Source organism: Dactylosporangium sp. NPDC051087, assembly GCF_055586325.1.
The window spans coordinates 116,769-165,511 of record NZ_JBVJIJ010000023.1; the positions used below are offsets into that span (position 1 = coordinate 116,769).

The 48,743-nt window shown below is 73.8% G+C and carries 49 protein-coding genes; 24 read left to right on the forward strand and 25 right to left on the reverse strand.

Going from position 1 to position 48,743, the window contains the following annotated elements:
• Positions 1 to 213 precede the first annotated feature (213 nt).
• Positions 214 to 966: an aquaporin Z gene (gene aqpZ, locus ACZ6TV_RS37695; RefSeq protein WP_465303112.1), complete on the forward strand. Its 753-nt coding sequence runs from the start codon at positions 214 to 216 to the stop codon at positions 964 to 966.
• Positions 967 to 975: 9 nt separating this feature from the next.
• On the opposite strand, the gene ACZ6TV_RS37700 is transcribed toward aqpZ, so the two are convergent.
• Both ACZ6TV_RS37700 and ACZ6TV_RS37705 read right to left on the reverse strand, forming a co-directional pair.
• Positions 976 to 1,626 carry a pentapeptide repeat-containing protein gene (locus ACZ6TV_RS37700; RefSeq protein ID WP_465303114.1) on the reverse strand — a complete coding sequence of 217 codons (651 nt, stop codon included), beginning with the start codon at positions 1,624 to 1,626 and terminating at the stop codon, positions 976 to 978.
• 17 nt (positions 1,627 to 1,643) lie between these two features.
• Positions 1,644 to 2,843, reverse strand: a complete 1,200-nt coding sequence (locus ACZ6TV_RS37705) for a PQQ-dependent sugar dehydrogenase (protein WP_465303320.1) — start codon at positions 2,841 to 2,843, stop codon at positions 1,644 to 1,646.
• A 215-nt stretch (positions 2,844 to 3,058) separates the two neighbouring features.
• Here ACZ6TV_RS37705 and ACZ6TV_RS37710 point away from each other — a divergent pair, with 215 nt between their 5' ends.
• Positions 3,059 to 3,448, forward strand: a complete 390-nt coding sequence (locus ACZ6TV_RS37710; protein WP_465303116.1) for a hypothetical protein — start codon at positions 3,059 to 3,061, stop codon at positions 3,446 to 3,448.
• A gap of 100 nt (positions 3,449 to 3,548) precedes the next feature.
• Positions 3,549 to 4,538: an ADP-ribosylglycohydrolase family protein gene (locus ACZ6TV_RS37715; RefSeq protein ID WP_465303118.1), complete on the forward strand. Its 990-nt coding sequence runs from the start codon at positions 3,549 to 3,551 to the stop codon at positions 4,536 to 4,538.
• A gap of 325 nt (positions 4,539 to 4,863) precedes the next feature.
• Here ACZ6TV_RS37715 and ACZ6TV_RS37720 read toward each other — a convergent pair whose 3' ends face one another.
• The 3 genes from ACZ6TV_RS37720 to ACZ6TV_RS37730 all read right to left on the reverse strand — a co-directional run bounded on the left by ACZ6TV_RS37720 (position 4,864) and on the right by ACZ6TV_RS37730 (position 8,666).
• A complete protein-coding gene (locus ACZ6TV_RS37720; protein WP_465303120.1) occupies positions 4,864 to 5,556 on the reverse strand; it encodes a discoidin domain-containing protein in 693 nt (230 codons plus the stop codon).
• 569 nt (positions 5,557 to 6,125) lie between these two features.
• Positions 6,126 to 7,193 (reverse strand): acyltransferase family protein, encoded by a 1,068-nt coding sequence (locus ACZ6TV_RS37725; RefSeq protein ID WP_465303122.1) that lies wholly within the window; start codon positions 7,191 to 7,193, stop codon positions 6,126 to 6,128.
• A 201-nt stretch (positions 7,194 to 7,394) separates the two neighbouring features.
• On the reverse strand, positions 7,395 to 8,666 hold the full coding sequence (locus tag ACZ6TV_RS37730) for an alpha-hydroxy-acid oxidizing protein (RefSeq protein ID WP_465303124.1): 1,272 nt from the start codon (positions 8,664 to 8,666) through the stop codon (positions 7,395 to 7,397).
• Positions 8,667 to 8,720: 54 nt separating this feature from the next.
• Here ACZ6TV_RS37730 and ACZ6TV_RS37735 point away from each other — a divergent pair, with 54 nt between their 5' ends.
• Entirely contained in the window at positions 8,721 to 9,251 is a 531-nt protein-coding gene (locus ACZ6TV_RS37735) for an NUDIX hydrolase (RefSeq protein WP_465303126.1), read from the forward strand.
• A gap of 159 nt (positions 9,252 to 9,410) precedes the next feature.
• On the opposite strand, the gene ACZ6TV_RS37740 is transcribed toward ACZ6TV_RS37735, so the two are convergent.
• From ACZ6TV_RS37740 to ACZ6TV_RS37750, 3 genes are read right to left on the reverse strand one after another with little or no spacing between them, the layout of a single operon-like run.
• Positions 9,411 to 10,277, reverse strand: coding sequence for an ABC transporter ATP-binding protein (locus tag ACZ6TV_RS37740; protein ID WP_465303128.1), 867 nt, complete (start codon positions 10,275 to 10,277; stop codon positions 9,411 to 9,413).
• A complete protein-coding gene (locus ACZ6TV_RS37745) occupies positions 10,270 to 11,262 on the reverse strand; it encodes a FecCD family ABC transporter permease (protein ID WP_465303130.1) in 993 nt (330 codons plus the stop codon). Before ACZ6TV_RS37745 ends, ACZ6TV_RS37740 begins: the two co-directional genes overlap by 8 nt.
• A gap of 56 nt (positions 11,263 to 11,318) precedes the next feature.
• Positions 11,319 to 12,299: a FecCD family ABC transporter permease gene (locus tag ACZ6TV_RS37750; protein WP_465303132.1), complete on the reverse strand. Its 981-nt coding sequence runs from the start codon at positions 12,297 to 12,299 to the stop codon at positions 11,319 to 11,321.
• Positions 12,300 to 12,401: 102 nt separating this feature from the next.
• Here ACZ6TV_RS37750 and ACZ6TV_RS37755 point away from each other — a divergent pair, with 102 nt between their 5' ends.
• Together ACZ6TV_RS37755 and ACZ6TV_RS37760 are read left to right on the forward strand one after the other, a co-directional pair.
• Positions 12,402 to 13,415, forward strand: coding sequence for an ABC transporter substrate-binding protein (locus ACZ6TV_RS37755; protein WP_465303134.1), 1,014 nt, complete (start codon positions 12,402 to 12,404; stop codon positions 13,413 to 13,415).
• Complete coding sequence (locus ACZ6TV_RS37760) at positions 13,412 to 14,191, forward strand: siderophore-interacting protein (RefSeq protein ID WP_465303136.1); 780 nt, start codon at positions 13,412 to 13,414, stop codon at positions 14,189 to 14,191. Before ACZ6TV_RS37755 ends, ACZ6TV_RS37760 begins: the two co-directional genes overlap by 4 nt.
• On the opposite strand, the gene ACZ6TV_RS37765 is transcribed toward ACZ6TV_RS37760, so the two are convergent.
• Complete coding sequence (locus ACZ6TV_RS37765) at positions 14,188 to 14,772, reverse strand: hypothetical protein (protein ID WP_465303138.1); 585 nt, start codon at positions 14,770 to 14,772, stop codon at positions 14,188 to 14,190. The two genes, ACZ6TV_RS37760 and ACZ6TV_RS37765, sit on opposite strands and share 4 nt — an antisense overlap.
• Before the next feature lie 226 nt (positions 14,773 to 14,998).
• Between ACZ6TV_RS37765 and ACZ6TV_RS37770 the strand changes: the two genes are divergently transcribed.
• Positions 14,999 to 15,202: a cold-shock protein gene (locus ACZ6TV_RS37770; protein WP_344498499.1), complete on the forward strand. Its 204-nt coding sequence runs from the start codon at positions 14,999 to 15,001 to the stop codon at positions 15,200 to 15,202.
• A gap of 62 nt (positions 15,203 to 15,264) precedes the next feature.
• On the opposite strand, the gene ACZ6TV_RS37775 is transcribed toward ACZ6TV_RS37770, so the two are convergent.
• On the reverse strand, positions 15,265 to 16,164 hold the full coding sequence (locus tag ACZ6TV_RS37775; RefSeq protein ID WP_465303140.1) for an ABC transporter substrate-binding protein: 900 nt from the start codon (positions 16,162 to 16,164) through the stop codon (positions 15,265 to 15,267).
• Between the two features lie 224 nt (positions 16,165 to 16,388).
• On the opposite strand from ACZ6TV_RS37775, the gene ACZ6TV_RS37780 reads away from it, so the two are divergent.
• The gene (locus ACZ6TV_RS37780) at positions 16,389 to 17,681 is read left to right on the forward strand and encodes an acyltransferase family protein (protein WP_465303142.1); all 1,293 of its coding nucleotides are present in this window, start codon (positions 16,389 to 16,391) and stop codon (positions 17,679 to 17,681) included.
• Here ACZ6TV_RS37780 and ACZ6TV_RS37785 read toward each other — a convergent pair.
• The 3 genes from ACZ6TV_RS37785 to ACZ6TV_RS37795 all read right to left on the reverse strand — a co-directional run bounded on the left by ACZ6TV_RS37785 (position 17,653) and on the right by ACZ6TV_RS37795 (position 20,135).
• Positions 17,653 to 17,970, reverse strand: a complete 318-nt coding sequence (locus ACZ6TV_RS37785; RefSeq protein ID WP_465303144.1) for an STAS domain-containing protein — start codon at positions 17,968 to 17,970, stop codon at positions 17,653 to 17,655. The two genes, ACZ6TV_RS37780 and ACZ6TV_RS37785, sit on opposite strands and share 29 nt — an antisense overlap.
• Before the next feature lie 113 nt (positions 17,971 to 18,083).
• Positions 18,084 to 19,022, reverse strand: a complete 939-nt coding sequence (locus ACZ6TV_RS37790; RefSeq protein WP_465303146.1) for an alpha/beta hydrolase — start codon at positions 19,020 to 19,022, stop codon at positions 18,084 to 18,086.
• Positions 19,023 to 19,157: 135 nt separating this feature from the next.
• Positions 19,158 to 20,135, reverse strand: a complete 978-nt coding sequence (locus ACZ6TV_RS37795) for an alpha/beta fold hydrolase (protein ID WP_465303148.1) — start codon at positions 20,133 to 20,135, stop codon at positions 19,158 to 19,160.
• A gap of 122 nt (positions 20,136 to 20,257) precedes the next feature.
• Between ACZ6TV_RS37795 and ACZ6TV_RS37800 the strand changes: the two genes are divergently transcribed.
• Positions 20,258 to 20,890 (forward strand): acetoacetate decarboxylase family protein, encoded by a 633-nt coding sequence (locus tag ACZ6TV_RS37800; RefSeq protein ID WP_465303150.1) that lies wholly within the window; start codon positions 20,258 to 20,260, stop codon positions 20,888 to 20,890.
• Here ACZ6TV_RS37800 and ACZ6TV_RS37805 read toward each other — a convergent pair.
• Both ACZ6TV_RS37805 and ACZ6TV_RS37810 read right to left on the reverse strand, forming a co-directional pair.
• Positions 20,872 to 22,299 carry a flavin-containing monooxygenase gene (locus tag ACZ6TV_RS37805; RefSeq protein WP_465303152.1) on the reverse strand — a complete coding sequence of 476 codons (1,428 nt, stop codon included), beginning with the start codon at positions 22,297 to 22,299 and terminating at the stop codon, positions 20,872 to 20,874. The two genes, ACZ6TV_RS37800 and ACZ6TV_RS37805, sit on opposite strands and share 19 nt — an antisense overlap.
• Positions 22,296 to 22,889, reverse strand: coding sequence for a TetR/AcrR family transcriptional regulator (locus ACZ6TV_RS37810; protein WP_465303154.1), 594 nt, complete (start codon positions 22,887 to 22,889; stop codon positions 22,296 to 22,298). Before ACZ6TV_RS37810 ends, ACZ6TV_RS37805 begins: the two co-directional genes overlap by 4 nt.
• 53 nt (positions 22,890 to 22,942) lie before the next feature.
• Here ACZ6TV_RS37810 and ACZ6TV_RS37815 point away from each other — a divergent pair, with 53 nt between their 5' ends.
• From ACZ6TV_RS37815 to ACZ6TV_RS37860, 10 genes are all read left to right on the forward strand, one after another.
• Positions 22,943 to 23,722 carry an alpha/beta fold hydrolase gene (locus tag ACZ6TV_RS37815; protein WP_465303156.1) on the forward strand — a complete coding sequence of 260 codons (780 nt, stop codon included), beginning with the start codon at positions 22,943 to 22,945 and terminating at the stop codon, positions 23,720 to 23,722.
• 255 nt (positions 23,723 to 23,977) lie between these two features.
• Positions 23,978 to 25,627, forward strand: coding sequence for a hypothetical protein (locus ACZ6TV_RS37820; protein WP_465303158.1), 1,650 nt, complete (start codon positions 23,978 to 23,980; stop codon positions 25,625 to 25,627).
• Positions 25,628 to 25,680: 53 nt separating this feature from the next.
• Positions 25,681 to 26,664 (forward strand): WxL protein peptidoglycan domain-containing protein, encoded by a 984-nt coding sequence (locus ACZ6TV_RS37825; RefSeq protein WP_465303160.1) that lies wholly within the window; start codon positions 25,681 to 25,683, stop codon positions 26,662 to 26,664.
• Positions 26,661 to 27,893, forward strand: coding sequence for a hypothetical protein (locus ACZ6TV_RS37830; protein WP_465303162.1), 1,233 nt, complete (start codon positions 26,661 to 26,663; stop codon positions 27,891 to 27,893). The genes ACZ6TV_RS37825 and ACZ6TV_RS37830 overlap by 4 nt, the downstream gene beginning before the upstream one ends.
• On the forward strand, positions 27,880 to 29,229 hold the full coding sequence (locus tag ACZ6TV_RS37835; RefSeq protein WP_465303164.1) for a type 1 periplasmic-binding domain-containing protein: 1,350 nt from the start codon (positions 27,880 to 27,882) through the stop codon (positions 29,227 to 29,229). The genes ACZ6TV_RS37830 and ACZ6TV_RS37835 overlap by 14 nt, the downstream gene beginning before the upstream one ends.
• Positions 29,216 to 29,944 carry an ABC transporter ATP-binding protein gene (locus tag ACZ6TV_RS37840; RefSeq protein WP_465303166.1) on the forward strand — a complete coding sequence of 243 codons (729 nt, stop codon included), beginning with the start codon at positions 29,216 to 29,218 and terminating at the stop codon, positions 29,942 to 29,944. Before ACZ6TV_RS37835 ends, ACZ6TV_RS37840 begins: the two co-directional genes overlap by 14 nt.
• Positions 29,941 to 32,916, forward strand: a complete 2,976-nt coding sequence (locus ACZ6TV_RS37845; RefSeq protein WP_465303168.1) for an ABC transporter permease subunit — start codon at positions 29,941 to 29,943, stop codon at positions 32,914 to 32,916. The genes ACZ6TV_RS37840 and ACZ6TV_RS37845 overlap by 4 nt, the downstream gene beginning before the upstream one ends.
• Before the next feature lie 11 nt (positions 32,917 to 32,927).
• Entirely contained in the window at positions 32,928 to 33,560 is a 633-nt protein-coding gene (locus ACZ6TV_RS37850) for a neocarzinostatin apoprotein domain-containing protein (protein WP_465303170.1), read from the forward strand.
• A 128-nt stretch (positions 33,561 to 33,688) separates the two neighbouring features.
• Complete coding sequence (locus tag ACZ6TV_RS37855) at positions 33,689 to 35,020, forward strand: hypothetical protein (RefSeq protein ID WP_465303172.1); 1,332 nt, start codon at positions 33,689 to 33,691, stop codon at positions 35,018 to 35,020.
• Between the two features lie 94 nt (positions 35,021 to 35,114).
• A complete protein-coding gene (locus ACZ6TV_RS37860; RefSeq protein WP_465303174.1) occupies positions 35,115 to 36,344 on the forward strand; it encodes an MFS transporter in 1,230 nt (409 codons plus the stop codon).
• Positions 36,345 to 36,347: 3 nt separating this feature from the next.
• Here ACZ6TV_RS37860 and ACZ6TV_RS37865 read toward each other — a convergent pair whose 3' ends face one another.
• Complete coding sequence (locus tag ACZ6TV_RS37865; protein ID WP_465303176.1) at positions 36,348 to 36,548, reverse strand: ferredoxin; 201 nt, start codon at positions 36,546 to 36,548, stop codon at positions 36,348 to 36,350.
• Positions 36,548 to 37,810 carry a cytochrome P450 gene (locus ACZ6TV_RS37870; protein ID WP_465303178.1) on the reverse strand — a complete coding sequence of 421 codons (1,263 nt, stop codon included), beginning with the start codon at positions 37,808 to 37,810 and terminating at the stop codon, positions 36,548 to 36,550. The genes ACZ6TV_RS37865 and ACZ6TV_RS37870 overlap by 1 nt, the downstream gene beginning before the upstream one ends.
• A gap of 135 nt (positions 37,811 to 37,945) precedes the next feature.
• Between ACZ6TV_RS37870 and ACZ6TV_RS37875 the strand changes: the two genes are divergently transcribed.
• Genes ACZ6TV_RS37875 through ACZ6TV_RS37890 form a run of 4 tightly spaced genes read left to right on the forward strand, consistent with a single transcriptional unit; the run spans position 37,946 to position 40,098 of the window.
• On the forward strand, positions 37,946 to 38,263 hold the full coding sequence (locus ACZ6TV_RS37875) for a hypothetical protein (RefSeq protein WP_465303180.1): 318 nt from the start codon (positions 37,946 to 37,948) through the stop codon (positions 38,261 to 38,263).
• The gene (locus tag ACZ6TV_RS37880; protein ID WP_465303182.1) at positions 38,263 to 39,189 is read left to right on the forward strand and encodes a WXG100 family type VII secretion target; all 927 of its coding nucleotides are present in this window, start codon (positions 38,263 to 38,265) and stop codon (positions 39,187 to 39,189) included. Before ACZ6TV_RS37875 ends, ACZ6TV_RS37880 begins: the two co-directional genes overlap by 1 nt.
• Complete coding sequence (locus ACZ6TV_RS37885; RefSeq protein WP_465303184.1) at positions 39,186 to 39,518, forward strand: YbaB/EbfC family nucleoid-associated protein; 333 nt, start codon at positions 39,186 to 39,188, stop codon at positions 39,516 to 39,518. Before ACZ6TV_RS37880 ends, ACZ6TV_RS37885 begins: the two co-directional genes overlap by 4 nt.
• On the forward strand, positions 39,508 to 40,098 hold the full coding sequence (locus tag ACZ6TV_RS37890; protein WP_465303186.1) for a hypothetical protein: 591 nt from the start codon (positions 39,508 to 39,510) through the stop codon (positions 40,096 to 40,098). The genes ACZ6TV_RS37885 and ACZ6TV_RS37890 overlap by 11 nt, the downstream gene beginning before the upstream one ends.
• A 22-nt stretch (positions 40,099 to 40,120) precedes the next feature.
• Here the strand turns inward: ACZ6TV_RS37890 and ACZ6TV_RS37895 are convergent, their stop codons facing one another.
• Positions 40,121 to 41,296, reverse strand: a complete 1,176-nt coding sequence (locus ACZ6TV_RS37895) for a glycosyltransferase (protein WP_465303188.1) — start codon at positions 41,294 to 41,296, stop codon at positions 40,121 to 40,123.
• 155 nt (positions 41,297 to 41,451) lie between these two features.
• Between ACZ6TV_RS37895 and ACZ6TV_RS37900 the strand changes: the two genes are divergently transcribed.
• Positions 41,452 to 42,495 carry an AI-2E family transporter gene (locus ACZ6TV_RS37900; RefSeq protein WP_465303190.1) on the forward strand — a complete coding sequence of 348 codons (1,044 nt, stop codon included), beginning with the start codon at positions 41,452 to 41,454 and terminating at the stop codon, positions 42,493 to 42,495.
• A gap of 167 nt (positions 42,496 to 42,662) precedes the next feature.
• On the opposite strand, the gene ACZ6TV_RS37905 is transcribed toward ACZ6TV_RS37900, so the two are convergent.
• From ACZ6TV_RS37905 to ACZ6TV_RS37935, 7 genes are read right to left on the reverse strand one after another with little or no spacing between them, the layout of a single operon-like run.
• Entirely contained in the window at positions 42,663 to 43,406 is a 744-nt protein-coding gene (locus ACZ6TV_RS37905) for a maleate cis-trans isomerase family protein (RefSeq protein ID WP_465303192.1), read from the reverse strand.
• Positions 43,403 to 44,023 carry a hypothetical protein gene (locus ACZ6TV_RS37910; protein ID WP_465303194.1) on the reverse strand — a complete coding sequence of 207 codons (621 nt, stop codon included), beginning with the start codon at positions 44,021 to 44,023 and terminating at the stop codon, positions 43,403 to 43,405. Before ACZ6TV_RS37910 ends, ACZ6TV_RS37905 begins: the two co-directional genes overlap by 4 nt.
• On the reverse strand, positions 44,020 to 44,781 hold the full coding sequence (locus tag ACZ6TV_RS37915; protein ID WP_465303196.1) for an SDR family oxidoreductase: 762 nt from the start codon (positions 44,779 to 44,781) through the stop codon (positions 44,020 to 44,022). The genes ACZ6TV_RS37910 and ACZ6TV_RS37915 overlap by 4 nt, the downstream gene beginning before the upstream one ends.
• Before the next feature lie 40 nt (positions 44,782 to 44,821).
• Positions 44,822 to 45,745, reverse strand: a complete 924-nt coding sequence (locus ACZ6TV_RS37920; RefSeq protein WP_465303198.1) for a hypothetical protein — start codon at positions 45,743 to 45,745, stop codon at positions 44,822 to 44,824.
• Positions 45,742 to 46,476 carry a hypothetical protein gene (locus ACZ6TV_RS37925; RefSeq protein ID WP_465303200.1) on the reverse strand — a complete coding sequence of 245 codons (735 nt, stop codon included), beginning with the start codon at positions 46,474 to 46,476 and terminating at the stop codon, positions 45,742 to 45,744. The genes ACZ6TV_RS37920 and ACZ6TV_RS37925 overlap by 4 nt, the downstream gene beginning before the upstream one ends.
• Positions 46,476 to 47,666, reverse strand: coding sequence for an aromatic ring-hydroxylating dioxygenase subunit alpha (locus ACZ6TV_RS37930; RefSeq protein ID WP_465303202.1), 1,191 nt, complete (start codon positions 47,664 to 47,666; stop codon positions 46,476 to 46,478). The genes ACZ6TV_RS37925 and ACZ6TV_RS37930 overlap by 1 nt, the downstream gene beginning before the upstream one ends.
• A 21-nt stretch (positions 47,667 to 47,687) precedes the next feature.
• On the reverse strand, positions 47,688 to 48,653 hold the full coding sequence (locus ACZ6TV_RS37935) for an alpha/beta hydrolase family protein (protein ID WP_465303204.1): 966 nt from the start codon (positions 48,651 to 48,653) through the stop codon (positions 47,688 to 47,690).
• Positions 48,654 to 48,743: the final 90 nt, after the last annotated feature.

Genomic DNA, 48,743 nt, shown 5'->3' on the forward strand with positions numbered 1-48,743 from the left:
GGCAGGGGGGGGGGGGGGGGGGGGGGGGGGGGGGGGGGAGGGGGGTGGGGGGGGGGGGAACCCCCCCCCCCCCCCCCGGCCCGCCCGCCCCCGAAGATGTGCCCAGACGAATCGGATCACGTCACCACCATGGCGCATACATTGTCACAATGCAAGAGCGGTTCACGTGCCGCGGGTGAGGGCCGGCCGTGGCGGCCTTGGCACGGTCGACGGATGGACTCTGCGCCGAAGCTCGGGCGGCGGCTCGCCGTCGAGCTCATCGGGACCTTCTGGCTGGTGTTCGCCGGCTGCGGCACGGCCGTGCTCAGCGCGCGCTTCGACACCGTGGGAGTGGGCCTGCTCGGCGTCGCGTTCGCGTTCGGCCTCGCGGTGCTCACCGGGGCGTACGCGTTCGGGCACATCTCCGGCGGCCACTTCAACCCGGCGGTCACCGTCGGGCTGTGGCTCGGCGGGCGCACCCGGACCACCGACGTCGTGCCCTACGTCGTGGTGCAGGTCATCGGCGCGCTCGCCGCCGCCGGGGTACTGCTCGCGATCGCCACCGGCCGCAGCGGCTTCAGCGTCGCGCGGGACGGCTTCGCCACCAACGGCTACGGCAGCCACTCCCCGGGCGGCTACCACCTCGGCGCCGCGCTGCTGACCGAGGTGGTCCTCACGGCGGTGTTCGTCCTGATGATCCTCGGCTCGACCGACGTGCGGGCGCCGCGCGGCATGGGCCCCCTCGCCATCGGGCTGACGCTCGCCGTCATCCACCTGATCAGCATCCCGGTGACGAACACGTCGGTGAACCCGGCCCGCTCGACGGGCCCGGCGATCGTCGCCGGCGGCGCCGCCCTGTCCCAGCTGTGGCTGTTCTGGGTGGCGCCGATCGCCGGGGCGCTCGTGGCGGGCATCGGCTACCGGTACGTCACCGGAAGCACCGGCACGGTCGAGGCGGCCACCGAGGCCCAGGACGTCGAGGGCTGAGCGGCCGCCTCACCGCGGCGCGGCAGGCCGAAGATGGCCGTCGCACGACTCGCCGGACTTCGTGCCGTCCGGGCAGACCACGTTGGACCAGGTCGTGTCGCCGAGATCGGCGCCGTCGAGGCGGGTGCCGCGCAGGTCGGTGTCGGCGAGCCACGCCCCGGTCAGGTCGGCGCCGCGGGCGTCCGCGCCGCCGAGGTCGGAGCGGCGCAGCGTGACCTGACGCAGATCCGCGCCGCGCAGGTCGGCGCCGCGCAGGCCGACGTCGGTGAGGGTGCCGCCGCGCCAGGTGGTGTCGCGCAGGTCGGCCCGGCCGAGCTCCACCCCGGTCAGGGTGGCGTCGGCGGCGTCGGCGCCGGTGAGGTCGGCGCCGGACAGGTCGACGTGCTCCATCGACAGCGACCGCAGGTGCGCCTTGTGCAGGTTCGAGCCGCTGAGGTTCGCCTCCCGCACGAACCCGCGCACCGTGGAGCGCTCCAGGTCGGTGCAGCGCAGCTGCCGGGAGGACAGCTCGGCGTCGTTGACCTCCCGGCGCGGCAGCGACGCGGCGCCGGGCGCGGTGCAGCGCCGCCCGTGCGTCTCGGGCTGCCGCGTGTGTACGACCAGCAGCACGCCCGACAGCACGGCCCCGGCGAGACACCCGACCGCCAGCCGCCGCCGCACCCGGGCCGGCAGCCTCCTCAACGGGGAGCGGGGGAGCTGAGCGGGCGCAGCGTCAGCCGGAGGATCCGGTCGTCCTCGGTGGACGGTCCCCGGTCGAGGCGGCCGTCGCGGTTGGACGTGGTGATCCAGACGCTGCCGTCCGGTGCCTTGATGGCCGTGCGCAGCCGCCCGTACTGCATGAACAGCGCCTCGACCGGCTTCTTCGTGACCCCGGCGGCGGGACGCCACCGGATGCTGGGCGCGTCGGGCCCGCCGCCCTCCGTCGGGCGGCTGCCGGCCTCCACCTCGCCGGCACGGTTCAGGCCGACGAGGTACACCCGCTGCCCGCGCAGGCAGGTGACGACGGCGGTGTCGCCCACCACGGCGACGCCCGCGCTGACCCCGACCTCCGGATGCCAGGCGACGGCGGGATCGATGTACTTGTCCTTGCCGCCGATGCCCTCGACGAGCGGCCAGCCGTAGTTGCCGCCGGGTTTGATGACGTTCAGCTCGTCCCAGACGGCCTCGCCGATCTCGGAGACGTACATGGTGCCGTCGGTGGCCCAGTCCATCCCTTCGGGGTTGCGGTGGCCGTACGACCAGATGAGCGACCCGCGGAACGGGTTGCCCGGCGGGGGCTTGCCGTCGGTGGTCATCCGCAGGACCTTCCCGCCCAGACTGTTGAGCGACTGCGCGGCCTCGGTCCTGGACGCCTCGCCGGTCGTCGCGTACAGGTAGCCGTCGGGGCCGAACGCGAGCCGCCCGCCGTCGTGGATGCCGCCGCGCGGGATGCCGGTGACGATCGGCCGGGGCCGTTCGCCGAGCTTCAGCTTCGCGATCCGGTTGTCGTCCGTGGTCGTGTAGTAGATGTAGACGGTCTGGTCGAGGGCGTACCGCGGCGACGCGGCGATGCCGAGCAGGCCGCCCTCGTTGTCCGCCGTCGCCTCGCTGATCTTCGTGACGGGGGTGACGGCGAGGGCGCCGTTCGCCATCCGGCCCGGCCCGACCCGCAGGATCCGCAGCGTCCGCCGCTCGGTGACGAGGGCGCTGCCGTCGGGCAGGAACGTGACGCCCCACGGGATGTCGAGGTGCCGGGCGATGGTGCTGACGGAGATCGAGGCGTCGCCGCTCGCCGACGGGTCGGCCGGGCCGTGCCCGAAGTACGTGGGGTCGGCGACCGTCGGGGCCTTGGACGGCACCGCGGCGGGCGCGTCCGACGTGCAGCCGGCCGCGAGCATCAGCAGCACGCCGAGCGCGGCGACCGCACGGACGGGTGTACCCAATGGACCGGCCTCCGCTCGCCCCCGTACAACGTCTTCCTGCACGATCACGAATTCCGCCGCGACCCGCGTCACCTCCGGCGAAGGATCGTCACCGGGCGTTTGACCACCCGGTGGCGGGGGCACCACGGCGGTGGGATTCGAGCACCAGTTCCAACGCGAGGGAGACCAGGATGAGACTGCTGACATTGGCCGCCGGGCTCGCCACCGGTTACGTGCTGGGCACGCGTGCCGGCCGGGGCAAGTACGAGCAGATCGTCGAGGGCGCCCGGCAGCTGCGCGCGAACCCGACCTTCGCCCAGGCGTCGGCGACGGCGAAGCACCTCGCCACGGCACCCGGGACGAAGGCCACGCTGACGCCGTCCACTTCCGTGCCGGCCTCCACTTCGCCCTCTGCTTCGCCGTCTGCTTCGCCCTCCACTTCGGACTCTGTTTCGGCGTCCGCTTCGGACTCTGCTTCGGCGTCCGCTTCGGCCGCGAAGCCCAGGGCGCCGCGCCGCGCGCCCGGTCAGGACACGACCCCCGGCCAGGGCACGCCGGCCGCGATCGCCGACCTGAAGTAGCCCCCTCACGGCGACCGGGGCGCGACCCCGGACGAACGTCACGGCCCCGGCAGCGTCACGCCGCCGGGGCCGTCCACGTCCCCCCGCTACGATCCTGGGCATGTCGACTTCGGCCTCAGGATGCCTGTTCGGTCTCGCGTACGGCGACGCCCTCGGCAAACCCACCGAGTTCATGACGGTCGACGCCATCGTCGCGCGGTACGGGCCGGGCGGCCCCAGGCAGCTCGAAGGCGACCCGGCGCTCGTCACCGACGACACCCAGATGACCCTCGCCGTCGGCTGGGCCCTGCTGGACGCCGCCGCACCCACCCCCGAGGCGCTGGAGCCGCTGCTGCGCGCCAGGTTCGTCGAGTGGGCCCACAGCCCCGACAACAACCGCGCACCGGGCATGACCTGCCTGCGCGCCTGCGGCGGCCTGTCCCGGGGCGTGCCGTGGGTCGAGGCGACCGTCGCCGGCTCCAAGGGCTGCGGCGCCAACATGCGCGTCGCGCCCGTCGGCCTCGCCCCCTACGACCTGGACACCCTCGCCGGCGTCGCGCAGCTGCAGGCGGCCATGACCCACGGCCACCCGACGGCGCTCGCCGCCAGCGAGCTCACCGCGTACGCCGTCCGCCTCCTCCGCGACGGCACCCCCCTCGCGGCCCTGCCCGACGCACTGCGGTCCCGGTGCGAGTCGCAGCGCACGACGTACCGGTCGGACTGGCTCGGCGACCTCTGGCAGCAGCCCGCCGCCACCACCCCCGCCGACTTCATCAGCCGCGGCTGGGACGAGTGCCTCGACGTCCTCGACCGCCTCGACCTGGCCCTGTCCCGCCCCGACGACGGCGGCGACCCGTGCGCGGCGACCGGCGCGGGCTGGGTCGCCGAGGAGGCCCTCGCCACCGCCCTGCTGTGCGCGGTCCGCCACGCCGACGACCCGGTCACCGCCCTCGCCCGCGCCGCCACCACGTCCGGCGACTCCGACTCGATCGCCTGCCTGGCGGGCGCCTTCATCGGCGCCGAACGCGGCATGCCCGCCTGGCCGTCCACCTGGCTCGACCGCATCGAGTACGCCCCCGCCCTCGCCACCCTCGGCCGCGCCTGGGACTGACCGCGCCGGGCCGCGCCGGGCCGCGCCGGGCCGCGCCGGGCCGCGCCGCGCCGGGCCGCGCCGGGCCGCGCCGGGCCGCGCCGCGCCGGGCCGCGCCGCGCCGCGCCGGGTCGGGCCGCGCCGGGTTGGGCCGCGCCGGGTCGGGTCGGGTCGCGTCGGGTCGGGGTCGCGTCGGGTCGGGTCGGGTCGCGTCGGGTTCGGTCGCGCCGGGTTCGGTCGCGCCGGGTTGGGTCGCGCCGGGTTGGGTCGGGGCTGCCGTCCGGCGCGGGTGCCATCCGTTTCGCGGTGGCCGAGGCTGCGACCGTAGCGGTGCCGGGACGGTGGGTCAGCGGATCTCGAGCTCGAACAGGGAGTAGCCGTACATGCCGTTGCGGCGGGTGCCGTTCATCCTGACGTAGCGGGCCGGGGTCGCGGCGATGCGGACGGTCTGCACGCCGCCGGTGCCTTCCGTGGTGCGCCACACGGTGTGCCAGGTCGCGCCGTCGGGGCTGACGGTGATGTCGTACTCGACGCCGTAGGCCGCCTCCCAGCGCAGCACGACCTCGGTGACCAGCCACACCTGCCCGAGGTCGACGCTGATCCACTGCGGGTCGCTGAACGTGCTGCTCCACCGGGTGCCCTGGTTGCCGTCGACCGCGTTGCCCGGCAGGTAGGCGGTGCCCTCCACGGACGACGACGTGGCGGGGCGGCCCAGCGCGAGGTTGGCTCCCTCCGGGTTCGCCGCACCGCCGGGCGTCCGGGCGGCGGGTGCCCCCGTCGTCGCCGACCTCCCCGGTGCCGCCTGCCGGGAGGGAACCCGGGACCCGTCAGCGGAACTCGCCGCCGACGAGCCCCGAACGCCGTCCGGCGACGCCGCGCCGGACTCCGACGACCCGGCGGACGGCAACGCGCCCGCCGACGGCAACGGCAACGCGGACGGCGCCGCCTCCGCCGGGCCCTTCACGTCCCGCCGCTGCAGCGCCACCACCGTGCCGATGACAGCGGCGAGCACCACGACGGCGGCGACGACAGCCGACACCAACCGCCGCCGCGCCGCTGCTTGCCCCGCCCCGTCCGGCCCGGTCTCCGCTCCGCCACCTGACCCCGCAGTGCCGCCTGACCCTGCCGCGCCGCTGCCCCCTAGCCTGTCGCCCGTCCCCGCTGCGCCGCCCGTCCCCGCCGCGCCGCCCGTCCCCGCCGCGCCGCCCGTCCCCGCTGCGCCGCCCGATCCCGCCGCGCCGCCCGTCCCCGCCGCGCCGCCCGATCCCGCGCCGCCACCCGGCCCCGCCGCGCCGCTGGCCCCCGCACTGCCGCCCGTCCCCACGCTGTGATCTGGTGCCGCGCCGCGCCGGGCTGCCGCGCTGCGCCTGTGTTTCGGGGTGCCGCCCGTCCCCGCGCCGCCGCCCGTCCCCGCGCCGCCGCCCGTCCCCGAGCCGTCGTCCGCTGCCGCGCCGGCGTCACCGCCGGACTCCGCCGGGGGCTCCGGATCAGGTGTGACATAAGGCCTGACGAAGCGAGGTGGCTCGGACTCCTCGTGCGCCACCGATCGCTCCCCTCAAGCCGGACCCGCCCGACGCTGAGAAGAAGCCGCCCGACCTGCCCCGCACGCTACCCCCGCGGTACGACACTTTCCCGCCGACGCGGGAGGTCGAGCAACGGCGCCGGGAGGCTGCGCTCCAGGGCGAGGCAGATCCAGGTGACCGTGACCGTGAGCAGGACCGGTTCGGCGACCGCGAGCAGCACCTGCACCGCCGGGCCGGCGCCGGACACGGGGCCGATGAGCACGGCGTGGAGGATGGCCAGGACGGGCATGTGCAGCACGTAGATCGGCAGGGTGCGCCGGCCGATGCCGCCGAGGAGGTCCGACACGGCCCGCGAGCGGGCGGCGAGCGCCGCGGCCGTCACCCCGGCTCCGACGGCGGCGACACTGACGAGTGGGCCGGTGAGCGGGGCCAGGTGCAGGACGGGCAGGCCCAGGCCGTACAGGCCGCCGAACAGCGCGAGGCGTCGCCATGACGCCGTCCGGGCCAGGCCTTCGACGACACCGCGCAGGCGGAGGCCGGCGAGGAAGAAGACGAGGTTCTGCAGCAGGCCACCGCGGTTTCCGGGGGTCGGCACGAGGTCCGCGGCGACGATCACCGACAGGGCGAGGGCGGCGGTCAGGACCAGGGTCGTCGGGAGGCGGCGCACGGCCTTCGCGACGGTGAAGTAGACGGCGAGGGCGAGGAGGTACCACAGGTTCGTCGGGGTGATCGTCAACTGTTCGAGCAGCTCCAGCGGGCCGTGCGCCCGGGCGGTGTCGAAGGCGGGCACCAGGGCGAGCAGCGCCGTGTGGATGAGGAGCCAGATGGCGTACAGATAGCCGAACCGCGCCACCTTCGACCGCCCCAGCACGCGCCACGAACGGCCGGCCGCGCCGGCGGCGAACATGCCCGAGATGGCGAAGAACAGCGGCATCCGCAGCGGCAGGAGCTGCTCGCCGAGCAGGCCCCACGCGCCGGGCAGCGGCACCGGCAGCCGCCAGTCCGCCCGCAGGTAGTGCTTCGTGATGACGTGCCACAGCACGACGAGGAGGATGCAGGCGCCCTTGGCCACGTCGGCCCACGGCTCGCGGGTGCCCGGCGGCCGCTCCTGGGCGGTGGTCGCGGGCCTGGTCAGCTCCAGTGTGTCGGTCATCTCGGGGTCGCTCCCTGCGTCAGTCCATCGACCTCCACAGGCCGGCTTGTACTGCCGGAGCACGCACGGGCGGGTCCGGCCGGTTGAGGACTGTCGAAAGGACGACGCTTGCCCCATACCTCCAGCGTGGATGTGGGGAGGCGGTCCGACCTGTGCGGGACGACTCAGGTCCGGCTGGGTAGCGGTACTCAGATCGCCCGGTCAGGGCGCCGGCACGAGCAGCGAGCGGGTGACGGCGGCCAGGTCGGGGACGCCGACCAGGGCCATGGTCAGGTCCAGCTCCGCGATGACGTTGTCGGCGACCTGCTGTACACCGGCGGCACCGGCGAGCGCGAGGCCGTAGATGTGCGGCCGTCCCAGCAGGCACGCGTCGGCGCCGAGGGCGAGGGCGACGAACACGTCGGCGCCGGAGCGGATGCCGCTGTCGAAGAGCACCGTCGGGTCCGGGCCGACGGCCTCGCGGACGGTGACGAGCGCGTCGAGGGCGGCGATGGCGTGGTCGACCTGCCGGCCGCCGTGGTTGGACACGATGATCCCGTCGACGCCGGCGTCGAGGGCGGTCCGCGCGTCGTCCGGGTGCAGGATGCCCTTGAGCAGGATCGGCAGGGACGTGCGGGCGCGCAGCGTCTCCAGGTGCCGCCAGCTCAGGCCGGGGTTGGAGTAGATGTCGAGGAACGTCTCGACCGACGCGCGCGGCGCCGGGGACCGCAGGTTGGCCAGGGTGCCGCCGGGGTGGTTGCGGGACATGGCGAGCAGGGTGCGCAGCGCGCCGAGCGTCACGGGGCCCTTCCGCGGGGACGCTCCCCGCTCCTGGGCGATGTCGAGGAAGCGGCGGTCCGAGGTGTACTGCGCGATGCCCAGCCCCCGCGCGAACGGCAGCGAGCCCAGGTTGAGGTCCTGCGGCCGCCAGCCCAGCAGGGTGGTGTCGAGGGTGACGACGAGCGCGCGGGCGCCGCAGTCCTCGGCGCGGCGGATCATCGAGTCGACGAGCCGCTCGTCCGTCGACCAGTACAGCTGATACCAGAACGGGGTGCCGCCCATCGCCGCGGCGGTGCGCTCCATCGGGTCGCAGCCCTGGCTGGAGAGGATGTACGGCACACCGGCGGCGGCGGCGCCCTCGGCGATGCGGACGTCGCTGCCGGGGGTGACGAGCGCGGCGGCGCCGACGGGGGCGAGCAGCAGCGGCGCGCGCAGCGGGGTGCCGAGCACGTCGGTGCTCAGGTCCCGGGCGGTGACGCCGTGCAGCATCCGCGGCACGATCCGCCACCGCTCGAACGCGGCCCGGTTGTGCCGCATGGTGGCGCCGCTGCCGGCGCCGCCCGCCACATACGCCCAGGCCTTGCGCGACATCGCCTTGCGGGCGCGGCGTTCGAGCTCGGCGGCGTCGGTGGGCACGGACGGCGCCCGGCCGAGGACCCCGGCGCGGTAGATGGCGTTCTGCCTGGCCCGTCCCGGCCCGGGGGTGCTCGTCATGGTTGCCCATCATCCCCAAGGAACCGCGCACCGCAAAGGCGCTACCGTCGGGTCGTGACGAAGCACCGGCCCGCCGCCCGGGTCATCTGCCTGGACGCCGCCGACCGGGTGCTGCTGCTGCGCTGGCGGGATCCGTTCGACGGCAGGTGGCTGTGGGAGCCGCCCGGCGGTGGGATCGACCCCGGCGAGACCCCGTTCGAGGCGGCGCGGCGGGAGCTGGCCGAGGAGACCGGCCTCGACCCGGCCGCCGTGCGGGACGGGTGCGTGGAGGTGGAGCGCGACGCCTGGTGGAAGGGCACCAGGTATGTCGGGGCGGAGCAGTTCTTCCTCGCCCGGTTCGCCGGCGACCGGCCGCCGCTGGTGCGGACCGGTCTGCTGCCCGACGAGCAGCTGACCCTGGACGCGCACGCGTGGATCGCCTGGCAGGACCTGGGGTCGCTGCCCGACGAGCTGCAGCCGCCGCACCTGCTCGACGTCCTGACCGCCCTGGCCCCGGACGGCCCCTGGGCGGCGGGCCCGGACGGAGCCCGCGCGACGAGCGGTCCCGGCGCGTCGGGCGCCGACGATCCCCGCGCAACGAGCTGAGCACCGGCCCGACACCGGGCCGCAACGGGCCGGGGCCATGATGGAGGCTCTGCACCTGCCGGAAAGCCGTCGCCGAGAGGGATGTCGTGCTGCTGTCTGTTGCCGCCGGGGCGGTCGCCGTCCCGGTTCTGTGGTTCGTCGGGTCCCTCGCCGGGGTCGCTACGGTGACGCTGGTGCGGGAGGTGCGGGTCGAGCGGCAGGTGCGCCGGATCCGCCGGGAGCACGCGGAATCACCATGGCGGTCCCCGTCTCAGGGTCCGGCATGACCCGGCACGCCAGGCCGAACACCGCCTCGACGACCGGGGCCGTCACCACCTGAGCCGGTGGCCCTTCGGCGACGACCCGGCCGCCGCGCATGGCGATCAGGTGGGTCGCGTAGCGGGCGGACAGGTTCAGGTCGTGCAGGACCGCGACGAGGGTGCGCCCCCGGTCGCGGTGCAGCCGGGCGCAGAGCTCGAGGACCTCGATCTGGTGGGTGACGTCGAGGTACGTGGTCGGCTCGTCCAGCAGCAGCAGCGGCGTGTCCTGGGCGAGGGCGGCGGCGATCCAGACCCGCTGCCGCTGCCCGCCGGACAGCTCGTCGACAGGGGCGGCCGCGAGGCCTGACACGCCGGCCGCCAGCATCGCGTCGTGGACCGCCCGCCGGTCCGCCGCGGTCCACGGGCCGAGGGGGCCGTGGTGGGGGTACCGGCCGTGCGCGACGAGATCCGCGACCGTGATCCCGGCCGGGGCGACCGCCGACTGCGCCAGCAGCCCGAGGGTCCGGGCGACCTCCCGGGTCGGCCGGGTGGCGATGTCGCGCCCGTCGAGCAGGACACCACCGGCGCTCGGGCGCAGGGTCCGGGCGAGGGCGCGCAGGAGCGTCGACTTGCCGCACGCGTTCGGGCCGACGATGACGGTGAACGAGCGGTCCGGGATCCGCACCGTCAGCCCCTCGGCGACGATCCGGCCGTCATAGCCCAGCGTGAGCCCCGACCCGGCGAGCCGCCCGCCGCCCGCGAGCGTGGGGTGCTTGCCTTCAGACACGGTCGCGCCTCCCGCGGGCGAGGAGCCAGATGAGGTACCCACCGCCGAGCAGCCCGGTCACGACGCCGACCGGGACCTGGTGGCCGGGGACGGCGCGCTGCCCGACGACGTCGGCGGTGGTCAGCAGCGCGGCGCCGAGGCACAGCGACGGCACCAGGTTCGGCCCCGGCGCGTCGGTGAGCCGCCGGGCCAGCTGCGGCGCGGTCAGCGCGACGAACGCGACCGGCCCGCACGCGGCCGCCGCGGCGGCGCTGAGCAGGACGGCGCCGGCGAGGGAGCCGAAGCGGACGGCGGCGACCCTGACCCCGAGGGCGTGGGCCGGGTCGTCGCCGAGCTCGAGGGTCCGCAGCGGCCGGCCGCAGGCGACGACGGCCGGGCCGACGACGCCGACCGCGACGGCGGCGACCAGGGCGTTGCCCCAGCCGCGGCCGTCGAGGCTGCCGGTGAGCCACAGCACGGCGCGGGCCGCGTCGATGATCTGCGCGCGGGTCAGCAGGTAGCTGTTGACGCCGGTGAGGACCCCGGCGACGCCGATGCCGACGAGGATGAGGCGGCCGCCGTACCGGCCGTCGCGCCACGCGAGCAGGTGGATGGCGGCGCCGGTGGCGATGCCGCCGAGGACCGCGCCGCCCGCGACGGTGGCCGCGCCCCCGCCGATGAGGACGACGGCGACGAGCGCGCCGGCGGACGCGCCCTGGGTGAAGCCGAGCACGTCGGGGCTGCCGAGCGGGTTGCGCACCAGGGACTGGAACACGGCCCCGGACAGGGCGAGCGCGGCACCGGCGAACAGCCCGGTCACGACCCGCGGCAGCCGGATCTCGTTGACGATGAACGCGTCGGCGGGCGAGCCGCCGCCGGTGAGGGTGCGCACCACGTCGGGGACGCTCATCGGGTAGTCGCCGCTGCCGACGGCGTAGAGCGCCACGGCGACGGCCACGACGGCGAAGGCCCCGCCGACCCAGCGCGCCCGCACCGCGGGCCGCACCCGTCCCGCCTTCGCCGCGCGTCCCGGAAAAGCGTCTGTCGAGACCCGCGGGGGTGTCATGCGCGCCGCCGGCGGACCACGGCGAGGAAGAACCCGCCGCCGACGACCGCGGTGACGACGCCGACCTGCAGCTCGCCGGGGCGGGCGACGACCCGGCCGAGCACGTCGGCGCCGAGCAGCAGGGCGGGTGCGAGGACCGCGCAGAATGCGAGGAGCCACCGCACGTCGGGCCCGGTCAGCGGGCGGACCAGGTGCGGCACCATCAGCCCGAGGAAGACGATCGGGCCGCACGCCGCGGTCGCCGCGCCGCACAGCAGGACGACGGCGACGGCGGCCACCGCCCGGATCCGGGCGGGGTCGGTGCCGAGGGCGCGCGCGGCGTCGTCGCCCAGTGCCATCACGTTGAGCGTGCGGGCGAGGGCGGCGGTGACCAGTACACCCGCCGCGATGAACGGCAGGATCAGCGTCGCGGTGCCGGGGTTCGCCGCCGCCAGGGACCCGGCGGTCCAGAAGCGCATCCGGTCGAGCGAGGCGGTGTCGAGCAGCTGCACGGCGGCGACGTAGGCGTACAGGACGGCGGTGACCGCGGTCCCGGACAGCGCGAGCCCGGCGGGGGTCGCGGTCGCGCCGCCGCCGACGGCCCAGACCGCGACGGTGACGAGCGCGGCGCCCGCGAAGGCGAACCAGATGTAGCCGGACAGGTCGGCGACGCCGAGGAAGCTGATCGCCGAGACGACCGCGGCGGAGGCGCCCGCGTTGACGCCGAGCAGGCCGGGGTCGGCGAGGGGGTTGCGGGTCAGGGCCTGCATGAGCGCCCCGGCGAGGCCGAGGGCCACGCCGACGAGCAGCCCGAGGGCGCTGCGCGGCAGCCGCAGCTGCCGCACGACCGTCGCGGCGCCGCCGGACGGGTCGACGAGGCCGTGCCAGACGTCGAGCGGCGCGAACGACCGGGCGCCGACGGCGAGGCTCGCGCCGACGGTGAGGGCGAGCGCGCCGACGGCGACGACCAGCCAGCGTCCTCTGTGGACACCTTGCACGGGGGAGCTCCTGACAACGACCGGCACGACGACTTGACATCCATAACTTAGGCGAGGCTAACCTAAATGCCGATCCCCGGTAAAGCAACGGAAGGCGAAACCATGCCCCTCACCCGACGGCGTCTCCTCACCGGTGCCGGCACGCTCGGCCTCGGTGCCCTCCTCGCCGCCTGCGGTGACGACAGCGGCCAGGAGGGCGCCGCCGACCAGGCCCAGCAGGGCTGGGAGTTCACCGACGACCGCGGCACCAAGGTGACCGCCGCCGCCCGGCCCGCCCGCGTGGTCGCCTACGTCGGCTCCGCCGCGGCGCTGCGCGACTTCGGCGTCGACGCGCAGGTCATCGGCACGTTCGGCCCGTCGAAGAGCGCCGACGGCGGCAAGGATCCCCTCGCCGGCGACCTCGACGTGGCCCGGCTCACGTCGCTCGGCAACGCGTGGGGCGAGTTCAACATCGAGAAGTACGCGTCGCTCAAGCCCGACCTGCTCGTCACCAACATGTACGAGCCGAACGCGCTGTGGTACGTCCCGGACGACAGCAAGGACAAGATCCTCGCGTTCGCCCCGAGCGTGGGGCTGACCGTGTCCGGCGGGGTCACGCTGCTGCAGGTCATCCAGCGGTACGGCGCGCTCGCCGCCGCCCTGGGCGCGGACCAGAACGCGAAGCCCGTCACCGACGCCAAGGCCCGCTTCGACGCGGCCGGCGAGCAGGTCAAGGCTGCGGTCAAGGCCAACGGCGGCCTCCGGGTCCTCGCCGCGTCCGCCAGCCCCGACCTGCTCTACGCCTCGACGCCCAAGGCGTACGCGGACCTGAGCTACTACAAGGAGCTCGGCGTCGACGTCATCACGCCCGACAACGTCACCGGCGGGTTCTTCGAGAACCTCAGCTGGGAGAACGCCGACCGGTACAAGGCCGACGTGATCCTGCTCGACAGCCGCACGTCGGCGCTGCAGCCGAAGGACCTCGCCGCGAAGCCGACGTGGGCGGCGCTGCCCGCGGTCAAGGCCGGCCAGCTCGTGCCGTGGCTCAGCGAGCCGCGCTTCAGCCACGCCGGCTGCGCCGGGCCCCTGGAGACCCTGGCGAAGGCCCTGACCTCGGCGAAGAAGGTCACCGCATGACGTTCGAGTTCTTCGACGTCACGGTGCTGCGCCGGGAGTCGCTGTCGCCGTCCTCGGTGCGTCTCGTGTTCGGCGGCCCGGATCTCGCGAGGTTCACCAGCGGCGGGCGGGACCAGCGGTTCAAGCTGTTCCTGCCGCAGCCGCACCAGAGCGCCGCGGAGGTGCCGAGAGGCGAGGACTGGTGGCCGCGGTGGCGGGCGGCCGATCCGGCGACGCGGGCGGTGATGCGCACCTACACGGTGCGGGAGCAGCGCGGCGAGGAGTTCGACGTCGACTTCGCCGTCCACGACACCGCCCAGGCCGGGCCGGCGTCCACCTGGGCCCGGCACGCCCGGCCGGGCGACCGCGCGGTCGTGCTCGCCCCGACGGTCGCCGACAACGGCGGCGTCGACTTCCGCCCGCCGGCCGGCACCGACTGGATCCTCCTCGCGGGCGACGAGACCGCCGTGCCCGCCCTCGCCGGGATCCTCGAATGGGTCGGCACGTCGCTGCCGGTCCGGGCCTGGATCGAGGTGCACGACCCGGCGGACGTACGGGACCTGCCGCGCGCCGAGGGCACCGAGCTGACCTGGCTCGTGGGCGGCGGCACCCTGGACGCGGTCCGGGCCGCCGGCCTGCCGCCGGGCACGCCCTACGCGTGGGTCGCGGGGGAGTCCGGCATGGTGAAGGCCGTGCGCCGGCACCTCGTCCACGACCGCGGCGTCGACCGGAAGAGGGTCATGTTCACCGGGTACTGGCGGCGCGGCGCCACCGAGGACGACCTGCTCGCGGCTTAAAAGTCTGGGAGGGCCTTGAAGCGCTCGTCGAGGCGGACGCTGGGCATCAGCCGGCGCAGCGTCCCGCGGATCACGGTCAGCGGATGCCGCGGGAACTGGGCGTCGTACTGCTCGTGGTCGGCGTGGTGGAAGGGCAGCCCGCCGGTGGCGTCCGGCGCGTACGGCGACGGCGTGTAGAACCGGTCCGGTCCGAGCTGCGCCATGATCATCGCCTCGCGCATGCCGGTCGGGCCGGTCTCCGGGGCCTGGAGCTTCAGCACGGTGCTGCACGTCGCCCGCGGCACCGTCCAGGAGCCGATGAACACCTGGCCGTGACCCTGCGGGTGGCGGACCTTCAGCAGCTGCCGCAGCGCCGGCACGCCGTCGACCGGCTCGACGGCCGCGTCGATGAGGCCGGCGCCCGCGGCGGCGGTGTGCCTGGCGGTGCCGGCGAAGAGCGCCGCCGGGTCGCGCGGCGACGCCGGGAGGTCGGGCCGGAGGTTGAAGAAGTGCAGCGACATCACCACGCCCTGCTCGTCGCGCCAGGCCAGCTGGTCGACCTGCTGGAAGCCGGTGAGATCGAGGTGAGTGACGGCGCTCATACGCGTTCAGCCTATCGGGCGACCAACTGTGTCGCGAAATACAAACGATCAGGTGAACCAGTTTGGGTGTTTTGTGGGTTTATTCCTCATTTAGTTGAAGGATTCGCGTGACGGGAGCGTGCGCTCGGCTGTCTCTGAGGCGTCACTGGCAGTACGGTGTTCCTCGGTGAGGTCTTCACTGCCGGCAAACATGGCCGGCAGGACTCACTGTGTTCAGGAGGAACGCGTGGCTAGCGGTACCGTGAAGTGGTTCAACTCCGAAAAAGGCTTCGGCTTCATCCAGCAGGACGACGGCGGCGCGGACGTCTTCGTGCACTACTCGGCGATCGCGAGCAGCGGCTACCGCGAGCTGACCGAGGGTCAGAAGGTCGAATACGACGTGACCCAGGGCCAGAAGGGTCCGCAGGCGGACAACGTCCGCGGGATCTGATCGTCCTGCTCCGGAAGCCGCGCACCCGCCGGTGACCGCAGCGTTTCGGGCCCGTGCGGCGCTCACTCGATGAGCGTGGCACGGGCCCGTTGCCGTTCCCCGAGGTAGGCCTCGGGGCAGGCGTCCGGGTGCAGGAGCGCCGCGAGGGCCTCGACCCCGTCGACGAGCCGCGGCCCGGGCCGCACCACGATGCCGTCCGCGTCGACCGCCCACACCCGCGCGTCCGGGAAGCGCGGCGCGACGAGCCGGGCCTGCTCGGCGGCGCCGTCCAGGTGGAAGCCGCACGGCGCGACCACGACCACGTCCGGCGCGGCGGCGGTCAGCGCTTCCCACGTCGTGGCCCGCGACCGGGCCCGGGGGTGCGCGCCGACGGGCTCCCCACCGGCGGCCGTGACCAGGTCCGGCACCCAGTGCCCGGCGGTGAACGGCGGGTCGGTCCACTCCACCATCAGCACCCGCGGCCGGGGGCGCCCCGCGACGGCGGCGGCCACCGCGTCCAGCCGGGCCCGCAGCCCCGCGACGAGCCGCGCGGCCCGGTCCGGCACGCCGGCGCGGTCGCCCACCTCGAGGATCGTGCCGAGCACCTCGTCGAGGGAGTGCGGGTCGAGCGACAGCACGTCCGCGCGGCACCCCAGGTGCTCCAGGGCGTCCGACACGTGACCGGACGGCAGCGCGCACACCCGGCACAGGTCCTGCGTGAGGATCAGCTCGGGGTCCAGGCCGGCCAGGGCGCCGGCGTGCAACGTGTACAGGTCGTCGCCGGCCGCGAACCGCTCCCGCACATACGCGTCGATCTCGCCCGGCGCCATCCCGCGGGTGTCGCGCCCGCCGACGACCACGGTCTTGTCCGTCCTCGCCGACGGCGGCTCGTCGCACTCGAAGGTCACGCCGACCAGGTCGTCGCCCAGCCCGAGGGCGTAGACGATCTCGGTCGCGGACGGCAGCAACGACACCAGGCGCACCCCGGTAAGCGTAAAGGTGAGTGAACACCCGCCGGGTTTCACCCGGTCACACTTCACCGTTGCGCCGCCCTCCATTCACCCTGCGTGACGGGATTGATCGGATAGCCTCGGCGAGGGGATGCGGCAGCCCGCGTCTCCTCCCCCCGCAGATCTGTCAGCAGTGTCTGACGCTGGTCCGCCCGGCCCGCGTCCCGACCCGTCGCGCGTGCGCGAGGGAGAGGTATGTGGTGACGCGGTCACGGCCACGGCACGGGCGCAAGCCCGCGACCCTCGGGCAGCTGTATGAAGGACGCGACAACGGGATCGGCGCCATCCGGCTCGGCCTCGCCGTCGTCGTCGTGTTCACGCACGGCACGTCGCTCGGCTTCGGCTGGGAGGATCTCGCCGAGTCGCTGTTCCGCGGGCAGACCAACACCGGCACGCTCGCCGTGTTCGGCTTCTTCGTCCTGTCGGGGCTGCTGATCACGCGCAGCGCGACCCGCACGACGATCGGCCGCTTCGTGTGGCACCGGATGCTGCGGATCCTGCCGGCGCTGTGGGTGTGCCTGCTGGTGACCGCGTTCGTCGTCGCGCCGCTGGTGGCACTGCGCGAGTGGGGCAACCTCAACGGGTTCTGGTCCGGGCCGAAGGGGCCGGTGCAGTACGTCACCGGCAACTGGTTCGCCGGGGTCCGGCAGTACGGCATCCACGACCTCCTCGGCGCGTCGACCCCGTGGGGGCGGCAGAGCGGCGGCAGCGTCTTCGACGGTGCTCTGTGGTCGCTGGTGTACGAGGTGCTCTGCTACGGCGTGGCCGGAGCCCTGGCGGTGACCGCGGTGCTGCACCGCCGGCGATGGCTGGTCGTGTGCCTGGTCGTCGCGCTGTACGGCGTCGTCGTCGTCGACCAGGTGCAGGGGCGCCCCCTGCTGGGCCCGCCGACGCCGCACTACGGCCAGGTGCACCTGCCGCTGCTCGGGGAGGTGTCGTTCCACTGGCTCATGTACCTGGGGCTGCTGTTCCTCGCCGGTGCCACGGCCGAGCTGTACCGCGACCGCGTCGTCATCCACGACGGCGCCGGCGTCGCCAGTCTCGCCGCCCTGGTGGGGTCGCTGCTGCTCGGCGGGTTCTTCGTGATCGGCTTCCCGGCGCTGGTCTACACGCTGATCTGGGGGGCCGTGCGGATGCCGCCCGCGCTGCGGTGGATCGGCCGGCGCAACGACTATTCCTACGGCGTCTACATCTACGGGTTCATCGGCCAGCAGGTCCTCGCGAGCGTCGGCTGGAGCCGGTGGGGCTACCTGCCGTACATCGCCATGTCGCTGGTCCTGGCGTTCGCCGCGGCCGCCCTGTCGTGGCACCTGGTCGAGCGCCGGGTGCTCGCGTTCAAGGACTGGACGCCACGCCTGCTGCGGCGCGCGGCCGTGCCGAAGGTGCCGGCGCAGGTGCCCCATCGGGCGGCCGGGACGGCGGCGCCGGCGCCGGTGGGCGGGCCTCCCGGCGGGTCCGGGCCTATTGCGGTGGCAGGCCGAAGAAGGTGACCAGGCCGGCGGTGCGCAGGGTCCGCAGGAGCGTCGCCGACGGGTTCTCCAGGACCAGCCGCGTGCCGGCCCGTTCGGCCTGCTTGTGGGCGGCGACCAGGGCGCCGATGCCGCTGGAGTCGATGAACGTCACCAGGCGCAGGTCGAGGTGCAGTGCGCCCGGCGGCGGCTGCAGCGCCTGCTCGACGCACGCCCGGAAGCGCTCCGCGGCGCCGTAGTCGAGGTCGCCGCGGGCCACGATGACGGTGCCGCCACCGATGCGCCCTTGCACGTGCAGGTTCAAGTCCACGCCAACCGTCCCAACCTCGATCGGTGAGACACTATCCGGCCTGCTCAAACCGTGTTCGTTGCCATCAGGCAAGTGGGTGCCCGCCCGCGGTGCGGGCACCCACCCGGCGGTCGTCAGCGCACGAACTGGGTCTGCACGCCCGCGTCGACGGCGTCGCCGATGCCGTAGACCCAGGCGGTGCCGACCGGGTCGCCGAGCTGGGCGCGCAGCCACAGCGCGGCCCACCGGGCGATGTTCTCCACGCCGCCGGCCTGGTCGAGCGTCTGCGGGGACAGGTCGGGCCGGGCCCCCGCAGGGTTCTGCGCGTCGGTGATGCCGTAGTGGTTGGCGCCGGCGACGCTGACGTACAGCTTCGGCGTGCCCAGCAGGACGGCGTAGGTGCCGAGTCCGTTCGCGGGGCTGCCGACGCCGTCCACGGCGCCCTGGATGAGCGCCACCGGGACGGTGTTGGCGACCGGCGGGATGACCGGCGTGCCGGGCACGGCGTTGTTCGTGCCGTAGAACGCGGCCGCCTTCAGCTGCGGCGGTGCCGGGATCGGCACGTCGGTGAACGGCGGCGTGGACAGGCCGGTGGTGAGGCCGAGGCCGGCGGCGCCGCCGAACGAGTGGCCGGCGAGCAGCAGCGTGCCGGCGTCGATGCGGCCCTTGAGCGGCGAGCCGGTCCGGGCGTTCTCGGCCGCGGCCCACGCGACGGTCCAGGTGGCCTCGGCGCCGTCGGCGTACAGGCCGGGGACGCCGAAGATCACGCGGGTGTGGTCGGGCACGACGACCACGAAGCCGTAGGAGGCGACCTTGCGGGCGAAGCCGGTGTAGTTCGCCCGGCCGACGTTCGCGCCCTGCAGCAGCAGCACGACCGGCCACGGCTGGTGCGGCGAGGAGGTGACGGGGTGGTGCACGTCGGCCTGGTCGCCGTTGACCGTGGTGCCGTACGTGCTGACGGTGGAGTACGCGGCGCTCGCCTGGGAGGGGCCGGCCAGGGCGCCGGCGGCACCGGCGACGACGGCGCCGCCCGCGGCGAGCAGCACGCCACGGCGGCTGAGACGTTGAGCCATTCGGACCTCTGTTTCCCTCAGTGGAACACAGTTTCCTATTGGGCGACAGCGTACGGGAAGAGTGGGGCCCGCCGTCAATGCCTTGTCCGCATCGACGGCGGGCCGGGGTGGTCGGGCCTCCGGTCGGCTACCCGGTCAGCTGCCGCTCAGCGTCTGCGTCGCGCCGCTCGTCAGCAGGGACTGGTAGTACGCGCCGCCCGGGTAGTAGGTGGTGGTGGTCGTGCCGGCGACCGCGTCGTCCGCCCACGCGACCGCGAGGGTCTGCAGCGCGGTGACGTTGCCCGGCTGGGAGGTGCCGTTGAGGACCGTGCACAGCCCGTCGGTGCTCGCGCCCTCCGCGTCGCAGTGCGACCCGGTCGTGAGCCGCACGCCGAGGAAGGGCCGGTGCACGTCGTTCGTTAGCTCGACGGTCCCGTTGGCGTTGGAGTTCGCCGTGTACGGCGGGGACGAGATCGCGAAGATCGGCGTGCTGGTCAGGTTGAGGCCGTTGAGCCCGGTGGCCATGTTGGAGCCGATGAAGGACTTCACCGGGTCGAGCAGCTGCACCAGCCGCACCTTCGCGTACTGGCCCGGGTAGGTCGTGCGCAGCCGGTTCGCCACGTACGCGGCGACCTCGCCGCCGGCCGAGTGGCCCGCGATGACGTACGCCGACGGCAGCGCGCTCGCCGGGCGGCCCGCCCTGCTCAGCGCGTTCGCGTAGCTGCGGGCGAGCGCGCCGTTCGCGGTGTTGGCCTGGCCGAGCCAGGCCGCGACGTTGTTCAGGAACGGGGCGTTGTTGCCGAGGTTGCTGACGGTGCAGCCGAAGATGTCGGCGGACGGCAGCGTCGGCGCGAAGACCACGAACCCGGCCGCGGCGTAGTGCTCGGCGAGGTCGGCCATGTTGCCGTTGGAGCGGGAGAAGCCGTGCTGCAGGTACACCAGGCCCTTGAAGGACGCGGCCGGGCCGGCGGGCAGGAACCAGTCCGTCGCCGGGCGGTACGTGAGCCCGGCGCACGAGACGTCGGTGGTGTTGCTGACCTGGGTCCAGGTCGCGGCCTGTGCGGGAGTGCTGGGCAGGCTCAACGCGGCGGCGATGAGGAGGGCGGAGAGGGTGGTCGACCGTTTGGAGAACATCGTGCGCTTGCCTCCTGACGTGTATCGCTGGACGAAACGCTGTTTCCTGAAGAGTGATTAAGCTCCGCTTGTTGGCAGACTGTCAAGAGGCGTAGAGTGCCGTCGTGAAGGGAAGCTCATCGATGTCGTTTCCACCTTCGCCGTGGTCGCTGCGCGGCCGGATGCACGTGTCCGTGTGGACCGTGCCGCTGACCGCCGTGCCCGAGCTGCCGCCGGCGCTGGCCGGTGCGGTGCGGGTGCTGCGCGTCGGCCGGCGCGCGTTCGTCGGCACCGCGTGGGTCGACTACCGGCCCGGCGGCGTGCTCAGCTACCGCGAGCTGCTGTCCGCCGTGCTGACCCGGGCGGGCTGGCGCCCACGGGTCACGATCACGCACATCTGGGTCGACAGCGTCGCGTCCCGGGACGGCGGGCGGGCGCTGTGGGGCATCCCGAAGGACCTCGCCGACCTCGAGATCTCCGACGCCGGCCCGGCGTCGGCCGCGACCGCCGGCGGGCCGATCGCGTCGGCGACGCTGCCGCGCGGCGACGGGCTGCCGCCACGGCTGCCGGCCGGCTTCCGCGTCGTGCAGGACCTCGCCGGGCGGGCCGTGACGACCCCCGTGCGCTCGACCGCGCGCTACGGTCCGGCCCGCGTCGCGTGGAGCATCGCGCCGGACGGTCCGCTGGGCTTCCTCGCCGGGCGGCGGCCGCTGCTGTCGTTCGTCGCCGGCGACTTCCGGATGCGGTTCGGCACCGCTCAGCGCGTCACGGTGTAGTCCGCCTCGTCCAGTCGTGCGGTCCGCGCGGCGTACTCGCCCGCCATCCCCGGCCAGTTGGTGACGACGCGGCCCTCGCCGGTGCGGTACCAGCTGTCGCAGCCCATCCAGACGCTGCCGGCCAGGCGCCGCTGCATCTCCGCGTCGAACGCCGCCGCGACCTCGGCCCGCACCTCGACCGGGCCGGCGGCGGCGAGCAGCCGCACCGCCTGCACGATGTAGCGGGCCTGCGCCTCGTGGAAGTACACCACCGACGTGTTGCCGGTGTTGGTGTTCGGCCCGTACATCAGGAACATGTTCGGGAAGCCCGGCACCGCCATCCCCAGGTGCGCGTAGGCGCCGCCGCGCCACTCGTCGCGCAGCTCGCGGCCGGCGCGCCCGACGATCCGCGCCGGCGCCAGGAACTCGGTGGCCGCGAAGCCGGTGCCGTACACCAGGACGTCGCAGCCGTGCGTGACACCGTCGTCGGTCCGGACACCGCCGCTGGTGACCCGCGCGATGCCGGCGGTGACCAGGTCGACGTCGGGGCGGCGCAGGGTCCGGAACCAGTCGCCGGTGAAGAGCACCCGCTTGCAGCCCATCGCGTAGCCGGGCGTGACGGACGGGCGGATGCCGCGCGCCTGCACCGCCCGCTGCGCGCTGGACAGCGCCCACACCGCGAGCCGTGCCGGGCGGTTGCCCGTCACCGCCTTGCCGGTCACGACCGTCAGCAGCCACGTGCCGGCGCGGGCGGCCCGCATCACCGCCGGCGCGCGCCGGTTGAGCGCCCGCCGCCACGCGCCGTAGCGCCGGTTCGGCTTGGGCAGCGTCCACGGGGCGGTGCGCTGGAAGACGGTGACGTGCCCGGCGAGCGGCGCGATCGCCGGCACCAGCTGGATCGCGCTCGCCCCGGTGCCGATGACGCCGACCCGTTTGCCGGTGAGGTCGACGGCCGGATCCCAGTGCGCGGTGTGCATCGCCGGACCGGCGAAGTCCTGCACGCCCGGCAGCGCCGGGACCGCCGGCCTGGACAGCTGGCCCATCGCCGGGATCAGCACGTCGAACTCGTCGGTCCCGCCGCCCGCGTAGGTCACCCGCCACCGCGTGCCGGTCCACGCGGCGGCGGTGACCTCCGTGCCGAGCCGCAGGTGCGGCTCCAGGCCGAAGTCGCGCACGCAGCGGCGCAGGTAGTCCAGGATCTCCGGCTGCGGCGGGAAACGCTGCGACCAGTCCGGGTTGAGCGCGAACGAGAACGAGTACAGCGGCGCCGGGATGTCGCACGCGCACCCCGGATACGTGTTGTCGCGCCACACCCCGCCGACACCCGCGGCACGGTCCACAATGGTCAGATCGGTGAAACCCGCCTGCCGCAACAGATGCGCGACGGCGACTCCGCCGAAACCGGCGCCGATGACCAGGATCCGGGTCACAGCACCTTCTCCACGAGGGTGATGAGCGTGGTGGCCAGCAGCCGGTGGACCTGCTCCCGGCTGAGCACGCCGCGCTCCAGCCACTCCCGCGCGGTGGCCTTGGCGAGCCCGCAGTAGGCCCGGACCATCGCCCGCTGCTCGTCGCGGTCGTCCCGCTCGCCGCCGAGGCCGACCGCGACGAGGATGCTGTCGGCGGCGATGTCGTCGGCCTCCCGCAGCACCCGCTCGATGTCCGGGTCCCGGCCGACCCCGCCGCCGTCGACCGCGGCCAGCCACGACGTGCTGTGCCGGGACACCACGTCGAGGAACCAGGTGACGCTGGCGTCGACGCGGGTCGCGAGGTCGCCGTCGGGCAGCTGCTCCACGGCGACCGCGGGGATCGTCACCAGGACCCGCACCGCCTCGATGAACAGCCCTCGTTTGGTGCCGAAGTAGTGGTTGATCAGGCCGCGCGCCACCCCGGCCGCCTCGGCGATGTCGGTGGTGGACACCTCCGCGAACGGCCGCTGCCCGAACATCCGCACCGCGACGGCGAGGATCTGCTCCCGCCGCACGTCGGGCTCCAGCCGCCGCCCCCGCTCCGCACGCATGGCAGCCACCGTGCACTGTTGTTGGCTGGGTGTCAACAACGTACGGTGGCCTGGTGACCGAGCTGTCCCACCACCGGTCGGGCACCGGCCCGCCGCTGGTCCTGGTCCACGGCATCGGCAGCCGGTGGCAGCTGTGGGAGCCGGTCCTGCCCCTCCTCCGGTCCCACTTCGACGTGGTCGCGCTCGACCTGCCGGGCTTCGGCGCCTCCCCGTCGACCGGCGCCGCCGGCGTCGGTGCCCTCGCGGACGCGGTCACCCGCTTCGCCGCCGGCGCGTTTCCCGGCATCGTGCGGTTCCACGTCGCCGGGAGCTCCCTCGGGGGTGGGGTCGCGCTGGAGCTCGGCCGGCGCGGCGTGGCCCGGTCGGTCACGGCGTTCGCGCCGGTCGGCTTCTGGGGTCCCGTCTCCCGCCGCTGGTGCCAGGCGTCGGTGACCGGCGCCCGGGTCCTCGGCCGCGTCGCCCGGCCCGCGCTGCCCGCCCTCGCTTCCACGGCGGCCGGCCGGATCGCGCTGTTCGGCCTGTTCTTCGGCCGTCCCGCCCGGCTCGACCCCGCGGTGTGCGTCGCCGACGTCGACGCCCTCGTCGCGGCGCCCGGCTTCACCGCCGCGCGGGCCGCGTTCGCCGGTCACCGGTTCGCGGGCCGCGGTGCCCTGGACCGCGTCCCGGTCACCGTCGCGTGGGGCGCCCGCGACGCGATCCTGCCCGCCTTCCAGGCCCGCCGGGCCGCCGCCGCGCTGCCCCACGCCCGCCACATCCGTCTCGCGGGCTGCGGCCACCTCCCGTTCTCCGACGACCCGGAGACCTGCGCCGCCCTGATCCGCGCCACCGTCTGACGCCCCGTCCGCCCGTCACGGGGCGGCCGCGTCGGCCCGCGGAATCCCAGAAACGGCAGGTTGGCACCGTGTGTGTCCACATTGTGGGACAGGGCTCCGGGTGCAACAGCACCTGTCCGGACGGTTGACAACGGGGGACGCGACTGCCTTCATAGACGTTACCACCGCAGAAACATCGTTCCACTCTGCGAAACGGCGCCTGAAGCGGTGGAGCAGTCCGCCGGAGCGAACACCAGAGAGGAAGCGGCAGATTCGATGAAGATCCCCTCCAGGTTGGCGGCGGGGGCCCTGGGCCTCACCGCCGCCATCGCACTCGGCAGCACCAGTGCCGAGGCGTACGGGCCCGCGGCGAACTCGCTCGGTTGCCGGCTGTACTTCAGCGACGCCGGCACCGGCAGCTCGCCCACGACGTGGAACGACACGTTCGGGCTCACCCAGACGCCGGCCACGCCGTCGCCCGGGCAGACCGTCACCGTCACCTTCACGGCGGTGACCGGACCCAACAACGGTCCGGTCCCGCTGAACGCGGGTGACGTGCCGGTCATCATCAAGGTTGCGCTGGGCGGGTCGCAGTCGGGCACCGTCACGCTCAACATGGCCACCTATCCGACCGCCGCGGCGGCCGCGGGTGCGCCGCTCGGTGCCATCACCGCGACCGGCACGTACGTGGCCGGCCCGGCGGGCGCCGCGTCGCTCACCGTCACGCAGGCCGTGTTCAACAACGCGACCGCCAAGACGTACTGCTCGGGCCCGGGCGACCGGGACCACAAGGCCGCCCCGGCGGCGAGCACCATCGTCGAGAACTACAGCGTGTTCGGCGGCGGCACCAGCATCACCTCGGTCACCGGGCAGAGCGTCACGAGCGCTGCGCGGGCGGGAAACACCATCAACTTCTCCGTCACCGGGCTGGCTCCAAGCGCGACCCTCACCGCGTCGCTGAAGAACGCGGGCGGCGGCGGCACCGCTGAAGGCACCGGCGCCGGCAGCACCGACGCCACCGGAGCGGGCACCGGGACGCTCGTCGTCCCCGCCGGCGCCACCGTCGGGTCCCGGACGCTGTCCGTGTCCGACGGCACCAACACGGTCACCACGCCGATCACGATCCTCGGCGCACCGGCCATCTCCATCACCCCCGGTGGTGGCGGCGCGGGCACGGCGGTCGCGGTCACCGGCACCAACTGGAACCCGGGCAGCACGGTCACGATCCGGGGCTACAAGGCGGGGGCTCCTCCGCCGCCGGCGACCGCTGACGCGGCGGTCACGGTGACGGCGGGTCTCGCCGGCGCGATCAGCGGCTCGTTCACGGTGAACGACCCGACCACCGCCTACATCGGCGCGTCGTCGGGCACCGGGCCGGGCACCCTGTTCGCGGTCGCCACCTGGGCGGCCTCGGCCGACTCCTGCGTGGCGAAGACGGGCCTGGCGACCACCGGCTCCTGCAACCTCACCTACAACCTGTCCCAGACGGTCACGGCGGGCAACCTCGCGATGTCCCGCACGACCGGCTCGGGCAACGTCACGCTGAGCGGCGTCACGCTCAACGGGACCGTCCAGCACGGCACCGGCGCCCTGGCGCCGATCACCGTCACGGACTACCGGGGCAGCACCTTCGGCTGGAGCCTGGTCGGTGCGGTCACCGACTTCACCGGTACGCCGGGCGGCAGCATCGCGAAGGCGAACCTCACCTGGGTGCCGACCTGTGTCGCCGCCCCGGGCTCGACGAACGCGGTGACCGCCACGGCGGGCTCCGCCGGCGCGGTCGACGGATCGACCCTGTGCTCGGCCCCGGCCGACGCCGCCGGCACGGGTGGCGGTTTCGCCGCCGGCGCCGCGCTCGACCTGCAGATCCCGGCCAACCAGCTGGCCGGCAGCTACACCGCGACGCTCACGATCACGCTGAGCTAGCGGCCGGGTGGGGGCCCTGCCGGGCCCCCACCTCTCCAGCCCGAGGAGGACGCATGCGGTTCAAGGTCGTGGCGGCCGTCGCCGCCCTGGCACTGGGGGCGGTGCCGGCACCCGCCCACGCGGCCGACAACGGCGAGTGGTCCGTCAACCCCACGCCGCCCGCGCAGGCCGGACCGGCGCCGCGGCTGTACTTCTTCCTCGAGTCGCCGCCGGGCACCTCCGTGCAGGACTCGGTGCGGGTCACCAACCTCGCCGACCAGCCGCGCACGTTCCGCCTCTACGGCGCCGACGCGTACAACACCCCGAACGACGGCGGGTTCGGCCTGCGGACCGCCGACGCCGCGAACGTCGACGTCGGCGCGTGGACGCGGGTCGGCGCCGCGACCGTGACCGTGCCCGCGAAGTCGCAGGCGGACGTCCCGTTCGTCATCACCGTGCCGGCCAACGCCACCCCGGGCGACCACGTCGGCGGGGTCGTCGCCATGGAGGAACAGCCGGGCGCCACCACGAAGCAGAACGGCGTCGACGTCACCGTCCGCCGCGCCGTGGCCGCCCGCGTCTACCTGCGCGTCAGCGGGCCGACCATCCCGGGCCTGCGGGTCGAGCGGGTGACGACCCGCCACGACCAGCCGTGGCTGCCGACCACAGTGGACGGTTCCTACACCTACGACGTCGTCAACACCGGCAACCTGCACCTGCCGCCGACGCTGTCCGTGCGCGTCACCGGCCTGTTCGGCCACCACATCCGCCGGCACGGCACCGCACCGCAGATCGACCTGCTGCCCGGCGCGAAGACCCGGCTCTCCGGCGCCATCAGCGGCGTGTGGCCGTTCGACGTCGTCACCACCTCGGTCACCGTCACCGCCGACGGCGGCGTCTCCGCACGGTCGCAGGACACGACGGTGGTCGTGTCGTGGCCGGCGCTCGCCGTCGCCGCCGCCGGTCTCGTGCTGCTGCTCTGGTACCGCCGGCGCCGCGCCACCGCCGCGACCGCCAAGCCGCGCAGGCGACTGCCCGAACCGGTGACGGTGCGATGAGGCGGACCCTCACCGTCCTGTGCGGACTGGCCCTCGCCGCGCCGGTGTGGCTGCCGGCCGCCCCGGCGCGCGCCGACGGCCTGACCGCGAGCGTCGGCGCCCCGTCGGCGAAACCCGGCACGACACTGCGGGTCACCGGTGCCGGCTGGCCCGCCGGGCAGCTGCTGCAGGTCGTCACGTGCGGCGAGCTCGCCCTGACCGGGTCCGGCGCCTGCGACATGCGCGCCGCGCTCGCGACCCCGGCCAGGCCCGACGGGACGTTCAGCGTCGACATCCGCGTCGGTGACCCGCCCCGCCCCTGCCCGTGCGTCGTGCACGTGGCGCTCGTCGGCACCGGCACCAGCGGGCACGTCGACGTGCCCCTCGACATCCCCGGCCACACCACGGGCCCGGCGCCGGCCGTGGCGGGCACCGTCGCCCGCCTCGACGTGGTCCGCATCCGCCTCGACGGCCGCCCGTCGTGGACGGAGTGGTTCGGCGCCCGCGCCGACCGGACCCTCGTCTACGAGGTCCGCAACCCCGGCGGGCAGAGCCTGCGGGAACTGCCGCTCAACGTCCGCGTCGGCAAGGGCGGCGGGGACCCGGCCGAGGCGCCGCGCTCCGGCGAGATCCGCCCCGGCGAGACCCGCGAGTACCGGGTCCCGGTGACCATCCCGTTCGCGGCGTTCGGCCGGTACCAGGTCCGCGCCGACATCGCCGGGCTCGGCGCCGCCTCGGTCGCCCACGACGCCTACCCGTGGGGGCTCCTGGCACTCAACGGGCTCGGCGTCGCGCTCATCGTGTTCGGCGTCCACCGCCGGCTCAAGGCCCGGCGCCTCGCCGGCGCCCCCGTCCCGCAGAGCGACGACCCGCTGCTGCTGCCGCCCCTGGTCCGGGTACCCGCGCTCGGCGCCGTCCTCGTCTTCGACGACGCGCCCGGCGCGAACCGGCTCCGCCGGCGGGCAACGGCCCAGATCAGCGCCGCGACCCTGCGCGAGCTGCTCGGCGAGCCCGACGGCGACGGCGGCACGGCGATCGTCGACCTCGCCGCCCTCGACGCGGTCCTCACCGGCGGCCGCCCTGCCAAACCGCCGGAGGAGACCACCGGCAGCGCGGCCGTCGTCGACCTCGGGGAGCTCGACGCGTACCTCGCCGGCCACGCGGACGCCGACGACTGGCGGGCCGCCCTGCAGCGGCCACGGAAGAGCCGGCCCGGCCGGCGGAAGGGGAACCCCGATGCGGGTGCATGACCCGTCCCTCGCGCTGCGGGCAGGCATCGCCGCCGTCGTGGCCGTGGTCGCGTTCGCCGGCTGCTCGTCGGTGATGCCCGGCGCGCTCGACGGCCCCGGCGGCGACCAGCAGCTCACCGGCACCGGGCCCGGGGTGACCGCCGACAGCGTCAAGGTCGTGTTCGTCGGCGTCGACCTCAAGGCCACCGCCAGCGTCACCGGCTTCAAGACCGCCGACGCTGGCGACCCGGCCCGCCAGGTCAAGGCGATCGAGACGTGGGTCAACGCCAACGGCGGCATCGCCGGCCGCAAACTCGTCGCCGTCTACCGCAACTACGAGGCCGCCGACGACTCACCGGCCGCCGAGGAACGGCTGTGCAACCAGATCACCCAGGACGACAAGGCGTTCGCGGTCGTGCTCACCGGCCAGTTCCAGAGCAACGCCCGCCCCTGCTACGCGACCCGGCGCACCCTCGTGCTCGACGCCACCCTCGTCGCCAACGACCAGACCACGTTCACCAAGCTCGCACCGTACCTGTGGTCGGCCAGCTACCCGGACTACGACGAGTTCGTCCGCGCGTTCCTCGGCAGCCTGGCGGCCTCCCGGTACTTCGAAGGCGCGGCCAAGGCCGGTGTCGTCGCCGCCGACACGCCCACCAACCGCAGCGCGTACGAACGGCTGGCGGTACCGGAGCTGAAACGGCTCAACGTGACACCGGCGGTCGCCTGGATCGACACCACCGACCTCGGCACCCTCAACGCCGGGCTGAACCAGGCCGCCGTCGACTTCCGGGCCAAAGGCATCGACCGGGTGTTCTTCCTCGGCGGCGCCCGGATGGCGTCGTTCTTCCTCACCGTCGCCGCCGCGCAGAGCTTCACCGCCCGCTACGCGCTGTCCAGCTTCGACAACCCGAGCTTCCTGGTGAACAACCCGGCGACGATCCCGCGTGAGGGTCTGCAGGGCGCGGTCGGCATCGGCTTCAACCCCAGCCAGGACGTCCCCGACAGCGCGTACCCGTTCCCCGGCACCGACGCGGAGAAGGCGTGCCTGGCGGTGTACGCCGCCGACGGGCAGACGTTCGCGACCCGCGAGAACGCCCGCGTCGCGTTCCCCTACTGCGACGCGGCACGGCTGCTGCAGGCCGGCGCCCGCGACCTCGGCGCCGACCTCAACGCGGCCGCCTGGTCACGGGCGGCACGGGCGATCGGCACCGGCTTCAGCCCCGCCACCGGCTTCACCGGACTGCTCGGCCCCGGCCGCTACTCCGCCGCCAACGGCTACCGCTCGATGGCGTACGACAACGGCTGCGGCTGCTTCGCCTACCAGGGCGAGGAGGCCCCCTTTGCCGCCCGCTGACGCGATCGCGTGCACCGGCGTCGACGCCGCCTACGGTCCCGTGCAGGTCCTCTACGGCGTCGGCGTCCGCGTCGCCGACGGCGAGATGGTCGGCGTCTGCGGCCCGAACGGCGTCGGCAAGACCACCCTCGTGCGGGTCCTCGCCGGCCTGCAACGCCCCGGCACGGGCCGGGTGCTGCTCGCCGGCCGGGACATCACCGCCGTGCCCGCCGCCCGCCGCGTCCGCCTGGGACTGTCCACAGTGGTTGGCCAGCAGGCGTTCGGGTCGCTGACCGTCGCGGAGAACCTGCGCATGTACGGCTACACCGTCAGCCGCCGCGACGGGCGCCTGCGCAAGGCCGTCGACGGCGCGTTCGCGGTCTTCCCCCGCCTGTACGAGCGGCGCGACCAACCCGCCTCGACCCTGTCCGGCGGTGAACGGCAGATGCTGGTCCTCGCCAAGACGCTCATCCAGCGCCCGCGGGTGCTGCTCATCGACGAGTTCTCGCTCGGCCTCGCCCCGGTCGTCGTCGGCGGTCTCCTGGAGATGGTCCGCCGGCTCAACCGGCTCGGCACCGCGCTGCTCGTCGTCGAACAGTCGGTCAACGTCGCACTGTCCCTTGTGGATCGGGCGTACTTCATGGAGAAGGGGACGATCGTCGCCGAACACACGTCCGCGGACCTCGCCGGCCGCCCGGACCTCGTCCAGTCGCTGATGCTCGGGGGGCACGCGTGACCCTGCTCGGATATGACTTCGGGCCGGACCGGATCCTGCTGGGACTGTTCACCGGGCTCACCTACGCGCTGCTGGCCGTGGGACTGGTGCTGACCTACCGGTCGAGCCGGTTCGTGAACTTCGCGCACGGCTCCATCGGCGTCTTCGGCGCCGCGGTCCTGGGCCGCCTCGTCGTCGGGGAGGGCCTGCCCTACTGGGTCGCGTTCCCCGCCGCGATGCTCGTCGCCGCCGGTGTCGCGGCCGGTGTCGAAGCGGGCGTCGTGCGCCGGCTCCGGCACCGCTCCCGGGTCATCGGCATGATCGCCACGCTCGGCCTGTCGCAGTTCATCCTCGTCGTGTCGCTGCTGGTGAACCGGCAGGGCGTCAGCGGCGCCACGTTCCCGAAGCCGCCGGGGCTGCCGTCGTTCACCGTCGGGCGGACCCCGGTCGGGCCCGCGTTCACCGCGATGCTGATCCTCACCCCCGTTTTGCTCGTCGCCCTGGCGGTGTTCCTGAAACGGTCCCGGCACGGCCTGGCGATCCGCGCCGCCGCCGACCAGCCGTCCGCCGCGCTCCTCGACGGCGTCGCCGCGCCCCGCATGGCGACCGTCGCGTGGGCGATCGCCGGCGGGATCGCCGCGTTCTCCGCCATCCTCGTCACACCCACCCAGGGCGCCCAGTCGATCGACACGCTCGGCCCGGACCTGCTGCTCAAAGGTCTCGCCGGTGCGGTCATCGCCCGGCTGTCGTCGATCCCCGTCGCGTTCGCGGCGTCGCTGGGCATCGGCGTCCTCGAACAGGTCCTGCTGTCCGGTTCCTCGGGCACCGGTCTGGTACAGGTCGTGCTCGGCGCGACGATCCTCATCGCGCTGCTGCGCCAGCCCCGGCTCGGCCGCCGCGACACCGACGACGGCGGCTGGACCCGCTCCGGCGCGGCGCCGCTGACCGGCCCGTGGCCCGTGCGGCACCTCGGCCGGCTCGTCGCCGCGGCCGGCTTCCTGTTCGCCGCGGCGCTCGCGTACCTGGTGGACAACCAGACCGCGTCGGCGCTGACCACGGTCGCCGGCTTCACGCTCGTCGCGCTGTCCGTCCTCGTCGTCACCGGCGTCGCCGGAGAACTGTCACTGGGCCAGTTCGCGTTCGCCGGCATCGGCGGCGCCGTGTCGGTGCGGGTCGGCGCGGACACCGGCAACTTCTTCGCCGGTGTCGTCGCCGGCTGCGCCGCGGCCGCCCTCGCCGCCGCGGCCGTCGGGGTGCCCGCGCTGCGGCTGCGCGGTCTCGCCCTCGCCGTCACCACCCTCGCGTTCGCGCTCGCCACCAGCGCGTACCTGCTGCGCCGCGACTGGCTGCTCGGCTCCGGCGTCAGCACCCCGAAACCGCGCTGGGCCGGCTACACCCTGGACGTGGCGAAGGACTACTACCTGTTCGCGCTGCTCATGCTCGGCCTCGGCATGTGGCTGACGGCGAACCTGCGCCGCGGCGCGTTCGGCCGCCTGCTGACCGCGCTGCGGGACAACGAGGAGGCCGCGCGGGCGCTGACCGTGTCCGCGCCGCTGCGCAAACTCCAGGCGTACGCGGTCGCCGGCGCCCTCGCGGGCCTCGGCGGCGCGGTCATCGGCCACGGCCAGACCCAGCTGACGGTCAACAGCTTCCCGGCGTCGGCGAGCGTGGACGTCGTCGCGGTCACCGTCGTCGGCGGGATCGGCCTGCTCGGCGGGCCGCTGCTCGGCGCGCTCGTCATCGTCGGCATCCCGTCCTTCGTGGACCTCGGCATCCCGGGCCAGGCGGCGCTCACCCTGGGCTGGCTGCTCGTCGTCGTGCTGCTCCCCGGCGGTCTCGGAGGTGTACTGGTGCGGGCCCGCGACGCCCTCACCGCCCGGTGGTCCCGCCCACCCGCCTCCGAACCGTCCGTTTCGAAGCCGTCCGCTTCCGAGCCGTCTGGTTCCGCGTCGCCTGGTTCCGCGTCGCCTGTTTCCGCGTCGCCCGCCGATGCGCTGCCGCCCACGACGCCCGTGGTGCTGGACCGGCCGGTGGCGGGCCGGCACGCGGCGCCGACCCTGCCCGCCCGGACGGTGCCGTTGCGGGTGCCCGCCGGTGGTGAGCCGCTGCTCGTGGTGCGGGACATCGCGAAGGCGTTCGGCGGGGTCACCGCGGTCAACGGCGTCCACCTCGACGTGACCGCCGGGGAGGTGCTCGGCATCATCGGGCCGAACGGCGCAGGGAAGACGACCCTGTTCGAGATCCTCGCCGGGTTCGTGCCGCCGGACGCCGGGACCGTGACGTTCGCGGGGCGGGACGTCACCCGGGCCACCCCGGAGCGCCGGGCCGGGCTCGGGCTCGTCCGGTCGTTCCAGGACGCGCGGCTGTTCGCCACGATGACCGTCCTGGAGACCGTGATGACGGCGGGGGAGCGCACGGCGCCGAGCCACCTGCTCACCTCCGCGCTGGGCGGTCCCGTCGCCGAACGCCGCAAGGCCGCACGCGCCGCCGACCTCGTCGACCTCATGGGACTGTCCACTGTGGCCGGCTCCCTGGTCGGGAACCTGTCGACCGGCACCCGGCGGATGGTCGAGATCACCTGCCTGCTCGCGCTCGAACCGGCGCTGCTGCTGCTCGACGAGCCGTCCTCGGGTGTGTCCCAGGCGGACGGCGCGGCCCTCGGCGACCTGCTGCTGCGCGTCCACCGGGAGCTCGGCACCACCCTGCTCGTCATCGAGCACGACCTGCCGCTGCTGTCCCGGCTCGCCACCCGCATGCTCGCCATGGAGAGCGGCCGGGTCATCGCCGACGGCACCCCGGACGACGTCCGCGCACACCCGGCCGTCGTGCGTTCCTACCTCGGCACCGACCTCGCCGCCGTCAACCGGTCCGGCACGACCCAGACCCGCGACGACCCGAGCGCGACCCAGACCCGCGACGACCCGAGCGCGACCCAGACCCGCGACGACCCGGGCGCGACCCGGTCGCGCGACCACACGAGCGCTACCACATGAGGAGACTCCCGATGCAACGACGGATCTCGACCCTCGCGGTGCTGACCGCCGCGGCGGTCGCCGGTGTCGTGCCGCTCGGCGCGGCGCCCGCCTTCACCGCCAAGCAGGCCGCGCCCACGCTCACGGTCAGCAAGACGACCGGCCTCACCGACGGCACGTCCGTGACGGTCGGCGGCAGCGGCTTCACCGCGAACCTGAAGCAGATCGCGGTCGGGCAGTGCATCGAGGAGGTGAAGGGCCCGACCGACTGCAACCTCGCCGGCGGCTCCCAGTTCGTCAACGCCGACGCCGCCGGCAAACTGCCGACGGTCACGCTGAAGCTGGCCGCCAAGTTCGGCACCTTCGACTGCACGAAACGCACCTGCGTGATCGCCGCGCAGATCCTCCCGTCCGGCGGCAACGCGGGCGAGATCGCCGCCAACAAGGCGTCGGTGAAGCTCACCTTCGGCGCCGCCGCCCAGCCGACCACCCAGGCCGCGCCGACCACGGCCGCGCCCGAGGCGACCGCACTGCCGAAGACCGGCCCGGGCGACGAACCGTTCGTGGTGCTGCTCGCCGGCTCGGCGCTGCTGACCGTCGGCGTCGGCCTCCTCGTCGTCCTCCCGGCCCGCCGCCGCCGCGCCCGCACCGCGGAAGGGATGTGACCGCCGTGCGCCGTCCTGCGACCGCGGACATGGGTGTGACCGGCCCGCGTGGTCCTGCGGCCGCGGGCGTGGACGTGGACGTGACCGGCGTGCGCCGTTTCGCGGCCGCGGGCAATGGGTTGACCCGCGTGCGGCGTGTCGCGGCCGGGGCGGCTGCCCTGGCGGTCACCGCTGTCGGCGGTCTCGTCGGCGTCGTGACACTCGCCGGGCCGGCCGTGGCCGCGCCGGTCGAGGCGAGCCTCGGCTGCCGGCTGTACTTCAGCGACGCCGGGACCGGCACCTCGCCGACCACGTGGAGCGACACGTTCACCCTCAGCCAGACCCCGGCGAGCCCCGCCGCGGGCCAGACGGTGACCGTGACCCTCGCCGCCGTCGCCGGTGTCACCAACGGGCCGGTGCCGCTCAACGCCGGTGACGTGCCGGTGCGGGTGACCGTCGCCCTCGGCGGCGCGCAGACGGGGACCGTCACGCTCAACCAGTCCGCGTACCCGGCGTCGGCGAAGGCCGCCGCGGTGCCGCTCGGCCCGGTCAGCGCCACCGGCACGTACACGGCGACGGCGGCGGGCACCGTGTCGCTGACCGTGCGGCAGGTCGCGTTCGCCAACAGCACCGCGACGACGTACTGCTCGGCGAGCGGCGACCGCGACCACAAGGCGGCACCGGCGGACACTCCGGTCACCGCGTCGGCCGTCGTGACCCCCGCGCCGTCCGGGTCGGCGAGCGTCAGCGCGTCGGCGAGTGCCAGCGCGTCCGCGAGTGCGAGCGCGTCGGCCAGCACCAGCGCGTCCGCCGGCGCCAGTGCGTCGGCGAGTGCCGGCGCGTCGGAGGCGGCCACACCCGCGGAGACGTTCGGGCCGGCGTCGGTGACGATGAAGTGCAAGACGCTCAGCACGATCCGCGACTGGACCGCGACGCACACCCTGAGCATGTCACCGGCCAACCCCGGCTACGGCGCGAACGTCACCGTCACGTACACCTTCGACAACGGCGGCAAGAACGGCCCCGCGCCGATCACGGCCGGCGACCTCAAACCGACCGCGACCGTGAAGCTCAGCGGCGCGCAGACCGGCACCGTGAAGCTCACCGGCCCCGCCTACGGCGCGATCGCCGCCCAGGCGACGGTGCCCGGCGCGACGCTCACCGGCCAGTTCACCGCCGGCACACCCGGCCTCGTCACGCTCACCGTCGCGGACATCCTGTTCGACCACCCGCAGGTCGACACCGAGTGCAACAACGGCGCCGACCCGGTGACCGGCCCCGCCGACACGACGATCGTCGCGAAGTTCACGGTCAGGTCGACGGCGGCGACCGCCGCGGAGGCCGCCGGGCAGGCACTGCCGAAGACCGGCGACGACGGCATCCTCCCGGTGATCGTCCTGTGGGGCACGGCCCTGCTGCTGACCGGCGCCGGCGCCCTCGTGGTCCTCCCCGCGAGAGCCAGACGCAGGCAGCGGGCGTAGGCAGCCGCCGAACAGGGCCGCCGGCGGCGAGGCTGCATGCGTCGCCGCCGGCACCCGCTCAAGCTGTCCTGAGTACGGGTAGGGTTCCGTCCTCGTGGGCGATGTCGTGGAGAAGGTCGTGCCGGCGCGGCTGGGCGCCGGGTTCCGGTGGCTGCTGGCCTCGTCGTGGACGAGCAACCTCGGCGACGGGATCGCGGTCGCGGCCGGGCCGCTGCTCGTCGCGTCGCTCACGGACAACGCGTTCCTGGTGTCGCTGGCGGCGCTGCTGCGGTGGGCGCCGGCGCTGGTCTTCGCCCTGTACGCCGGGGTGCTGTCCGACCGGCTCGACCGGCGGCGGATCGTCATGGCCGCCGACGCGTTCCGCGCCGTCCTGCTGGTCGCGCTCGTCGCCCTGATCGCCGCCGACCGGCTGTCGGTCGTGGCCGCGCTCGTCGCGCTGGGGCTGCTGACGACGGCCGAGGTGTTCGCCGACAACGCCGCCGCGACGCTCACCCCGACACTCGTGCACCGCGACGACCTCGTGGTCGCCAACGCCCGGCTGCAGGCCGGGTTCATCACCCTCAACCAGCTCGCCGGGCCACCGATCGGCGCGGTGCTGTTCGCCGCCGGGCTGGCGTGGCCGTTCGCCGCCGAGACGGTCCTCGTCACGGCCGGTGTCCTGCTCGTCTCCCGGGTCGTGCTGCCCGCGAAGCCGGCCCCGGAGGCGGGCGACCCGCCGGGCGGGGTGCGGCAGGCGGTCGTCGAAGGGTTCCGCTGGACGATCCGGCACCCGGCGGTGCGGACCCTGTCGCTGACGATCCTCGTCTTCAACGTCACGTTCGGCGCCGCGTGGTCCGTCCTCGTGCTGTACGTGCAGCAACGCCTCGGCCTCGGCGCGGTCGGCTTCGGGCTGCTCACCACGGTCTCCGCCGCCGGGGGGCTGCTCGGCACCGGCCTCTACGGGAGGCTGACCCGCCGCTTCAGCCTCGGCAACATCATGCGGGCCGGGCTCATCATCGAGACCGTCACGCATCTCGCGCTCGCCGTGACGACGTCGGCGTGGGTCGCCTCCGTCATCCTGTTCGTCTTCGGCGCGCACGCGTTCGTGTGGGGCACCACGTCGATCACCGTCCGGCAGCGGGCCGTGCCGGACCACCTGCAGGGCCGCGTCGGCAGCGTCAACACCATCTGCGTCTTCGGTGGTCTCGTCGCCGGGTCCGTCATCGGCGGTGTCCTGGCGACACGCGTCGGCGTGACGGCACCGTTCTGGTTCGCCTTCGCCGGGTCGGCCCTGTTCGTGGTGCTGCTGTGGCGTGAGCTGACCCGGATCGCGCACACCACCTGACACCTAGCCGGCGGCGTGCACCTCGATGACGGCCGCCGGGCAGCGGGTCGCGGCCTCGTACACCGCCTCGTGATGCTCCTGCGCCGGGTGCTCGGCGAGCAGGATCACCACACCGTCGTCGTCGCGCTGGTCGAACACCTCACCGGCGACGAGCGCGCACACACCGGAGCCGATGCACTTGCCGGCGTCCACCTCGACCCGCATCAGACGTCCGCCTTCCCGGCCGGCTCGATCGCGTCCCACGTGACCGGTAGCGTCTCCGGCCCGTACACCGACGTGTCCACCTTGAAGCGGATGTCGTCGAGCGGCACGGCGAGGCGCAGCGACGGGATCCGCCGCGGCAGCGTCGCCAGGACCGTGGTCAGCTCCAGGCGGGCGAGCTGCTGGCCGACGCACTGGTGCGGGCCGTGCCCGAAGCCCAGGTGCGGCCCGGTGGCCCGGCCGATGTCGAGGGTGTCGCCGTCGGGATACAGGCCCGGGTCCCGGTTCGCCGACTGGATGGCCACGACCACGTAGTCGCCGGCCTTCACCGGCTGCCCGGCGATCTCGGTGTCCTCGGTGACCTCACGCAGCAGCCCCGCGCCGACGCCCAGATAGCGCACCAGCTCCTCGGCGGCGACGCCGGCCAGCGACGGGTCCGCACGCAGCCGGTCCAGCTCGTGCGGGTGCTCCAGCAGCGCCAGGAGCCCGTGACCGATCATGCTGGCGGTCGTGTCGTAGCCGGCGATGAGCATCGCGGCGCTCATCATGACCAGCTCCATGTCGGTGAACGGCCGGTCCGTCTGGTCGCTGCGTGCGATCATCCGGCTGATCACGTCCTCGCCGGGGTTCGCCCGGCGGGTCATCACCGTCATGTACAGGTATCCGAACAGCGGCTGCATCGCGCCGGCGACGTCCTCGGCGCTGGACCTGCCGTCGGACAGCGCCTCCGCCGCCGTCTTGAACAGGTGGTGGTCTTCCTTGGGGACGTCGAGCAGGCCGGCGATCACGGCCGTCGTCACCGGGCGGGCGAACTCACCGTACAGATCGACGGGCGTCGTGGCCTGCGCGAGCGCGTCGAGGTGCTCGTCGACGATCTCCTGCACGAGGGGGCGCAGCTGGCCGATCCGCTTCATGTTGGAGACCTCGGGCGCCATGTGCCGCCGGAAGCGCAGGTGCTCCGCGCCGTCCATGCGCGGGAACTCGCCCTCGCCGACGGGGATGTCACCGCCGAAGCCGAGCAGGATGTGCGCGGCCGTGCCGGGCCGGTTGCTGAAGCGCTGCGGGTCGCCGAGCACCTCCCGCACGTCGGCGTAGCGGCTCACCAGCCACGCCTGCACCCCGGTCGGGCAGCCGACCCGGATCACCGGGCTGCCGGCGCGCAGCTGCTCGAACTGCGCCGGCGGGTCGAACGGACAGCCCGTCGCGGCGGGCAACGGCAGCGGCGGCAACGCCTCGGACTGCTGGTTGTGCTGGACAGCTGTCATCGCAACCCCCCGAACGACACGGCAACCGGCATTCACTTTCGTCGAACAGTACCGGAACCGGGAAGCGGGGGGCAGCCCGGCGGGGCGCGGGATTGGTACCCTCTGCCGCATTCGACCACGACCGGGGGGAGCGGAGTGGGCGCAGAGGAAAGCTACGTCGATCCGGCCGAGATGACGTCGTTCGTGAACCGGACGCACGCCGTCGCGGACCGCTTCGAGACCATGCGCGCCGGCGGCGCCGGCACCGAGGTCGGCCGGATGTCCTTCGGGCTGCTGCCCGCGTCGTTCCAGTTCTGGGACATCTACCAGCAGGTCGCCGAGGCGTGCCGGACCGGGCTCGCCGACGGCTACGAGGCCTTCGAGGAGATCGCCGGCGGCGTGTCCGAGGAGCGCGCCGCGTACGAGGCGAACGAGCTGGCCAACAAGGACCTCTTCACGCCGAGGGAGGCCTGATGAGCACCGTCGCGCTGCAACGCAACAAGACCTACTTCGAGCAGCTCGTCGCGTGGTGCCCCGAGCCGTTCAAAGGCCTGACCCAGGCGGTGCTGTGGCCGTTCGAGCAGCTGCTCGAGCTCGTCGCCGGTGAGCCCGACGACCTGATGGAGGCGGCCCGCAAGTCCCTCGCCACCGGCGGCCAGGTCCGCGACGCCGCCGAGCAGCACCGGCAGAACGTGGCGCTGCTGCGCCCGCACTGGCGCGGCCCGGCCAGCGACGCGTTCGGCACCGCGATGGACGACTTCATCGACGCCGTCAAGGACCTCGCCGACGGCTTCGACCAGATGGCGCAGATCCTCGTCGAGGCGGCGAACGCCTGCGTCGAGGCGTTCAACCTGCTCTGCGAGATCATCTTCGAGTTCATCCTGTGGTATCTCGCCGAGCTCATCATCGCCGCGGTCGCGGCGGCGGTGTCCTTCGGCGCGAGCGCCGTCGCGTTCGCGGTGCGGGCCGTCGCCCGGCTCGCCGCGACGCTCGGCCGCATGTGGAAGGTCATCGGCCGGTTCGCCGCCATCCTCGCCCGCCTCGCCACCCGCATCGGCAAGGTCGCGGAGCTGCTGATGAAGTACGCGTCGAAGATGAAGAAGCTGTTCGTGATGAAGCGCCAGTTCTCGCCCTGGAAGAAGGCCATGTGGTCCAAGGCGGGGGTGAACTTCCAGATGGAGAAGTTCCTGTGGTCGCTGCCGGGCAAGCTCGCCATCAACGCCGCCTCGCCGATCAACATCCCCGGCCTGGGCGGCACGATCCTCGACGGCGTCGTCGGGTACAACGACATCCAGGACGGCAAGAAGGACCGCAACTACGTCCATGACGGCACCTACAAGGACGTGACCGGGCCGTACTTCAAACCGATCCAGGACCTCATCGATATGGTGGGCATATGACCGAGTATCCGTCCCTGGACCGGCTCGAGGCGCTCGTGCAAGGTCTCGACACGATGAGCCGCGACCTCGGCGACCGCCTCGGCGCCCTCGCCGGCAGGACCGCCGAGGGGATCAGCGACTCGGGTCTCGTCCTGGTCCGGGTCACCTCCGACGGCGCGGTCACCGACGTGCGGCTCGACCCGCGCGCCATGCGCAGCGCGTCGCAGGACCTCGCCGAGGACTTCCTGCAGGCCGCGAAGCGCGCCCAGGACAACGCCGCGGAGCTGTCGAAGGAGGCCGTGCGGGCGCTGCTCGAACCGTTGCCCGAGCGGGACCGGGATGGATACTGACCCGTCCGCCGCCGCGGTCTACGCCGACGCGCTCGCCGAGCTCGCGCCCGGGGAGCGGGTCCTCGCCGCCGTCGTCGCTAACGCGCCGCTCGGCCTCGACCCGCCGCTGCCACCGGCCGGCGACGACGAGCCCGCCCCGGCCGGTGCCGTCGCGGGCGCCGTCGCCGGCGCGATCCTGTCCCCGCCGAAGCCGGGGCAGGGGTTCTTCTGGTGGCTGGTGTTCGGCCGGTCCGGCGGCGGCGCGGCCACGTCGAGCGCCGCCGCGTGCCGGAAGGCGACCCTGGGGCACAGCCCGCTGCTGCTGGTGGTCACGGACTCCCGCCTGCGCCTGTACGAGCCGCGCGACCAGGCCTACTTCGTCGACGAGCCGTCCCTGCACAGCCGGCCGGCCGGCGAGCGGTTGCTGGCGCTGTGGGACGCGCCGCGCTCCGAGGTCCGGTCCGCCCGGATGGGCTGGCATCGGCTGCACCCGGGGCGGCTGACGGTCGAGTTCACCGACGGCTCGTGGGTGTCGTTCGCGAGCCTGTTCCACCTGAGCCGCCGCAAGGCGCGCACGGTCGTGACCGCCCTCAGCGGGTGAGCATCACGGCGGCGCTGTCGGCTCAGCGGGTGAGCGTCGCGGCGGCCACGGCGGCGCCGTCTGTGGTGATGTCCCATGCCGTCGCGCCCGCTGCCGCCTCGACCTCGGGCCGCAACGCCTCGTGCAGCGCCTCCTGCAGCGACTCCTTCGGCGGGCCCTGCGGCGGGGCCTGGATCGAGGACTGCGGGGCGGTGCGGCCGATGCCGAGCGCGGTGACCCTGGACGCCCAGTAGAACTGGTCGCTGAACAACGGGAGCACCACCTGCGGCACGCCCGCGCGGGCGGCGGTCACCGTGGTGCCCGCCCCGCCGTGGTGCACGGCGACCGCGACCCGCGCGAACAGCGCCTGCTGGTTCACCTCGCCGACCACGAAAACGTCGGTCCCGCCGACCTGGCCCAGGTCCGCCCAGCCGCGCGACAGCACGACCCGGCGGCCGGCGGCGCGGACCGCGTCGGCGACCGCCCGGCCGGCGTCCGGTGGCAGTGGCATGCTGCCGAAGCCGGCGTACACCGGCGGGTCCCCGGCGTCGAGGAACGCCTCCAGGTCCGGCGGCAGCGGCGCCGGGTCCCGCAGCGTCCACGCGCCCGTCTGCGTGACGTCCATCCCGGGCGTCGCCGGCGCCGGACCGAGGGTGGCGTCCGCCGCCAGCCACGGCCGGTCGGTCAGGTTGTGCCGCAGTACATCGGCGATCCCGGGCAGACCGAGCCGGGCCCGCTGCCGGTTGACCCGCTCGAGGGCACGGGCGTTCCAGGCGTCCGTGGTGGCGGCCCACCGGCGTTCGTGGTCCGCCGGGTCCGCTGCCCACGCCTCACCCGGCGCGGGCGGCGGCGCGTGATCGGGTGAGGGCAGCGCCACCGGCGCGTAGACGACGCCGATGTACGGCACGCCGTGCAGCTCGGCGACCGACCGGGCCGCGTACTGGTGCGCGTTCGCCCCGACGACGACGTCGCATCCCTTGACGGCGGCGCCGACGGTGTCGAACTGGTCGGCGATCAGGTCCGGCACCATCGCCCCGGCCGGCCGGCTCATGTCGACCCCCATCGGCACGGCGTCGAACCCGTGACCGGCGGCCAGGTCCACGAAGTTGGGCGGCACGCACAACCTGACGTCGTGCCCGAGGCGGCGGACCTCCAGGGCCAGTGCCAGCACCGGTTGCACGTCACCGCGCGTCCCTGCCGACGACACCAGCACACGCATGGTCTTCTCCTTCTCCCGCGGCCGTTTCTCTCGCGGCCTTTTGTAAGGGATGACCCGGGTCTTGCCGCAAGACCCGGGCCCTGCTATACGTTCCAATGGGGGGTCATCCACCCGGTGTGACGCGGACTCCCGCCTTCTTCGGGCACTGTGGCCGCATGCCCTCTTGGCTCAGGCGGCTGGGCCGGTCCGGTTGGCTGGTCACGGGCGTCGTCGTCGGTGCCGCCGCCCTGATCGTCGGGGTGGGTGTCGTCCTCGCGGTCGTCGCACCGGTCCTCGTCGTCATCACGATCGCCGCGGCGCTGCAACCCTTCGTCGCCGCGATGCGCCGGCGCGGGGTCCCGGCGGCCGTGGCCTCGCTCGCCGGGGCGCTGCTGGTGCCCGCGCTGCTGGTCCTGCTCGGGATCCTCGTGTGGCACACCGTCGCCGGCGCCGGCGAGACGTGGGCCGGCGTCGCCGACGACGCGGGCAAACACCTGCGCTCGGCACTGGGCACCGACCCGCTGGACACGCTGCTGCGCTCGCCGCACTGGCGCGACGCGCTCCTCGGCGCCGGCTCGGCGCTGCTCAGCACCGCCGCGCTGGTGGCACAGGCCGCGGTCGGCGTCCTCATGGGCGCGTTCCTGCTGTACTACCTGTTCAAGGACGGTCCCGCGTTCGTCGACCACCTCGACCGGCGGCTGCCGATGCCCCCCGGCCTGGCCCGCCGCATGCTGGACAGCGCCGCGGTCCGGCTACGCCACTACGTCCTCGGCACGACGGTCGTGGCGGCCATGGACGCCGTCGTCATCACCGTCGGCGCGGTCGCGCTCCGGCTGCCGCTCATCGGGATGATCGCGCTCATCACGTTCGTCGCCGCGTACGTGCCGTACCTCGGCGCGTGGGTGTCGGCGGTGTTCGCGGTCGTGGTCGCGCTCGGAGCCGGCGGGCCGGTCGCGGCCGCGTGGATGCTGGCGATCGTCCTGGTGACGCAGAACATCCTGGAAGGCGTCCTGCGTCCCTTCGTCTTCGGCCGTGCCCTCGACCTGCACCCGTTGGCGATCCTCGCCGCCACCCTGGCCGGCGCCGCGCTCGCCGGGCTGGTCGGTGTCCTGCTCGCCCCGCCCATCACCGCGATCGCCGTCTCGTGGCGCGCGATGCTCAGCGAGCCACGACCCGTCCCCGACGCTGAGCTGGCCGTGACCCCGGATGCTGCTCCGTGAGTCCGGAGCCGAGTCCGGAGCAGAGGAGCAGTTGGACGCGGCGCCAGGGAAGACACGGGAAGGTGGGCGGCGGTGGGCGTTCCGTTCGTTACCTACGCTAGCCGACCATTCCTAATTGATCTTCGAAGGCGTCGCTCTCCGTAGTCTACCCTGCGTCCGGGTGGGGGTCAGTGGTCGCGGAGGAGGGAGCCCACGCCGTGCAGCTTGTCGTGGACGTCGTTGTCGCGCAGGGCCATCCACCAGGTGGCGGCGTTGATGGCGATCACCGGCTTGCCCAGCCAGCGTTCGGCCTCGTCGGCGAGGCGGACCATCGACAGGTTCGTGCCGCACTGCACGATCGCGTCGACGTCCGGGCCGTCGACCTCGAGGATCGCGGCGCGCAGCTCGGCTTCCGTGACGTGGGCGATCGACACGGCGGTCGGGCAGCGCAGGCCCTTGATCCGCACGACCTCGAAGCCGAGCTCGGAGAAGAACCGGACCACGTTCTCGTCGCCGACCGGCTGGTACGGGGTGACGACGCCGATCCGGCGGGCGCCGTAGAGGTGCAGGGCGCGTTCGCAGGCCTCGGCGCCCGTGGCGACCCGCAGGCCGGTGATGCCGTGGATCTGGGCGACGAACTCGCGGTTGCCCTCGACTCCGCCCCAGAAGGTCTCCGCGGACATGCCCATGACCATGAAGTCGGGCTCGCAGGTGAGGACCCGTTCGCAGGCGTGACCGATCTCCTCGCGGATCTGGACCAGCAGGTTCTCGAAGCCTTCGTCGGTGGAGAGGTCCTGGTTGCGGATGTGGATGCGGGAGAAGTGCGCGGTGACGCCGGGCACGCCCATGGCGTAGAAGTCGGGTTCGACGATCGTGTTGGTGGAGGGGGCGATGACGCCGAACTTGTGGCGCCACCCGAGTGCGTCGGTCATGCGGACACCTCAGCGGGGGAACGACGGTACGAGGAGACGGTCAGCCACACGGCGGCGAGGAACGCCAGCTGCGCGGCGGTGTTCGTGCCCTGCTCGATCCACTGCAGGCGCAGCGTCTCGTGCGAGGGGTGGTTGCGCAGCGGCACGAGCGCCGTGACGAGGACGATGCCGAGCGCGTAGAGCGCGACGGCCGTCCAGTTGCGCCGCCGCCCGGCGTAGACGGCGCCGATGACGCTGACCGTGGTCACCCCGGCGGTGGCGAGGATGAACACGGGTTTCATCGTCGAGGCGGTCACGGCGCCGGCGGCGACCGCGGCGTACAGGACGGCGAACGGCCACCACGGTGCCCTGGGCAGCAGCGCCCAGATCAGCAGCACCGCACCCGCCGACATGAGCGGGAACAGCGCGCCCTCCAGCCATGGCAGGTCGACGCCGAACCCGGCGACGAGCAGCTTCCAGACGGATTTCGCGATGCCGCCGGCGCCGATGAGCACGGCCCCGACCCGGCCGGGGGTGACCCGCCCCAGCGACGCGAGGAGCCAGAACCCGTACATGGCCAGCAGCGTGGGCACGAAGTCCTCGACGGCGAGGATGACGGGGTAGTCATGACCGGTCATGCGAAGAGGTCCCGTTTGCGGAAGGCGGCGGTGGCGAAGCGCCCGAACGCCTTGGGGGTGGTGAGCCAGGCGACCCGCCCACCGTTCGGCACGCCGCGCAGCACCCGGTCGGCGAGCCACGGCGTGACCGTCTCGACCTTGTCGGCGAGGATGTTGAAGATCTTCTTCGCCTTCGCGAACTCCTCGGGCGTGTAGTCGCGGGACAGCAGGTCGGTGACGACCATGCCGGGCGACAGGTGCGCGACGGTGACCGGTGAGTCCTTGCCGAGCTCTTTCGCCAGGGCGTCGGTGAGGTACGTGACGGCCCGTTTCGTCGCGCCGTACGCGGCGAGCCCGGGCGCCTTCTGGTTGCCGGAGCCGAAGCCCTCCATGTTCCACAGGGCCCCGTGTCCCTGGGCGCGCATGGCGGCGACGACCACGGCGCTGGCGTGGGCGAGGCCGCGCAGGTTCACGTCGATGACGGTGTCGAGCTCGTCCGGCGGCAGCTCCCACAGCGGTTTCCGGGCGGTGCTCACCCCGGCGTTGTTGACCCAGATGTCGACCCGCCCGAACGCGGCGACCGCCGAGTCCCACAGCTGCCGCACGGCGTCCCGGTCGGTCACGTCGGCGACCACGCCGAGCGACCGGGGGTCGGGGTCGGAGGACCCCTCCGGCAGCGAACGTCCACAGTAGACGACCTGACAGTCCCGGGCGAGGAACGCACGGACCAGCCCGGCGCCGATGCCCCGGGTGCCACCGGTGACCACGACGACAGTCATGAGGCGCTCCACGAAAACGAGCCGTGCACGACGACGGTCATCATGAGGCACTCCACGACAGCGAGCCGTGCACGACACCGGTGAGCGTGGCGCCCTGGTACACGCGGTAGGCCACCGCGAGCGTGGTGCCGGCGCCCATGCCGGGGGTGGCGTCGAGCATGAACTCGCGGCCGGTCAGCTTCACCACGTCGGTGCAGTGGACGGTGCTGTAGTTGGCGCGGCCGAAGGCGATCGCGTTGCCCCACGCGCCCGGCCCCTCGTAGAAGGACCGGAACCCGTCCCGCCGCCAGTCCACGGTGTACGAGCGTTCGAACGCGCCGGACCAGGTGACCGCCAGGCGGGTGCGCAGCAGGTCGACGGGGGTGAGGGCGATCTCGACGTCGACGGTGCCGGCCAGCTTCTGGTCCGCCCCCCACAGCTCGCACCGTCCACTGTAGGCACCTGCCTGCTTGGTCGGGAGGATGAACGGGACGGGTCCGTTGCGGGTCTCCGCCGCGAGATGCGCGGCCAGCTCGTCGGCGGACACACCGCGCCTGTAGACGCCGTTGAAGCAGCCGACGACCGCCGGCCCCTGGTACAGCATGGAGGAGTACACCTGGGTGTCGTCGCCGAGCACCTGGTTCCAGGTGTTCAGGTCGACCTGCCAGCCGGGGCCGTAGTAGTGCGCGTCGACGAACGTGCCGTAGGGCTGGCCGGTGCCGTAGAAGTCGGGCCCGGTGTAGATCCGGTCCGCGTCGGAGTCCACGACGCCGAACGCGAACGGCGCGCCGAGCCGGAAGCGTCCCGCGAGGGGACCGCCGCCCTCGAGGCCGCCGTCCATGTAGTACGTCGTGACGCCGCCCTCGAAGACCGAGGAGCGGCGGATGTCCTCGTAGCCGCGCCAGGTGCCGTCGGCGTCGAACAGGCTCGGCCGCCCGTGCCATTCACCGGCGATGCGCTGCTGCCATTCCGAAGGCTCGGTCACGTGAGCGGCCCGCCGATCAGCACCTCACGGATCTCGTCGGAGGCGGCCTCGCCGAGCAGCCGGGAGACCTGCGCCCACACGGGGTCGACGGCGGGGCTGAACAGGTTCGCGCGCACCGTCGCGTCGCGGGCCGCGAGGTCGGTGTCGGCGAGGGACTCCACGACGGCGGCGGGCAGGCCGGACGTGACCAGGCCGAGCCAGTGCGCCACGTAGGCGTCGACGATCGGGTCCATGCCCCGGAACGCGGCCTCGTCGGCGCGGTGCACCAGCATCCACGGCGACATCAGGGCGTGCTGGCGCGGGCCGATGTGTGCCCGGCTGAGCCCTTCGCGCTGCGACGCCTCCTCGTAGAGGCCGGTCAGCGGGTGGTACGCACCATCCATGTAGGACAGGTGCGAGGACAGTTCGGCCCGGGGGATGAGGTCCAGGTGGTAGGCGTAGTACTCGCCGCCGTGCACGGAGTCGACGGTGAAGTGCGGGACCCCGGACTTCGGCTCGGTGAACGCGAACACCATGTGCGAGTCCAGGCCGATCGGCGGCACGGTCAGCCCGACGTACACGACCCGCGAGACCGCCGCGGAGCCCTCCCAGACCCGCACCGTGCCGACCGGCGCCGGTGACATGGGGGAGCGCAGCTCCCGGTAGGGCGAGCCGGCTTCGGCGAGGCCGAGCGACGGCGCGGCGAGGATCGCGTCGAGGGCCCGCGTGGCGAGCGCCAGGGGAAGGGACATCACTGCTCCTCCAGATAGGCCTGCCCGAGGCGCTCCGCCTCGGCGACCGTGGGGTGTTCGCCCTTCGCCTTGTGCACCCAGGCGCGGGCGAGTTCGGGGTTCTCCCGGCGGGCCGGGGACGCGATGACCGTCGCCTCGCGGCGCGGGACGTCGCCCATGATGCGGTCCTCGTCGCCGAGGAGCCAGCCCTGCTCGGCGAGCTCCTGCCGGCGGCGCCGATAGTGCACGGCGATCAGGTCGCTCTTCACGTGCAGCTCCGCGCCGAGGTCGAACGGCAGCAGCTCGGGGCGGACCTTGTCGACGACCGGGGCGTCCTGGCCGAAGATCTTCTCCACCCGCTGGATCGCGTTCTTGTCGGCCCAGTTGCCGGTGAAGAAGTCGCGCAGCGCGACCCACTTCACGAGCGTCGTGGTCTCGTCGATGGGGATGTTGGTGTCGTAGATGATGAGGTTGCCCAGCGGCAGCCGCACATGCAGCTTGATCATGTTGGGGAGCATCCAGCCGGCCGTGGTCGCCACCGGCGGGCGTTCCTTGAGGTTCTTCCCGCGCCGCCCGACCATCGCCCAGATGCCTTTGGGCGCCGGAGGATGCAGCCGTACCGTCGCGAACGCCGACCATTCGTCGGGGATCTCGAGCTCGTACTCCTCGACGTCGGGGCGTTCCGGGTTGCCGAAGGCGCCGGCGTGCACGAACGGCGTGTGCGCGATGTCGCAGCCGTTCTCGAGGATCCGCTCGTAGTTGGACTTCCACAGGTACTCGCCGGTGACGACCTTGAAGCGGCCGCCGTTGGTGACGAGGTCGTCGAACTCGGGCCACACCGGGATCGGCGGGCGTTCCGCCTCGGGCAGGTCGCCGAGGAACACCCAGATGAAGCCGTAGCGTTCCTGCACCGGGTACGAGTCGACCCGGGCCTTCTTCGGGATGCCGCGGCCCGGCTGGTTGGCGGGGATCTTCACGCAGGCGCCGCTGGGCTCGTACTCCCAGCCGTGGTACGGGCAGACGATCGAGTCGTCCTTGACCCAGCCGCCGGACAGCGCGGCGCCGCGGTGGACGCACAGGTCCGACAGGGCGACGGGGCGGCCCTTCGGCGTGCGGTACAGCACCAGCTCCTGCCCGAGGCACGTGGCGCGCTGGGGTTTGGTGGTGACCCGGTCGGCGAACTCGACCGCGTACCAGAAGTTCTTCAACATTGGGGCACTCCAAAACGCGGATCAGCGGCGCCGGACGGACACCAGGTCCGGGGGGAACGTGTCGAGCGCGGCCGGGTCGCCGCCGCGCAGGTGGGTGCGGAGGAACGCGTTCAGCAGGCCGGCGATGGCGCCGCGGGCCGTCGCGTCGCCCACAGTGGACGGACGGTCCAGGAACGACCGGGCGGCGGTGGGGTCGGCGGGCTCGACGACGCTGAAGTGGTTGGCGCCGTGCAGGGTGGCGAGGACGTGGTCGCCGTCGCGGTCCTTGAGCGCCTCGTCGAACGTGCGGTTGACCGGGTCGTGCGCGGCGCTGCCGGAGCTGCCGTAGCGGTCGGCGGAGGCGGCGATGACGCCGTCCTCCGTGCCCGCGAGGAGCAGCACCGGCGAGTCGACGAGCGCCTCGGCGATGTGGCCGGCGGGCCAGCCGAGCATCGTGGAGACCATCGTGTGCGCGCCGTACGTGGCGACCGCCCGCACCTGCGGGAAGAACCGCCCCGACTGCAGGGCCACGGTGCCGCCGGCGGAGTGCCCGAACAGCGCGACCCGGTCCAGGTCGAGCGCGCCCCGCAGGGGTCCCTCGGTGGTGTCGAGCTCGGCCAGCCGCCGGAGGATCGGGTCGATGGCCTGGCAGGTGGGTCCGTCGCCGTACGTGCCGGGCCGGGCCAGGGCGAGGTCCACGCCGGGTGTGATGCCGACCTGGCCGGCGAAGAGCGGGCCGACCCAGTCGTAGGTGACGGTGGCGAACCCCTGCCCGGCGAGCTCGACGGCGAGCCAGCGGTAGGCGTCCTGCCCGACGTTGATGCCGCTGAGCACCAGCACCACCGGGTACGGGCCGCCGGACGGGTCGGCCTGGAAGACGCCGCTGAGCCGTTCGGTGTCCGACCCGGTGACCAGCGCCGGGTAGTGCACCTTGAGGTGGGCCGTGGCGAAGGGGTCCGGCGCGCCGGGGACCGTCACGGCGGACCACAGGGAACGGACGGTGCTCACGACGCCACCTCCGCTTCGCTCCGGCGTCGCCCTGAGCTGAAACTGTGCATATGGTGAGCAGCCTCTCCGCTGCGCTCCGGGCCGCTCACG

Bases quoted from the DNA above. Each gene is read 5' to 3' on its own strand.
- aqpZ (WP_465303112.1), top strand. From the start codon at position 214: ATGGACTCTGCGCCGAAGCTCGGGCGGCGGCTCGCCGTCGAGCTCATC.
- ACZ6TV_RS37705 (WP_465303320.1), bottom strand. From the start codon at position 2,843: ATGCTCGCGGCCGGCTGCACGTCGGACGCGCCCGCCGCGGTGCCGTCC.
- ACZ6TV_RS37710 (WP_465303116.1), top strand. From the start codon at position 3,059: ATGAGACTGCTGACATTGGCCGCCGGGCTCGCCACCGGTTACGTGCTG.
- ACZ6TV_RS37715 (WP_465303118.1), top strand. From the start codon at position 3,549: ATGTCGACTTCGGCCTCAGGATGCCTGTTCGGTCTCGCGTACGGCGAC.
- ACZ6TV_RS37725 (WP_465303122.1), bottom strand. From the start codon at position 7,193: ATGACCGACACACTGGAGCTGACCAGGCCCGCGACCACCGCCCAGGAG.
- ACZ6TV_RS37730 (WP_465303124.1), bottom strand. From the start codon at position 8,666: ATGACGAGCACCCCCGGGCCGGGACGGGCCAGGCAGAACGCCATCTAC.
- ACZ6TV_RS37755 (WP_465303134.1), top strand. From the start codon at position 12,402: ATGCCCCTCACCCGACGGCGTCTCCTCACCGGTGCCGGCACGCTCGGC.
- ACZ6TV_RS37760 (WP_465303136.1), top strand. From the start codon at position 13,412: ATGACGTTCGAGTTCTTCGACGTCACGGTGCTGCGCCGGGAGTCGCTG.
- ACZ6TV_RS37765 (WP_465303138.1), bottom strand. From the start codon at position 14,772: ATGAGCGCCGTCACTCACCTCGATCTCACCGGCTTCCAGCAGGTCGAC.
- ACZ6TV_RS37790 (WP_465303146.1), bottom strand. From the start codon at position 19,022: ATGGCTCAACGTCTCAGCCGCCGTGGCGTGCTGCTCGCCGCGGGCGGC.
- ACZ6TV_RS37795 (WP_465303148.1), bottom strand. From the start codon at position 20,135: ATGTTCTCCAAACGGTCGACCACCCTCTCCGCCCTCCTCATCGCCGCC.
- ACZ6TV_RS37800 (WP_465303150.1), top strand. From the start codon at position 20,258: ATGTCGTTTCCACCTTCGCCGTGGTCGCTGCGCGGCCGGATGCACGTG.
- ACZ6TV_RS37810 (WP_465303154.1), bottom strand. From the start codon at position 22,889: ATGCGTGCGGAGCGGGGGCGGCGGCTGGAGCCCGACGTGCGGCGGGAG.
- ACZ6TV_RS37820 (WP_465303158.1), top strand. From the start codon at position 23,978: ATGAAGATCCCCTCCAGGTTGGCGGCGGGGGCCCTGGGCCTCACCGCC.
- ACZ6TV_RS37825 (WP_465303160.1), top strand. From the start codon at position 25,681: ATGCGGTTCAAGGTCGTGGCGGCCGTCGCCGCCCTGGCACTGGGGGCG.
- ACZ6TV_RS37830 (WP_465303162.1), top strand. From the start codon at position 26,661: ATGAGGCGGACCCTCACCGTCCTGTGCGGACTGGCCCTCGCCGCGCCG.
- ACZ6TV_RS37835 (WP_465303164.1), top strand. From the start codon at position 27,880: ATGCGGGTGCATGACCCGTCCCTCGCGCTGCGGGCAGGCATCGCCGCC.
- ACZ6TV_RS37850 (WP_465303170.1), top strand. From the start codon at position 32,928: ATGCAACGACGGATCTCGACCCTCGCGGTGCTGACCGCCGCGGCGGTC.
- ACZ6TV_RS37865 (WP_465303176.1), bottom strand. From the start codon at position 36,548: ATGCGGGTCGAGGTGGACGCCGGCAAGTGCATCGGCTCCGGTGTGTGC.
- ACZ6TV_RS37870 (WP_465303178.1), bottom strand. From the start codon at position 37,810: ATGACAGCTGTCCAGCACAACCAGCAGTCCGAGGCGTTGCCGCCGCTG.
- ACZ6TV_RS37880 (WP_465303182.1), top strand. From the start codon at position 38,263: ATGAGCACCGTCGCGCTGCAACGCAACAAGACCTACTTCGAGCAGCTC.
- ACZ6TV_RS37885 (WP_465303184.1), top strand. From the start codon at position 39,186: ATGACCGAGTATCCGTCCCTGGACCGGCTCGAGGCGCTCGTGCAAGGT.
- ACZ6TV_RS37890 (WP_465303186.1), top strand. From the start codon at position 39,508: ATGGATACTGACCCGTCCGCCGCCGCGGTCTACGCCGACGCGCTCGCC.
- ACZ6TV_RS37895 (WP_465303188.1), bottom strand. From the start codon at position 41,296: ATGCGTGTGCTGGTGTCGTCGGCAGGGACGCGCGGTGACGTGCAACCG.
- ACZ6TV_RS37900 (WP_465303190.1), top strand. From the start codon at position 41,452: ATGCCCTCTTGGCTCAGGCGGCTGGGCCGGTCCGGTTGGCTGGTCACG.
- ACZ6TV_RS37905 (WP_465303192.1), bottom strand. From the start codon at position 43,406: ATGACCGACGCACTCGGGTGGCGCCACAAGTTCGGCGTCATCGCCCCC.
- ACZ6TV_RS37910 (WP_465303194.1), bottom strand. From the start codon at position 44,023: ATGACCGGTCATGACTACCCCGTCATCCTCGCCGTCGAGGACTTCGTG.
- ACZ6TV_RS37915 (WP_465303196.1), bottom strand. From the start codon at position 44,781: ATGACTGTCGTCGTGGTCACCGGTGGCACCCGGGGCATCGGCGCCGGG.
- ACZ6TV_RS37925 (WP_465303200.1), bottom strand. From the start codon at position 46,476: ATGTCCCTTCCCCTGGCGCTCGCCACGCGGGCCCTCGACGCGATCCTC.
- ACZ6TV_RS37930 (WP_465303202.1), bottom strand. From the start codon at position 47,666: ATGTTGAAGAACTTCTGGTACGCGGTCGAGTTCGCCGACCGGGTCACC.